The sequence below is a fragment of the Vibrio lamellibrachiae genome (assembly GCF_050337265.1).
In the GTDB taxonomy this organism is placed as follows: Bacteria; Pseudomonadota; Gammaproteobacteria; order Enterobacterales; family Vibrionaceae; genus Vibrio; species Vibrio kyushuensis.
This window is the reverse complement of the sequence record NZ_JAKJSU010000004.1, coordinates 1-57,671: the sequence shown is the minus strand read 5'-3', so window position 1 is coordinate 57,671 and position 57,671 is coordinate 1. Positions and strand designations below refer to the sequence as shown.

41 protein-coding genes (1 of these 41 running past the window's edge) are annotated in these 57,671 nt (G+C 42.3%); 20 read left to right on the top strand and 21 right to left on the bottom strand.

Annotated elements, in window-relative coordinates; translation table 11 throughout:
• From L4C54_RS00475 to L4C54_RS00460, 4 genes are all read left to right on the top strand, one after another.
• Positions 1–188: the 3' portion of a sugar ABC transporter substrate-binding protein gene (locus tag L4C54_RS00475; RefSeq protein WP_428806649.1), read on the top strand. Its footprint begins 838 nt before the window's first position; the window shows 188 of its 1,026 coding nt (coding positions 839–1,026); its start codon lies beyond the left edge, outside the window; it ends in the stop codon at positions 186–188.
• 179 nt (positions 189–367) lie between these two features.
• Complete coding sequence (locus L4C54_RS00470) at positions 368–1,879, top strand: sugar ABC transporter ATP-binding protein (protein ID WP_428806648.1); 1,512 nt, start codon at positions 368–370, stop codon at positions 1,877–1,879.
• Positions 1,873–2,901, top strand: a complete 1,029-nt coding sequence (locus L4C54_RS00465) for an ABC transporter permease (protein WP_428802096.1) — start codon at positions 1,873–1,875, stop codon at positions 2,899–2,901. The genes L4C54_RS00470 and L4C54_RS00465 overlap by 7 nt, the downstream gene beginning before the upstream one ends.
• Positions 2,902–2,927: 26 nt before the next feature.
• Positions 2,928–3,962 (top strand): ABC transporter permease, encoded by a 1,035-nt coding sequence (locus L4C54_RS00460; protein ID WP_428806647.1) that lies wholly within the window; start codon positions 2,928–2,930, stop codon positions 3,960–3,962.
• Between the two features lie 73 nt (positions 3,963–4,035).
• Here the strand turns inward: L4C54_RS00460 and L4C54_RS00455 are convergent, their stop codons facing one another.
• From L4C54_RS00455 to L4C54_RS00400, 12 genes are all read right to left on the bottom strand, one after another.
• Positions 4,036–4,317 (bottom strand): hypothetical protein, encoded by a 282-nt coding sequence (locus tag L4C54_RS00455; protein WP_428802098.1) that lies wholly within the window; start codon positions 4,315–4,317, stop codon positions 4,036–4,038.
• A 134-nt stretch (positions 4,318–4,451) separates the two neighbouring features.
• Complete coding sequence (locus L4C54_RS00450) at positions 4,452–5,456, bottom strand: porin (protein ID WP_428806646.1); 1,005 nt, start codon at positions 5,454–5,456, stop codon at positions 4,452–4,454.
• A gap of 153 nt (positions 5,457–5,609) precedes the next feature.
• Positions 5,610–6,863 carry a BatD family protein gene (locus tag L4C54_RS00445; RefSeq protein WP_428806645.1) on the bottom strand — a complete coding sequence of 418 codons (1,254 nt, stop codon included), beginning with the start codon at positions 6,861–6,863 and terminating at the stop codon, positions 5,610–5,612.
• On the bottom strand, positions 6,856–8,463 hold the full coding sequence (locus L4C54_RS00440) for a VWA domain-containing protein (protein WP_428802101.1): 1,608 nt from the start codon (positions 8,461–8,463) through the stop codon (positions 6,856–6,858). Before L4C54_RS00440 ends, L4C54_RS00445 begins: the two co-directional genes overlap by 8 nt.
• Positions 8,460–9,506 (bottom strand): VWA domain-containing protein, encoded by a 1,047-nt coding sequence (locus tag L4C54_RS00435; protein WP_428802102.1) that lies wholly within the window; start codon positions 9,504–9,506, stop codon positions 8,460–8,462. Before L4C54_RS00435 ends, L4C54_RS00440 begins: the two co-directional genes overlap by 4 nt.
• On the bottom strand, positions 9,493–10,005 hold the full coding sequence (locus L4C54_RS00430; protein WP_428802103.1) for a DUF4381 domain-containing protein: 513 nt from the start codon (positions 10,003–10,005) through the stop codon (positions 9,493–9,495). Before L4C54_RS00430 ends, L4C54_RS00435 begins: the two co-directional genes overlap by 14 nt.
• Positions 9,992–10,942: a DUF58 domain-containing protein gene (locus tag L4C54_RS00425; RefSeq protein ID WP_428802104.1), complete on the bottom strand. Its 951-nt coding sequence runs from the start codon at positions 10,940–10,942 to the stop codon at positions 9,992–9,994. Before L4C54_RS00425 ends, L4C54_RS00430 begins: the two co-directional genes overlap by 14 nt.
• Positions 10,943–10,951: 9 nt before the next feature.
• On the bottom strand, positions 10,952–11,899 hold the full coding sequence (locus L4C54_RS00420; protein ID WP_428807376.1) for an AAA family ATPase: 948 nt from the start codon (positions 11,897–11,899) through the stop codon (positions 10,952–10,954).
• Positions 11,900–12,058: 159 nt separating this feature from the next.
• Complete coding sequence (locus tag L4C54_RS00415; protein WP_428806644.1) at positions 12,059–13,066, bottom strand: tetratricopeptide repeat protein; 1,008 nt, start codon at positions 13,064–13,066, stop codon at positions 12,059–12,061.
• A gap of 10 nt (positions 13,067–13,076) precedes the next feature.
• A complete protein-coding gene (locus L4C54_RS00410; RefSeq protein ID WP_428802106.1) occupies positions 13,077–13,616 on the bottom strand; it encodes a hypothetical protein in 540 nt (179 codons plus the stop codon).
• A 9-nt stretch (positions 13,617–13,625) separates the two neighbouring features.
• Positions 13,626–14,930, bottom strand: coding sequence for an anaerobic sulfatase maturase (locus L4C54_RS00405; RefSeq protein WP_428806643.1), 1,305 nt, complete (start codon positions 14,928–14,930; stop codon positions 13,626–13,628).
• Between the two features lie 233 nt (positions 14,931–15,163).
• Complete coding sequence (locus tag L4C54_RS00400) at positions 15,164–16,744, bottom strand: arylsulfatase (RefSeq protein WP_428802108.1); 1,581 nt, start codon at positions 16,742–16,744, stop codon at positions 15,164–15,166.
• A 225-nt stretch (positions 16,745–16,969) separates the two neighbouring features.
• Here L4C54_RS00400 and L4C54_RS00395 point away from each other — a divergent pair, with 225 nt between their 5' ends.
• The 5 genes from L4C54_RS00395 to L4C54_RS00375 all read left to right on the top strand — a co-directional run bounded on the left by L4C54_RS00395 (position 16,970) and on the right by L4C54_RS00375 (position 22,211).
• A complete protein-coding gene (locus L4C54_RS00395; RefSeq protein WP_428807375.1) occupies positions 16,970–17,749 on the top strand; it encodes a response regulator transcription factor in 780 nt (259 codons plus the stop codon).
• 241 nt (positions 17,750–17,990) lie between these two features.
• Positions 17,991–18,818 carry an SDR family oxidoreductase gene (locus L4C54_RS00390; RefSeq protein WP_428806642.1) on the top strand — a complete coding sequence of 276 codons (828 nt, stop codon included), beginning with the start codon at positions 17,991–17,993 and terminating at the stop codon, positions 18,816–18,818.
• Positions 18,819–19,209: 391 nt separating this feature from the next.
• Entirely contained in the window at positions 19,210–19,533 is a 324-nt protein-coding gene (locus L4C54_RS00385) for an MFS transporter (RefSeq protein ID WP_428806641.1), read from the top strand.
• 2 nt (positions 19,534–19,535) lie between these two features.
• Positions 19,536–20,759, top strand: a complete 1,224-nt coding sequence (locus tag L4C54_RS00380; protein WP_428806640.1) for an HlyD family secretion protein — start codon at positions 19,536–19,538, stop codon at positions 20,757–20,759.
• Between the two features lie 261 nt (positions 20,760–21,020).
• A complete protein-coding gene (locus L4C54_RS00375) occupies positions 21,021–22,211 on the top strand; it encodes an OmpP1/FadL family transporter (RefSeq protein WP_428806639.1) in 1,191 nt (396 codons plus the stop codon).
• A gap of 33 nt (positions 22,212–22,244) precedes the next feature.
• On the opposite strand, the gene L4C54_RS00370 is transcribed toward L4C54_RS00375, so the two are convergent.
• Positions 22,245–23,039, bottom strand: coding sequence for a hypothetical protein (locus tag L4C54_RS00370; protein ID WP_428806638.1), 795 nt, complete (start codon positions 23,037–23,039; stop codon positions 22,245–22,247).
• Between the two features lie 148 nt (positions 23,040–23,187).
• Between L4C54_RS00370 and L4C54_RS00365 the strand changes: the two genes are divergently transcribed.
• The 3 genes from L4C54_RS00365 to L4C54_RS00355 all read left to right on the top strand — a co-directional run bounded on the left by L4C54_RS00365 (position 23,188) and on the right by L4C54_RS00355 (position 25,380).
• The gene (locus L4C54_RS00365) at positions 23,188–24,141 is read left to right on the top strand and encodes a LysR family transcriptional regulator (protein ID WP_428806637.1); all 954 of its coding nucleotides are present in this window, start codon (positions 23,188–23,190) and stop codon (positions 24,139–24,141) included.
• A 135-nt stretch (positions 24,142–24,276) separates the two neighbouring features.
• Positions 24,277–24,945, top strand: coding sequence for a YiaD family glycine zipper/OmpA-like lipoprotein (locus L4C54_RS00360; RefSeq protein ID WP_428806636.1), 669 nt, complete (start codon positions 24,277–24,279; stop codon positions 24,943–24,945).
• A gap of 24 nt (positions 24,946–24,969) precedes the next feature.
• Positions 24,970–25,380, top strand: coding sequence for a hypothetical protein (locus tag L4C54_RS00355; protein ID WP_428806635.1), 411 nt, complete (start codon positions 24,970–24,972; stop codon positions 25,378–25,380).
• Positions 25,381–25,565: 185 nt separating this feature from the next.
• Here the strand turns inward: L4C54_RS00355 and L4C54_RS00350 are convergent, their stop codons facing one another.
• Positions 25,566–25,946 carry a hypothetical protein gene (locus L4C54_RS00350; protein WP_428802122.1) on the bottom strand — a complete coding sequence of 127 codons (381 nt, stop codon included), beginning with the start codon at positions 25,944–25,946 and terminating at the stop codon, positions 25,566–25,568.
• A gap of 89 nt (positions 25,947–26,035) precedes the next feature.
• The gene (locus L4C54_RS00345) at positions 26,036–27,037 is read right to left on the bottom strand and encodes a metal-dependent hydrolase (protein ID WP_428806634.1); all 1,002 of its coding nucleotides are present in this window, start codon (positions 27,035–27,037) and stop codon (positions 26,036–26,038) included.
• 280 nt (positions 27,038–27,317) lie between these two features.
• On the opposite strand from L4C54_RS00345, the gene sbcB reads away from it, so the two are divergent.
• The 4 genes from sbcB (at position 27,318) to cdd (ending at position 30,973) form a co-directional block, all read left to right on the top strand.
• Positions 27,318–28,742: an exodeoxyribonuclease I gene (gene sbcB, locus L4C54_RS00340; RefSeq protein WP_428806633.1), complete on the top strand. Its 1,425-nt coding sequence runs from the start codon at positions 27,318–27,320 to the stop codon at positions 28,740–28,742.
• Between the two features lie 111 nt (positions 28,743–28,853).
• Positions 28,854–29,219 (top strand): CidA/LrgA family protein, encoded by a 366-nt coding sequence (locus L4C54_RS00335; RefSeq protein ID WP_428806632.1) that lies wholly within the window; start codon positions 28,854–28,856, stop codon positions 29,217–29,219.
• Complete coding sequence (locus L4C54_RS00330) at positions 29,219–29,896, top strand: CidB/LrgB family autolysis modulator (RefSeq protein WP_428806631.1); 678 nt, start codon at positions 29,219–29,221, stop codon at positions 29,894–29,896. Before L4C54_RS00335 ends, L4C54_RS00330 begins: the two co-directional genes overlap by 1 nt.
• A 189-nt stretch (positions 29,897–30,085) precedes the next feature.
• Positions 30,086–30,973, top strand: a complete 888-nt coding sequence (gene cdd, locus L4C54_RS00325) for a cytidine deaminase (RefSeq protein WP_428806630.1) — start codon at positions 30,086–30,088, stop codon at positions 30,971–30,973.
• 76 nt (positions 30,974–31,049) lie between these two features.
• Here the strand turns inward: cdd and L4C54_RS00320 are convergent, their stop codons facing one another.
• Genes L4C54_RS00320 through L4C54_RS00310 form a run of 3 tightly spaced genes read right to left on the bottom strand, consistent with a single transcriptional unit; the run spans position 31,050 to position 34,273 of the window.
• Positions 31,050–31,523: a response regulator gene (locus L4C54_RS00320; protein ID WP_428806629.1), complete on the bottom strand. Its 474-nt coding sequence runs from the start codon at positions 31,521–31,523 to the stop codon at positions 31,050–31,052.
• The gene (locus L4C54_RS00315) at positions 31,510–32,847 is read right to left on the bottom strand and encodes a sensor histidine kinase (protein ID WP_428806628.1); all 1,338 of its coding nucleotides are present in this window, start codon (positions 32,845–32,847) and stop codon (positions 31,510–31,512) included. Before L4C54_RS00315 ends, L4C54_RS00320 begins: the two co-directional genes overlap by 14 nt.
• Positions 32,848–32,854: 7 nt before the next feature.
• Positions 32,855–34,273: an SLC13 family permease gene (locus L4C54_RS00310; RefSeq protein ID WP_428806627.1), complete on the bottom strand. Its 1,419-nt coding sequence runs from the start codon at positions 34,271–34,273 to the stop codon at positions 32,855–32,857.
• A gap of 282 nt (positions 34,274–34,555) precedes the next feature.
• Between L4C54_RS00310 and purT the strand changes: the two genes are divergently transcribed.
• Complete coding sequence (gene purT, locus L4C54_RS00305; protein ID WP_428806626.1) at positions 34,556–35,731, top strand: formate-dependent phosphoribosylglycinamide formyltransferase; 1,176 nt, start codon at positions 34,556–34,558, stop codon at positions 35,729–35,731.
• Between the two features lie 137 nt (positions 35,732–35,868).
• Here the strand turns inward: purT and L4C54_RS00300 are convergent, their stop codons facing one another.
• Both L4C54_RS00300 and L4C54_RS00295 read right to left on the bottom strand, forming a co-directional pair.
• Entirely contained in the window at positions 35,869–36,519 is a 651-nt protein-coding gene (locus L4C54_RS00300; protein ID WP_428806625.1) for a thiopurine S-methyltransferase, read from the bottom strand.
• 117 nt (positions 36,520–36,636) lie between these two features.
• Positions 36,637–45,690: a VCBS domain-containing protein gene (locus L4C54_RS00295; protein WP_428806624.1), complete on the bottom strand. Its 9,054-nt coding sequence runs from the start codon at positions 45,688–45,690 to the stop codon at positions 36,637–36,639.
• 500 nt (positions 45,691–46,190) lie between these two features.
• Between L4C54_RS00295 and L4C54_RS00290 the strand changes: the two genes are divergently transcribed.
• From L4C54_RS00290 to L4C54_RS00280, 3 genes are all read left to right on the top strand, one after another.
• On the top strand, positions 46,191–46,964 hold the full coding sequence (locus tag L4C54_RS00290) for a RelA/SpoT domain-containing protein (RefSeq protein ID WP_428806623.1): 774 nt from the start codon (positions 46,191–46,193) through the stop codon (positions 46,962–46,964).
• A gap of 274 nt (positions 46,965–47,238) precedes the next feature.
• The gene (locus L4C54_RS00285; protein ID WP_428806622.1) at positions 47,239–47,895 is read left to right on the top strand and encodes a nitroreductase family protein; all 657 of its coding nucleotides are present in this window, start codon (positions 47,239–47,241) and stop codon (positions 47,893–47,895) included.
• Positions 47,896–48,050: 155 nt separating this feature from the next.
• Positions 48,051–49,244, top strand: a complete 1,194-nt coding sequence (locus L4C54_RS00280) for a class I SAM-dependent methyltransferase (RefSeq protein ID WP_428806621.1) — start codon at positions 48,051–48,053, stop codon at positions 49,242–49,244.
• 112 nt (positions 49,245–49,356) lie between these two features.
• On the opposite strand, the gene L4C54_RS00275 is transcribed toward L4C54_RS00280, so the two are convergent.
• The gene (locus L4C54_RS00275) at positions 49,357–57,651 is read right to left on the bottom strand and encodes a tandem-95 repeat protein (RefSeq protein WP_428806620.1); all 8,295 of its coding nucleotides are present in this window, start codon (positions 57,649–57,651) and stop codon (positions 49,357–49,359) included.
• Between the last annotated feature and the right edge of the window lie 20 nt (positions 57,652–57,671).

Here is a 57,671-nt window from a genome sequence, read left to right as displayed (position 1 = left end):
CTATGGGTCTTCCACCCGTTGAAACTGCACGCGGACGTATCGACTTGGTGATGGACGTTATCAATGAAAAAGTAGCACCTAGTAGCGTTGAAGCTGAAGAGTTCTTCTATAAAGCATACACCATCTCTTATTGGTCAATGCCGAAGCCAGACGCACAGCAATGGTTAGACGCGCAATTTAGTAACTAACATCATTTATTATGTGACCGCTTATAACTAAGTAACAGTCAACTGCGGCTTAATATAGCGTTAAGCCGCATGTTAACTGAAGTTAGATTCAAATCTCATAGACAAGGAAAGGTCACTTCAACTGTATTGCCGACACTGATTCACAGTTTGAAGAACCAACAACTAAAGGAGAGATCATCTTGAATAGTCAAAATTCTACTTCTGTTCTTTCAATTCAAGGGCTCATTAAAGACTACCCCGGTGTGCGGGCGGTTAACGATGTCAGTTTTTCAATTGAACACGGCACAGTACATTGCTTAATCGGTGAAAATGGTGCGGGTAAATCGACTCTGGTGAAAATGATCACAGGCGCTATCAGCCCAACTCAAGGCACCATGAAAGTAAACGGTAAACCGTATAGCCCAAAAGGGACACAATCCGCCAGAGAATCCGGCATTGCTACCCTTTTTCAGGAGTTGCATGTTGTTGACGAGCTAACGGTACTTGAAAACCTAACCTTGGGCATGGAAAAAAGTAGATTTGGCTTTTTAATAAAATCCGACTTAGAAGAGAGAATGATCCGAACGTTGGCAACGATAGAACCTTCGATTGATCCCTACGCTAGAGTCTCGACGCTTGGCGTCGCCCAAAAACAGATTATGGAGATTGCGCGCGCAGCCTCTTCCGGTGCCAACATTATCATTATGGATGAGCCAACCGCCGCTTTATCTGAGCGTGAAGTTGACCGGCTTTTCACGGTAATTCGACGCCTTCAAGCTCAAAATGTCACCGTTATTTACATTTCTCACAAGCTTGATGAAATTCTATCCTTAGGGGATACCGTTACTGTCATGAGAGACGGTAAACATATTTCAACCAAACCCATTTCTGAAGTGGAAGGACGCGCAGAGCTCATCGACATGATGATCGGCCGAACCATCTTCCATGATTATACCCCTCGAGACACCGTCACTGACGAGACGTTTTTATCCGTTCGAAATCTCAATAACAAGCGACTCAATAACGTCTCTTTCGATATTAACAAAGGCGAAATTGTTGGATTTTATGGCCTTGTTGGCGCTGGAAAGACGGAAATCGCAAGAGCGATATTTGGCGCTGACAAAGTAACAGGCAGCATTAAACTCAATGGCGAAGAGATCGGCCATTCCCCTAAAGAATCACTAGCGGCTGGCATTGCGTTAGTACCCGAGGAGCGTAGAACACAAGGGCTCTTTACCAGTCTGACTATTCGCGAAAACATTCCTGTGATGAACTTACCAAGAATGTCAGATTTGGGGGTATTCAAAGCAGACGATGAGCTCAATGCCGCTAATGATTATGTTGAAAAGCTGTCTATTGCCACAAGCTCGATTGAAAAACCCGCCGAGAAACTCTCAGGCGGCAACCAACAAAAAATAGTGATCGCGAAATGTCTATTCTCTCAAGCCAAATTATTGCTGTTAGATGAACCAACACGCGGAGTCGATGTTGGTGCTAAAACTGAGATTTATGATCTCGTTAAAAGTCTTGCCAATGAAGGTAACTCTGTCGCGGTATTTTCTACAGAATTAGAAGAGATACTCGGTGTATGCGATCGCTTATTCCTACTTTATGACGGTTCATTAGTCTCTGAGATTAAAAATGGGCCGGACGTTGATACAAACTATATTTTGAACGCTGCTACTGGTGGCCTTGAGGAGGCAGTATGTTAAATACTTCCATAAAATTAAACGACTCACCAGTACAACGCCGTAAAGTCAGTGACCAAATGTATATTACATTGTTGGTCGCCCTAGTTGCTGTTGGACTGTTTTTAGTGGCGTCCGTCTTGGTGCCAAACTTTTTTCAAGTTCAGAACATGCTGAACTTAGTCACCAATAACTGGGCAGTGATTTCACTCGGGGTTGGCGTATCGTTTTTGCTTATTTCTGGAAACTTTGACCTCTCGGTTGGAGGAATTGTCGCCCTGTCAGGTGTTCTATCTGTATGGTTTGCTCAATCGGTCACTGGTGCTTCTGCTCTCTCTTCCGGCCTTGGTTTGCCTTATTGGCTAGCGATTGTAGGTGCACTGTTGGGCGCATTAGTCATTGGTGGGCTAAATGCCCTCTTCGTTGTTCGATTTCGAATCCCTTCTATCATTGTCACGTTAGGAACAATGATGGTTGCAAGAGGAATAGCACAAGTTATTACTCAGGGCTCACAACGAAACACTAACTTACCTTCCGAGTTTGGTGTATTAGGCAGTCTAAAAGTGTTTGGCACTTCTATGCAGTTCCCCGTTCTCTTCATGCTTCTTCTCTTTTTGGCGGCTATTTTTATTGAGCGTAAAACCGTATTCGGACGGATTACCTACTGGATTGGTGCGAACCCTGAAGCCGCGAAGCTGTCTGGTATTGATAATGCCAAGCATATTACTTACTTATATCTGTTTAGTGCTTTAGTTGCTGGAATAGTCGGGATACTGCTCTCTTCTGAGTTCAAATCTGGCTTCTCTAACCGTGGACTACTTATGGAGTTTGATGCGTTAGTTATTGCACTTCTCGGCGGTATTGCTATTGCAGGTGGGTTTGGTTCTGTCATCGGTATGTTCTTTGGCGCCATCATACTTGCGGTGGTGACATCAGCAGCCACCGGCCTCACCTTGTCACCCGACTGGCAATTTATATTAAGGGCGGTCGCCGTGTTTTTAGCCATTACAGCTCAAACGTGGGCCTTGTCCCTTCGCAGTAAATAACCGAAGTAAATAAATAGGTGAACGTCATGTCTGATTCAACAAAAATGTTAAACACACCGTCGTCCTTCGGTAACCAAGTGTCTAAGTTTATCCTCAACTACTACATTTACTTTGTATTAGCTGCGATCGTGATTTTTCTTAGTAGTGTTAACTTAGAACAGTACGCCCTGTTCGAACGCGGTAACTTTCTGTATAAGAAAAACATCATCAATATTTTACGTGTTTCTGCGCCAATCTTAGTGTTAGCGGGGGCGTTTACGTTATTGATGGTCTCGGGTTATATCGACCTTTCCGTAGGAAGTACCATGGGTTTAAGTGCTGTTATCTATGCACTACTCGCTATTAATGGTGTACCGTTTTGGGCGGCATTTTCTATTACGGTGTTCTGTGGTGTTTTACTCGGGGCGTTTAACGGATTGTTAGTCGTAAAGTTTGGTATTACCCCAGTTATTGCGACATTAATAACACTGAGTTTGTATAAAGGTGTGGCTCTATTGCTGGTAGAAGATGGTGTATCGGCCATCAAATCAATGGGCGATATGAAAATGCCTGGTTGGTTTAATGACTATGGACGAGACGCCGTATTGATGGGCTTACCGATGGCGTTTTGGGTAGCCGTTGGTGTGACCGCTTTCCTCATCTTGCTGCAAAATCGGTCGTTACTTGGTAAATACGCCGCAGCGACAGGGGGCAACCCAACCGCAGCGAAGCTATCCGGCATTAAGACAGGGTTAGTCGTATTTAGCTTATACGCTATCGTAGGCGCTTGTGCTTCTTTAGCCGGTATTGCCCGTGCGAGTTTCATGTCCATCGGTGATCCGTTATCCGGCGATGGTATGGAGCTTACCGCTATATTAGTCGTACTCATTGGCGGTACTGCGTTTAGTGGCGGTGAAGGCAAAGTTCTGCGTTCTTTCATTGGGGCGCTTATCATCATGACACTCACCGTCGGCATGCTGACGCTTGTCCCTGCCTATTTTCAAACCTTAGTTATCGGTGCTGCACTGTTAGCAGCTGCGGCTTCAAACCACTTGGTGAGTAAGAAACAAATTGGAAACTAAATCAGTGGTTATCTAATGGCAACAGGCATTGGTTTAAGATGCCTGCCTGTTGCTAATATCTGTTCCGTTAGAATTAAACCTTCACAATTGTACAAGCAGCTATCCTTCTTAACGATTTTCTGTGAATACCTGAATATCGTCCAGTTAAAGATATGTAATACTTATTCGTCAGCAACAATCTCGCCGCTTCCTCTTTTGTCTCTACATATACTTTATTGCATAGGCTTTGTGGTCTAGTACCAGACTTCCTTCCTATTATTTTCGATAACTCAAAGTATCCTTCTTTATTAGCCTCACAGCGAAAAGTTGTTTCGTTGCCATAAATACTACCCTTAGCAACAATATCAATAATCATTTTAACTCCGAACTTAAATCCACATTTACATAATCTAAATGTGGTAAACCCTAATATTAGGCTACCAGATATAGGGGAATTAAAGGCAGTACTAGCCAGTTAGTTAAGGACTAACTGGCTACAGTTTTGGGGAATTAGAAGTAATAGTATGCCGCTGCAAATACATATGTCTCTTCGTCACTATCGATGCCAGCGTCGATATCACGTTTAATATCGATACCCATATCCGCTCGTTCGTTCAGTGTGTACATGGCTGCAACGTTATAGTAGCTTTTGTCTTCATCAGCCTGACCAATTTCTTCCGTGGTATTTGCGCCGTAGCCTGCTGCAAGAGTTAGTTGCTCGTTAATAGAAAACGCCGAAGATAAGTAATAACCGCTATTTTGATAGTCGTTAGAGTTAACTTCTAGGTCTTTTTTACCTTCATCACTCCATGAGTTAAAACCAACTTTAATCTTTCCTAGCTTAGCGTTACCCGAAAGTGAAATAACACTAAAGTCTGCTTCATCGCGCTCTTCATAGCCCGCATATACATTGAATGCATCATGCTGATATCCTAGGTAACCATTAATGCCTTTGTCCGCAAGGCTATGGCTATCTTCTGTTTCAAAGTAAGAGATACCATATGCCACACCTACTGTAGAACCTTCAAATTTTACGACGTTAAAAGCATCTGAAGCATCTCCAGCAGAAGCTCCAAACTCATAAGTCATATCACCAGCACCGTCCACTCTGTCTAGTGCAGTATCATTTTCCCAACCGAATGAAGCAATACCGTAACCAGTATCAAAGCCTAACCATGCTTTATCTACATCGGTGTTTGTACCGCTTTCGATATCCCAAGGATTTGCTTTGTCATCTGTCGTCCAATTTACTTGTAAATCTGTTTCAAAATAGCCTAGGAATCGGTTGTTTTGATAGTTAACAGCAATGGTCATTCCTGTTGCCCAGTCATCATAAAAAGCATCAGACTCAGTATCGTAGTAACCGCCGAGACCAAAAGATCCTGATACTGAAAACTGGTCCTTATGTACAGGATCAAATTCAAATGCTGGTTTACTATTTTGAGAGCTCGTTTGAACCGCAAATGCTGATGTAGCTGTTGATGCAATTAAAATTGCTAAGATTGTTTTTTTCATAATGACCACTTTTCCCTATCGATTGTTTTAACTTCATCGCTAGTGCGACTTCGAATGTGTGGTCATTTTTACTAAATTGGTGGAATGAAAATACCGCAATATTACTGCATTTATTCGAGTTTTTTATTAATCACCAAGAACCAACCGAAGTAACTAATACTTTTTAGCTATAGATCTTATCCATATATTAATTAATTGGTATCTTGATAAATCTTCTGTTTCATTACGCTTATATCGTTGATGTACAATTTTAATTTCTTCATTATCTGACGTTCCAGCTAATTTATTTCCGTCTATCAACCTATATCGGTCATATTTTATTAATAAGCGCTCATATAAAACCGATTCAAAATTCGGTAATAAATTTCTTTTTATCGCTATAAGGGTTCTAACCCACCTAGGTAGAGATCTTGATTTATAGTACCTATATACCTTAAATAAACTTACCGTTATCAATAACACCAACAAGACAGAGCTGATAATTATGCTTTTATACAAACTAATCCATGATGAAAAGGTGTGAGTTACCTGCCAAGTCTGTTCTTCTAATATTACTTTCGTATTTGATTTGGTATCTGGATTCCACCAGTAAACATCAATAGGAGGAAGGGTAATGCGTCCTGCTTGTTTAACGATATATATCGCTGTCTCTACTTTTTTTGAATAACGTTCACCACGAACTTGGTGCTCTTCATTTTTTGCCGCCTGAGGATAAAACGCTAAGCTATCAATCATCAGCACTGGTTCTTGTAATAAGTCCGGTAATAGCATGATGCTAGTATCATTCGCGGTTGTTGTAATCACTCGCTTCAAAGAGTCACCTACACGAACCGATGACTCTTCCGTTACCTCATTCGATGCTGAGCGAATCACTTCCCATCGATCCGTTACTTCTAAAACCGTAGCTGTCACCCAGTGATGACTTTTGGTCATCTGTGCCATTGGCTTATGTGTGCGAAACCTCAAAGGACTCGTCGTTAACTGCCCGCTAACCTTATCTTTTCCATTTTTCACTTCTAGCTCAACGGTAACTGGCGGAATTCGGTACTCCCCACTAACCAGAGGGTAAAGCACTATTTCCCAAAGTTGTTTCGAGTAGGTTTTTCCATTAATACGTTCTGTAGAGTTTATGGCAAACGAACTACGATTAATGACAAGCGCATCATCGACCTCAATACGGTGAATTCGCGTGCCTTTAGTAAACCAAGTATCTGTGGATACCTCTATATTAACAATCACTTGCTCATGAGTTGAAATTGACTCAATGTCCCCACTCACCCACGTTTTTATACTCACTTTGCCTTGTTCTTGAAGCTCACTCATCACGCTTGCTTGAGCATGTCCGACAAATATTAGCAGCGATATAAGCAACAATTTAAAAACGGATTTTTTTAGACCTTTACTCATCACGCCACTCCGTCGATCTACCCTTTCCTTGTTCAAGCTGTAGATGAAACTTAGTCGCTAGAAAATTGGCTAAGTCACTTTCTACACGTTTCATCCACTTCTCGTTCATTACTGGATTATTGAGAATATCTTTCGCAGACAACGACTCTTGAATTAGCTGCTTCTTGTCGATTTCTTGTAATATGCCCTCAGAGCTTTTCGGTTTGTCACCGCGCTCTTTACTGCTTTGCTGCTCGTTACTATTCGATTGGCTTTGAGTGAAGGTATCGATATGTTCGATAACTGAGGTCACTACTTGTAGATTATTACCTGCGACTTTATTACTCGGATCAATTTGTAGAATCTCTTCATAGAGTTTTTTCGCCGCTATGTATTCTTTCATGTGAGCGAGTGAAGCAGCAGCGCCTAACAGCGATGCTACATCATCATTTCGCATGTAATACTGCTGGGCAGTTTCGTAATCCCCTACAAGGTAATACGATTCAGCTTTCCAATTTTCATTCTCAAACAACTCTGCTGCGCTGGTATATTCGGCCCTGTCATAGTGCAGTGCACCCTGCTGATCTCTCGTTAACCATACATCAAGCCAATTAAGCTCACTTGCGTAAACAGGTGAGGGAAATAATGACGCGTTACAAACTAAAAAGACGAGACTCCATTTAACCAGCCAACCTTTTCGAAACCACAATAAGTAAGGGACAATGATGAACCAAACTAATGGATATCCTGCATCATGCCACGGTTCAAACTCGCCACCAGAAAGCTCAGAAAACGAGATAATCTCACGGTTAAGTCTCTTTATATCCCCTTGTTCTTGAGTAAACGTAACGAACTCTCCCCCCGTTAATCGAGCCAAAGACGAAAGCGTTCGAGACTCCAACGGATATGGCGTAGTGATCGCTTCATCGCCAATTCCATACACAAGTAACTGATACGGTTTAACGCCAAAGTAATCTTGATATTCGTTAAACGCTTTTTGATTTACTGCATCGGTCACCAATAACACCGTCGCATTATTGCTGTTTTCAGGTAATACCTGCTCAATAACGGCCAAGGTATATTCTGCAAACTTACCGTCTCTAGGCATCACTTCAGCTGATATTGACTCTAACAGTGGTCTAAAAACTTCGATATCTTGTGTCAAAGGCATCGCCATGTGAGCACTTCCGGAATAGACAATTAACGCTGTAGTCCCTGATTGTCTTAACTCAATAAGCGATAGTATTTTCTGTTTGGCTCGAAACAAACGGCTCGGTGCTAGGTCTTGCTGCTGCATTGAATTTGATACGTCCAACACGATAACTAAAGGCGTCGTGCTTTCGCCAAACGGCAACGCTTGTCGGTACCAACTTGGGCCAGATGCCACTAGGATCGCCATAATACCCAGGACTGAGAGTGTTTTAATCGGTATGCGACTATTCCAGTTAGAGTCTCCGACCTGTAGCGCTTTTAGTAAGTGTTTAGGTAGCTTTTTTGCCCAAGCATTCCCTCGGTTCTCACCACGCCAATTCAAAATCACTAGCACTAAGAAAGGCAGAGTAAGCAATAACCAACTAGGTCTAGTAAAGTGAAAGTTTTCAATCACTGTCATCATGATCATTTCGCCCCTACACCTTCACCTGTAAGGAACAGACTTCGACGTCGAACCACGCTGAATGCCATAAATATAAGCTGATGAATGATGGCAATGATCACTGGAATGTAGTGATAACTCGTTTTTGGCCGATAGCTAAAGCTTTCAAACACGAGTGGTTCAATCTGGTTAATTGCTTGGTAGATATTACTCAATTCACTTGGTGACATGGCCAGAAAGCTCTCTCCATCGGTAATATCCGCAATCTCTTCAATAACACTCATCTCAATCGCCTGCTCTCCCGTCGTGTTCGGGCTACCCATAGCCACCACGTGGATTTTTATATTATGAGCGGCTGCCACCTTTGCAGCATCAATCGGTGGAACCAAGCTATCGGTGTCATTCCCATCGGTAAGCACAATCATGACTCTCTGCTTGCTACTATTAGTTGTGTTCTCTAGTCCATTGTCATCAACAGCGCTTGCCTCTGAAATGAAGGTTTTAATTCCAAGACCGATTGCATCACCTAAATGGGTGCTGGCACCTGCCATTGACGGCTGGGTTTCATTCAATAATTTGGACCAGGCGTCATGATCCACGGTGAACGGTGATTGAACGTAAGCTGACTCTCCAAACACAATCAAGCCTAGGCGATCGCCCTTTCGCTGTAGGCTGAACTCACTCAGGACCTCTTTTGATGCGGCTAGTCTTGATATCTGCTCTCCATTCGCATTGGTAAAATCATTCGTTGCCATCGAGCCTGATAGATCAACAATCATCATCAAGTCGCGACCAGACAAATGCCGAGTCTCTTCTGGTCCTAACCACATAGGTTTTGCAGCGGCAATAATAAGTAACACCCAGCCAGAGATAAGCGATAATCGTTGCCAAGGTGTCGCGCTCAACTCACTTGCACCTTTACTCGCACTCAAATTCAAAGTCGATATGAGTAGGCTAAAGAAAGGGACTATAACAGCCAGTTGGCGAGTGTGATGACGCGGGGCAATGTAGTAGACAACAGCAGGTAACGGTATGAGAAAAAACGCCCAAAGGTTTTCAAACTCGATCATAGTCGCTCCTATCATGAGTTCTTACCCACGTAATACACAGGATCCTAAGCCTATTCAAGTCTGCGACTTCCCACGAGTTTACAAGCTTCAATTGATAGAGCTCACTTTGCCATCGTTCTAACAGAGAACTATCAAGGTCATTATTCGATGTTGTTTTGTATAAAAAGTCGACCCACGATTGACCTGTAAGCATAGCGACACGCGAGTTAGGGTAAGCAAAACAAGCGACGTGCTTTACAACACTGTTAAAGCGTCTTAATTCTGATTGAAGCTCTAGCGCCGTTGGATGAGTGAATGGTATTTGATTCAAAGCTTTGATCGCTTTTCGTCGATACGATTCAGATTTTAACCGTGTATAGCAACGATACCCTCCCCATATTACAGCTGCGACCAATACGATTAACAGGCACTTCCATCCTATTGTGCTTGGGAACCAATCAATGCTTGGACGAGCAGAGGGTTCTATCAGGTTTTTTAAAAGAATATTATTGTTTGACACTTCGACCTCCACTCGCCTGCTCTATAAACTGAGCAAGATGACGACCAGACGTATCAAGTTGAATGACATCCATACCACCAGCATGGATTAAGTGACGTATACGTTCATTGTGTATCGCATTATTTTGATTATACAAAGTCAATTTTGAATTCAATGACGGACCTACAGGGAGCTGTAGTTGCCCGTCACTTATATTTGCAGATTCGTCGAATGCGAGGTTTACTTCCATTGGGTCACTGATTGAAACACCCAATACATCATTATGTTGCTTCAGCCACTTAATGCGATTTAGGTCATCATCTGATAAATTGGTAAAATCACTCACCATAACAACCAAGCTACCTTTGAGCTTCTGTCTGCTTAGTTTCAATAGCCCTCGACTAAAGCCCGACTCGATGACCTGCGAAGGCTGCTTAACTTGGGTTTCCGATAGCGCTTTATTCATCTCCGTTAGCGTCCGCAGAATGCGTGATACGTGGGCTGAATTTCGCTGCGGCTTATACCAACTAATATCCCGGTCGTTAAACAGCATCGCACCAATACGGTCACTATCCTTTGTCACTTTCCATGCGCAGCAGGCACTGATGTGGGCCGCAACAACTGATTTCATTGTATCGATGGTAGAAAAATACATACTGCTACGTTGATCAACGAACAATATTACCGATTGATCTTTCTCTTCACTGTAAAGACGAACATGCGGCTCACCAGTACGCTGAGTTACATGCCAATCCAAGCTACGAATATCGTCGCCCATTTGATAGTGGCGAAACTCCTCAAAATTCACTCCGCGGCCACGGTACTTTGAGCGATTTGAGCCAGCCAAACGGCTCGACAATTTAGAGGATGGGGGTAAACGAAAACCTGCCGTTTTCAACTTCATGGCCATTAAGGCTTCAAACTTTACAGCGATTCTTGGGTCGTAATCGATATTCATAGTGTTCCCCTACGTCAGCGCAACGCTAAGCAAAAGCTCATCAACAATCTGCTTTGAACTGACGGAATTAGACAGCGCATCAAAACTTGGCGTAATACGGTGCCCTAGTACAGAATGAACAACACTTCTTACATCGTCAGGCGTTACGTGGTCACGCCCTTCAATCCACGCATGAGCACGGCTACACTTATCAAGAGAAATCGACGCTCTAGGGCTGACGCCGACCTCTATCCAACTATCTAAATTCGAGTGCGGATAAAGGTGTGGAAAACGAGTCGCCATGACCAAATCTACAATGTACTGCTTGATCGGCTGAGCGGTATAAACGCGCTTCACCTCGTCTTTACCCTGTGCAATACACTCAGCGGCTTGCTCAATACCGCTAAACTCTTGTTTATCGATAAGGGCTTCTCCAAACTCCTCTTTTCTTACTAAATCGATGATCTCCATCTCGGCATCTGCATCAGGATATTCCACATCAACCTTCATAATAAATCGGTCCATTTGAGCTTCAGGTAGCGGATATGTGCCTTCTTGTTCAATTGGATTTTGGGTCGCTATGACCAAAAAGGGATCGGGCAGTTTCATGGTTTCGCCACCTACTGTCACCGTGCCTTCCGCCATCGCTTCCAACAGTGCCGCTTGTACCTTGGCTGGTGCTCGGTTTATTTCGTCTGCCAATACCATTGAGTGAAAAATAGGGCCCGGTTGGAACGTTAATGTCGCTTCCTCTTGATGATATATTTGAGTGCCAGTTACGTCGGAAGGCAATAAATCGGGCGTAAACTGAACGCGGCTAAATCCTAACGTTAAAAGCTCGGAAAGTGTTTTCGCTGCGCGAGTTTTTGCGGTACCCGGAAGCCCTTCAAGTAAAATGTGACCGCCCGTTAGCAAAGCAATGATCATTGATTTAGTAACGATCTCTTGCCCAACAATGGATTGATTTACCCGTTCCATTAAGCTTGAAATAACAGTATTTGAATTAGCACCATTTGAAATAGCAGTGTTTGAAATAGTAGCGTTTGAACTATCAGCCTTTGCAGTATAAGAGGCTGAAATTACAGAGTCAGAGTCAGTCGGCATTGAGCTTTCCTTCACGAATACAATTAAAGAGGGTTAATAACGCTGTCTTAAATCAGCAACGATTTCTTTGGGTGCTACTTTTTCAAGTTCAATCAAGCAAGTGTCAGCAGCCTGACCAGCGCTTAATAGAGCGTTACACCATGCATATAGATAAGTAGGTTCAGGGTTAAGCTCGTAGATATCTTGGAACACTTGCGCTGCTTTCATAGGGTTTGATACCCCGACTAACGTTGCGTAAGCGTACCCAAATGTGGTGCTGTTAGGATCTATTTCGTATGACCGCTCAAGGTGCGTTATAGCTTCTTCCGAATTGTTTTCTCGGTGATACGCTAAACCAAGGCTGTAATAGGTCGGCGCATAGCTAGGAAATTCAAATAAACTAACTTCTAGAACTGATATAGCCTGTTCGTTTTTATCAGCGCTATTTAAGTACTCTGCCTGAACGATTGAAATACGAGGGTCACTGTATGTAGCATGCATTTCCAAATACAACGCTTCACTTAGTTGATGTTTGCTTTGAGTTCGGTAGAACCACGCTCTCTCGAGATCTCCTTCTAAGCTTGCAGGCAAGTTATCTAAATACTCATCAACAGAGGGCTCTAGTATCTCGATATACGATTGGGACATCACTGGCCACAATACAATGAGGGTACGAACCGCCTCGTTTTTCACTAAGCCGTTGGGGTCATTGAGGAGTGGAGATACGACATCCCACTTTGCCTTTCCTTGCCATTGTGCCGCGGCTTGAATGGCGGCAATACGAAGCTCTTGATATTCTGAACGTGAAGCACGAGCAACCGCGATCATCGCATTTGCCCCATAATAATCACCAAGAGCAACAGTAGCTGAGATTCTTTGTTCAAGGCCCAAAGCCTCACTTTGAGAATACTCAGCGAGCAAAGCCTCTTGCTGCTCAAGTTCAGTCATCAGTTTATCAGTAACTTGAACTTCGGTCGCAAAGCTCATGTGAGAAACGATTAGAATGACGCCCGTAAGAATAACGCTGAAATATGAACAAGTCAGATTCTCTAGTTTATTCATGTATCCCACCCTAGCTTTCAAGCTGTTGAGATAGCTCTTGCGCTCTAACTAATAAAGCATGCATAAAATAGATCTCAGATGTTTGCTCAAACCCATTTGAATCTAGCCATCTATTCAGTGCTACAAGCAGTTGCTCTTGATTGATTTGATTTGTTTTTGAGGATTCAAGATCTGAGTCTAGATACCCCAATGCTTTTAGTGAACCGACAAATTCTGGGTAGTTCACTTCAGGCATAAATAGAGACTGAAACTCAGGCGTATTCACCATCACTAAAGCGCCGTGATTGGATTTCGCCACCTCATAATTGGTGCGTTTTGTTTTGTACTCATCACCACAACGTTCATCTTGCGGGCGTTTTTGGCACAAGTTAAAAAGCTGAGCAAAGTCAGTGTATCTTGCACTTTTCGTCTGGTAAGCCATTGAAATAACTGCGTCAACTGAGGCTTGATTAAATAGTCTATCAATATCATTGGTATCGATTGTTTCGGCAGATGCGATTGGAGTAATCGAGACAGTAAACATGGCTAGTACTGCTATTAATTTATTCATGATAACCCCCTACTTAAAGTTAATTTTCATTGCGTCTGCATTAATGCCTTTGCGAACTGGGTAGCCCATAGTCGCCACAACCATCGAGACATATGGGTCAATGTGAGAGAAGAACTGCTTCCAACCTGCGCACAGGTAGTTCAGACCGAACTCTCCGTCGAGTGTTTTAATAAAGCGGTTTTTGGGGCACTCGCCAAAGCATGCAAATTGGTAAGGGCATTCACGGCACTGTTTCGGCAATGTTGACTCTTTGGCGCGACCAAACTCTTCTTGGCCTTTAGAGAACTGCATGTCTTCTAACGAAGCATCATTAATGTTTCCAAGTTTGTAGTCTGGGTATACGTAATGGTCGCAAGCAAACACGTCACCGTTATGCTCGATGGCTAAGCCTTTTCCACACATGGGAGCAAGAGTACATAATGGATTCACTCGACCCATCCAGGTTTCCACGCACGATTCAAAATATGGTACGTTCACCTGACCAATATCATTTTCTAGCCATTCATCGAAGATGGTGCATAGAAAGGATCCCCATTGTGTAGGTGATACACACCAAGCCTCTACAATTGAATTAGGGTGGCTTGGTTCAGTTTCTGGCATGCCTTGGAAGAGGATCTCATCATCCGACCATTTTTGAGGCGCGGTATCTCGAAACGATTTAGGTTCAACAATCGGAATAAACTGCATTTGTGGCGAACGGATATCGTCACGAAGAAAGCGATAAACCTCTAAAGGGTTCGAACCAGTCAAGTTATTAACACAGGTTAACGTTGCAAAGTTCACCTTGTGCTTATGAAGTATTTCCACACCTTTCATGGTTTGTTTGAACGTTCCGCGACCAGCACGATTAGTACGATAGGCGTTGTGGATCATCTCTGGGCCATCAATACTCAAACCGACTAAAAATTTGTTTTTGCTTAGGAACTTGCCCCACTCGTCGTTAAGGAGTGTGCCGTTGGTTTGGAGGTTGTTTTCTATCTTTACGCCTTGTGGGCAGTACTGCTTTTGCAATCTAACAACATCGCGGAAAAAGTTAACACCAAGTAGGGTTGGCTCTCCACCTTGCCAATGAAATACGATCTCAGGGAAATTGTGCTGTTCGATATATGTTTTGATGTAAGTATTGAGCATCTCTGGCGTCATTTTGGTTTCGCAACCACTTTCATGGCCCAGTAGCTCTTCTTTACTTAGGTAGTAACAGTAAGTGCAATCAATATTACACGCTGAACCTATAGGTTTAGTCATAATATTCATTCGTTTAGCCGGAGCGTCTTTTGGCAACATTATGTTTTTACGTTGAGTTTGATTTGTCATGATGTTTTCTCTTCTTATTCGCTCACATTCACTGTGTTGTTACTTCCCTAAGAATTGATTGGTGCTGCTTGTTGTCTGTGCACATTATTCACCAGCGACACTCTTAGGTAATCAGTAGTATTACTGCTTTGTCCCTTTCTTCTTAATGGTGAATTGCAGAGCTTTCGATAGGCATAAAAAAGCGGACTTAACGTCCGCTTTTCATTGCTTTTCCCAATTTTTAGCTCAAATGCTTATTGGTATTGCGCTCTCTGCCAAATGTTCATTTTTTCAACAATTCTATCGATTGAGAATGAACCCGGTACCTGACGAGGTGGAAACTCTTGGAATGTTTTCAAGAATTGGAACGTATAAGCCGCGCCCAAGTACATGTAAGGAAGGTGCTCAACACGCCACTGTTGGTAACCGATGCCTTCTTTATGAGCCATCTCATACGGGTCTTGACGTAAGTTGAAGATATAAGGGAAACGAAGCTCTTCAAACTGGCACTGCCAAGTTTCAATACCGTGACACTCGTTCACTGTGAACATCACTTTCCAATCGCCCATACGGACTGCTGAGATGTGACCATCATCGGCTGCGTAAACAAAACCTTTACGAGGCCATTCCACAGAGTTATCAGCGGTTGTGTTGTTACCCTTCTTAAGTGCAGGCATCAAATCAAAGCCATCCAAATGAACTTTGTACTCTTTACCGTTTAGCTTCTTACCTTTTTTCAGGTCAGTAACAATTGTTTTTTCTCCAGCAGCGCCAAGAAATGTTGGTGCCCAATCGTTATGCGCGGCTATTTCATTAGCAACACTGCCTGCTGGTATTTTGTTTGGCCAACGCATCATTGCAGGTACGCGGAATCCACCTTCCCATGTGGAGTTCTTCTCACCGTAGTAGCGTGATGTCGCGCCATCAGGCCAAGACCACTTTTCTGCGCCGTTATCTGTTGTGTACGATACGATCGTGTTATCTGCGATCTTTAACTCATCGAGTTTATCGAGTAGCTGACCGACCATGTTGTCATGTTCAACTAGACCATCACCATATAGACCACCACGTTTTGATAGCCCTTTAGACTCTTCTTTTAGGTGAGTCCAAACGTGCATGCGTGTTGAGTTGAACCATACAAAGAAGGGTTTTTCTTCTTTATGAGCACGGTCGATGAAATCAAGCGCAGCTTCAAGGAACTCTTCATCTACTGTTTCCATACGTTTAATTGTCAGAGCGCCTGTATCTTCAATACGTCCATCAGCGAATGAATGGATTACACCACGAGGACCAAAACGCTCTTTAAATCCAGGCGCTTTCGGGTAATCTGGATTCTCAGGCTCTTCTTCCGCATTTAGGTGATATAAACTACCTAAGAACTCATCAAAGCCATTCGCAGTTGGTAAATGCTCGTCGCGATCACCTAGGTGGTTTTTACCAAATTGCCCGGTCATGTAGCCTTTATCTTTTAGCATTGTTGCGATGGTCGGGTCTTCTTGACGCATACCTTCAGCAGCGCCCGGCATACCTACTTTTGTTAGACCAGTACGCATTGGATGTTGACCAGTAATGAACGCTGAACGACCAGCGGTACACGAGTTCTCTCCGTAGAAATCAGTGAACAATACGCCTTCATTCGCGATTCGGTCGATATTCGGTGTCCAGTGGCCAGCTTGACCTCTGGTGTAAGCACTGATGTTATCAATACCAATGTCATCACCCCAAATTGCGAGAATATTTGGGCGACTGGTGTCGGTAGTGGCGTAACTTGCCATTGCAGTTGATGCGAGTGCTGCACCCATTGCTAACTGTAGGAAGGTTTTCTTTTTGAACATAGCTCAAGACCTTTGATTTAGGTTAAATAGATTTTGATTTCTGAGCTATTATTTATGAATGTTTAATAGGGGTAATCAGTAGTATTACTGCATAGGAATTATTTGATATTTATATTACTGAATTCGATTTTATAAATCATACAAAATATTATTATAATATTGACACTAACCCATCAATAACGTTAGCTTATTATATTCACCTAAAACATGAGGCACTGATTGATGATAGAAGAAAGCAATAGCATTTCTTTTGAAGAACTTGTCATTCAGCAATCGACTACCCTTATCGCCTGCCAACCCAAGCACTTTGATGACACTTTTCGTGAAGTTGCTAGAGCCGCTCTGGATTGGTTTAAAATCGATCGGCTGACTCTTTTCCCAAACTCAATGATTCTACTTAACGACGGTAAAACAGTTTCAGTTTCCCGTGATGGTGTCCCAGAATTAAACAAGCAAATGTTTCTACCTGGCAACTATCAAGATTATATGAAATTGCTTCGTTCAAAAGCGCCTTGGCACAGCTTCACTGCCGAAGAGATGGTGAATCATAAAATCGACACACTTAAGATCCTGCACTCCGAAGGGGGCCGCTGGCATGGGATTATCCGCCTAGAACTGTTTGGACAAAACTGGGGAGCACTATCATTCTCTAAGTTTAACAGTGATATAACGCCATTAACCGAAAAGCAAATGACTCGGCTAAAGCTGCTGTGCGATATCTGGCTTTGTTATTGGCAGCACTCAACAATGACAAGAAACCTTAAACAAGACCAGTCTGATAATGCCAATGAAGGTGAAAAATTACTGTTGCTTTCGAAAAAGCAATGCTCCGTTCTAACGTTACTTGCACAAGGCTATACGGCAAAACAATGTGCAGAAAAGCTTTTCCTTAGCCCTAGAACGATAGAGTCTCATAAGTATCGTATGCTGGATCTGCTCGATTTAGAAAATCATACCGAGCTGGTTCAGTTTGCTTTGAGAAATGGCTTAGGTATTGAAGAATAGATCGTAACGCCCTCCCTCTCTTGATCTACGTTCACTAACACGACTAACCGCATAAACCAGATTTATGCGGTAATTTTACTCTATCCAAACTTTCTAATTCTCTATATTTTGATCCAGTACTGAACACTGTATTTTATTTAACTCGTGTGTATATCGACAATATCCCTCCTTCAATAACAGAATATTAGTAGCGAGAACTTTTATTTATATTTGAGGGTTCGTAATTATTCGGAGTCAAACAATGTCTAAAAAAAATATACTTATCATCGGCGCATCGTCGGGAATTGGAAATGATCTGGCCCTTAACCTATTAGAGAAAAATCACACCGTGTTTTGCGCTGCTCGGCGACTAGAGAAGATGGTTAATCTTGATGCCAATGGAGCCCACATATTTAGCGTCGATGTCACTGATGAAAAACAAGTCAATGAACTCGTTAAAACCATGATTGAAGAGGTTGGTCATATCGATATTGTGTACGCAAATGCAGGGTTCGCTATCGCAGGGCCCGTAGAAGAGACCTCGATAGAAAAAGTTCACAGCCAATTCAATACAAACGTTTACGGAGCCGCTAGGATCGCGAGAGCAATCTTGCCCCATATGAGAAAAAGTAGGCAAGGTCGAATCATCTTCACAACTTCCATTGCCGGTCGTGTTTCCACCAGTATGAACGCCTGGTACTCTGCCACCAAACATGCGCTAAATGGTATGGCCAAAGGGCTTGCTCAAGAAGTTCAAGGGTTTGGTATACACATCTCAACCATCGAACCTGGCTGTGTTCAAACGGAGTTTGATAGGATTCAACTGGCAGACATGAAAGCAACGTCTGAACTGGAAGCTTATGACAACATTGTTCGTAAATCTCATAACTTTCTGCAAAATGCTTATAATTCAGGTTCATCACCTAAATCCACTGTAAACAACATGTTGAAAGCGGGATTCGATAACAAACCAAAGCTAAGTTACCAAACAACATTAGATTCAAAGTTGATGTTCTGGGTTCAAAGACTCATTGGAGAGAACGCGTTGGGGAAACTCTTTGTTAAACTAATAGAGCGTACTCCAGCTTAAACATAAAGCCTTATCCCATCAGCAAACAATTGGCTTCAGAAGCTAGTAATTCAACCCCAAGGTGCAACTAAGATCAGCTAACTGCCTCCCCCCTAAGATGTACTCGCCTTAAATACAGAGTACATCTTGTTGTTTATCGAAACTTCAAGCCAACAATACCTGCTCTAGATCTTTCCTATCGCCATATAAGTGATCTCAATCTGTAATTGAGGAAGATTTATGGCTCCTCGTATAGAAAATACCCCGTCAGATCAATGTTCAGTACGCTTCTCATTCAGAGCAGTAAATTTACTGATTCGTTCTCCGCTCACCACACGTAACATTTCGTTACACGTTACCGATTAAGTAACGACTCTAGCTCACTCTTTTTTACACCACTTTAGGAAGCTTTATGAGTTTAATTAGCATGCCTTTTGTCGAAACTGGATTCGACACTGGATTACACGTTGTTGCAGGGATTGTACTCATTGGCACTGTTTTAGGTGCCCTTTATGCATTTTGGAAGTTCCATGAATTGCCTATTCATCATGCCGATAAAATGAAACACGGACAAATTGGTCTAGTCACGATACTCACCTGGATTGGATTCATTTGGCACTGGGTATGGGTTGTCGCAGTCATCATCGCTTTCGTAGATGTCGAGCAAAGCATCCGTCGTGTTCGCCATATTTGGCACGATGCCTCACCTATTCAAACAGAAAGTGTAGGAGAATAACCATGTTAGAAGGTTTGGCTGTTTGGGCTCTATTTATATATCTTCTCCGATTAGTCGGTATCCCTTGGGGAAGGCCATTTAAAACATTCGCCTATGGCGGTGGTACAGCTTGGTTAATGTTTGTTTGGGTCGGATTAATCACATGGGCGCCAATGGACCTCTCTGGCGGTTCGGTTGTTCAATCCCCCCATATTCAACTTCGCCCAGGCTCTACACGGGTGACAGGAAACATTGAAAAGCTTCATATCTCACCAAACCAAGAGATAACCAGTGGCCAATTGGTGTATGAACTCACCAATGATTCCTATGTCATTGCTGTTGATAAAGCCGTCGCTCAAGTCACTATTGCACAGACTGCCTATAAATCAGCCGTACAAGACATCAATATAGCCACTACTAATTTCCAGTCTTCTCTTGAAGATATCGATATTATTAACAATCAAATTACTGCAGCAAAATATGATCTGACATTAAAACAACGCACGCTTAAGCGCTTTGTCGATCAAAACTCGAAGGTAAAAAATACTGTTACTGAGAGTAACCTAGATCAGCAAAGAACCGTGATTGCTATGGCTAAGAGCCAGATTTCAATTTTGGAATCTCAATATGATAAAGCACTGATTACATCAGAAAAAAACAAAAATCTGATGGCGAAATCACAGCTAACCGTAATGAGCAAAGAAGCAGATTTCAAAAACAAACAAGCATCACTTGAACAAGCTGAATGGGATTTATCTCAAACTAAGGTCTTCGCCCCTACCGATGGCTATGTTACGAACTTTATGGCTCGTGAGGGTCAATATGTTGGAGCAATGCCACGCCTTAAGATGTTTAGTAATGAGAAATTCGTGTTGATGCGAATTAATCACCAAGCATTTCGTAACATCAAAGTCGGCCAAGAGGCTGAGTTCTCCACGGCGATTTATCCGGGCAAGGTTTTCTCAGCTCAAGTAGAAGGCATAGTTGAAGCGACTGGCGAATCTCAAGGCTCACTGCTAGCCAAAGAGACCAATGTTCGCGCCACGACAGGTAAGAACGTCAAAAATAAGCACCACTTTGTACGTCTACGTATCACAGAGCCTGACGGTTACGATATTCCTGTCGGTGCTGTTGGTTTAGCGTGGGTTAACGCTGAAAAGCCGATTCCATTTTTGAACTTCTTAAACGTCATTCGGGGCATCATTATTCGAATGAAAGCTCAGATCTATTTCTTATATAGCATGTAGATAAGCTCATGAACCTCTTCCACCGAATCTGTGACTTTATTGATATTACCCACAGAAGAAAAAGTCAGTGTCTATTTTTAACGGTTTTGGTTTTCATCATTAGCCAAATGAATTGATGCCAATGAATAACACTTTTTGAAACCTAGTCGGATCAAGGATGATCCAGCCCATAACTGGTGGCTAGGTTTCCCCCTCTTATCTCTAAAACACATTAATCGTGATGAGTGAGCGTACTCATTCGTTTTTACTTAAGTGAACATTATGAAAAAATCGATTCTAACTCTACTAATTTGCTCGTCTTTCGCGAATGCGAGTGGCTTATTACTTCAAGAAGCCGTCACAGCCAACGCTGGTACAGGGGGAGCTGGCGACGGCGTTTATACTGAAACTGCCACAGCTAGCTGGACAAACCCTGCCACCATGAGCCATATGGGCGAGAGTAAAACAACAATCAACACCATGGCTCTGTATTTGCAGATGGATTACACCGACTATGATGATATAGGAAGCTATAATGGTAACGCCAATGCAGAAACCATCATGCCTTCTCTGGGGATCTTTCACGTACGTCAGCTAAATGAAGACATCCACATTGGTGTTAACTTTGGTGCAGTAGGCGGGTCATCCATTGAATATGGCAATAGCTGGGACGGTGCAAATCATCTTGATAAAGCCTTCATGTCAGCATTACAGATTAACCCGAACCTGAGTTTTCAAATTGACGATAACTGGTCGATTGGCCTTGGAGCACAGGTCAATTTTGGGATTCTTGAAGTAAGTACGACTGGCTTTGAATCTGACATGGCAACAGACTGGGCGTTTGGCTATAACATGGGCGCAATGTACCAAGCTGAGCAGTGGTCATTGGGGTTAAGCTACCGCTCCAAGTTAATTCACGACTTTGACGATATTACGGCGACACTAACGTCAGGTGGAGAGCTAATTAATGGAAGAGAAACGATAGTTGGAACTGAGCTCGTCATACCGGCAATCATCGACTTAAGTGGTCGTTATGAATTAACAACAAAGCTGGACCTACTGTCATCAATCCAATTTCATCAATGGAGCGAGTTCTCAGAAACTCCAGTTTATAACGATCCGTTAAACCGAATAGATCCATCCCTTGCGATCGACCGAGATTGGGACGATGTTTGGAAGGTTGCGGTTGGTGCGGATTACCAGCTAAACGCAGACTGGGCACTTAAGGCTGGATTTTCGTATGAAACCTCACCACAAGATGACCCAACCAAGCAATGGGTCGACCTTCCCGTCGGAGAGCAGTATCGCTACTCTCTAGGTGCGAGCACTTACTGGAATACCACTCGTATCGATCTCTTCTATGAGTATGCAGATTTGGGGTCGGTAGAAATAGAACGAACCGCGTCATACACGGAAATTCATGGATCGTTTGAAGGTAGTATCCACTTTATTGGGGCAAACTTTACGTTTTAATTATCGATTTGGGCACGTTATCCGTGCCCTTATTTAGAAACGGTAATCGATGCCAACTGATGCGGTCACTTCTTCAGAATCAATATTACCCATAACGGTATTTTCTAGTTGGATAAAGTCATATTTGAATTCAAACATTATGTTAATTGTCTTGTCTGCTACTTTGGTTTTTATCCCTTGCAGCCACATGAGATTAGCAACATTCATGTCAACGCCACCATAGGAAGATCCTAGATTTACATTGAATACCGAAGAATGCGTGTCATTCCAAGGGTGAAGCGCATATAAATTTACAGAACCTAAATGCGCCTCTTCACCGCCAAGCGCCATCGATACCTGGCTTGATGTAATGGCAGGCAAAGGAGAGCCCGCTATGCCGTTAGCCAAATCTGCAAGTTCATTGGTTTTAAAATCTACATAGGTGTAATTCAGTGAAGGAAAGAACAACGTACCATCATCATTTGATAAGGGGAGCATATAACCCGTCGTATACATGCCTGCGGCATCATCTAGGTGATATACATCCACATACACTCCCCCGAAACTATCAAAGTGCGCCGCTCGAAGCCTTGCATTATTTGTCTGAGTATAATATTCCGCAAAGCCCACGGTTTGTGAAATATCACTGGTTAGCCCAGCGCCACCGCCTCCTGCAAGCAGCTTTAACTCTCCTTGATCATCAGAAAAAACCGCAGCCCTTAACGAACTGTTTCTCGGATCTGCATCATGATATTCCTGTCCTTCATTATTATCACCCGCAAAGGAAGACGTTGACACCCCTACCGATACCATGACTAAGGTAGTCATTAGTGCGTTTAATTTATTCATTGCTATGCCTTTAATTATTACTCATTTGTTATGGCAAGCACTCTAAATAAACTGAGTTTCATACTCTACTTATTCGAAATATTAGTATTGCTAATTCACTTATTAACAGAAAAATAGTGCCGCTAATTAATACGGGGTCGTAGTTAATATGTACCGAAAATACAATCAACAGTTAAATTTAAATTACCTAAGAACTTTTAATGCCATCTATATTCATAGAAGTACTAAAAAAGCAGCAAACACACTGGGTATAACGCAATCGGCGGTAAGTCAAACACTGGCAAAGTTACGAGAGTTCACTAACGATAAACTGTTCTATTTATCAGGCAATGAGCTTCACGCCACCCATCGCGCCGATGAAATTGGTCATGGTCTGAATGAACATATTGAACTGTTAGACAATCGTTTATCGTCACATATCTTCGCTGAGCCTAATCAATTTGATGGTGAGCTCACCATTGCCGTTTCAAGCGTGTTTTTAGAGGCCATCGCGACGGAGTTAACCAGCTCTGTGGTCTTCGATATGTTTCCTAATGCAAAACTTAATATCACCACTTGGAACGACAAAACCTTTGAAGCTATTCAAAATGGTGAGGTCCACATTGGGCTAAATTTCTACCCAATAGAGACTCCTAAATCTATTCGTTCCGTGGCACTAACGACTAGCGAACCGATCGTAATTGCTCGAAATCATCATCCTTGGGAGGCTTCAGGTTTCACTCAGTCTGAATTTTCCACCTACCCGACTGGAGGTATTTTAGTCCCCGGGCTGACCGACTTTAATGCAATACTAGAAAGGCAGTATCCTGGAAAGTTCGACTTCCAATATCGTTCCGCGAGCATGTCGGTACTGAGTTGTCTTGCTGAGCACTCTGATATTCTCGCCGTTACCGAAACACTTGCCGCGTCAATGTGTTCTGAATCAATTCAGTGCTTAAAGCCGCGATGGTTAAGTAAACTTCTGCCCGAAAACATCAGCCATGCAATGTACTACCTTGAACGAAATCACAACCATCCTTTATATCAATACAGCAGTGAATTAATTAAGAAATCCATACAACACAAACTGGATGAACTGGCTCCGAATATTATTCAGTGCTAATACCCATGCAGTAGATTTACCGATGAATTTTGTGGTGTTTATTTTTAGTCTATCTCCTGAACTTCTTTAATAAGTCTTTGCTCTCACCTAAATATATCGGAGCAAAGCATTAGACATAATCGAGAATACATCACGATGAAAAATTCAATTCTAGCTCTTTCGTTAATTACTATGCTCACCGGGTGCCAAGCAACACAAAGGCAAAATTCAACCACCGGAGAAGCGGAAACAAATTCTGCGACCAAAGGCGCAATGATTGGCGTACTTGCTGGGGCAGCCCTTGGCGCCGCAACAGGTGATAACTCCGATGAACGAAAAAAGAGAGCGCTCCGTGGTGCAGCGTTGGGTGGTGTGGTTGGGGGAAGTGCTGGATATTATATGGATAAACAAGAGCAGGCGCTTCGTCAACAATTAGTGAATTCAGGCGTTCAAGTTAAACGTATTAGTGAGAACGAACTTCAGCTTATTATGGAGAACGGGATTGGATTTGATTCGGGGTCTTACTATCTATCTTCAGACGTTTACCCAACGTTAAACAGTGTGGCTCTAATTGTCGAAGAGTACCCAGAGACTCGCTTGGAGGTAAAAGGTCACACAGATAATTCAGGGAGCGATTCAAGCAATCAAAAGTTATCTGAGCTTAGAGCTGATTCGGTAGGTGATTACTTGGTGAATCAAAAAGTGTCCTCTGGCCGTGTTTCTACTCATGGATTAGGTGAAAGATTCCCAATTTGTGACAATAATTCTCAACAGGGACGTGCGTGTAACCGCCGTGTTGAAATCAACATTTTGGCACTTAACTAGTCAAACCTAAATAGGTGTACAGCTATGTTCTTTAATCGCTTTCTCAAACCATTTCTCGTCATTGGTGGTCTAATCACCATGTATGCAGGGATCTACGCTCTCAATCCAGAATCTGCATTAAAAGAGATGAATAACCTCCCCTATGACTCAAACTATGTTTTCCTATTTAGGCACTGGGGAATAATGGTTGGATTGATGGGGTTCTTCATCGCGGCCTCAGCCTATGTGCGACGTTGGAGAGAACCTGTCATTCTATATTCATTTCTAGAGAAGTTATTTATGGTTTATTTGTTTACTTCGAATTTCTTTAATCCAGAAACAGCACACTTAAATACAAGCTTTATCCCTTTTGCGATAACCGATATAACGATCGTCACATATACATTAGGCTACTGGTACGAGAGTTATCGCATTCGAAAAACAGTTACGTGTTAAGCGCGAAGGTTGGGCAAGCTAGTACAGGAATAGATTAATTAATCCAACTTGAAGTAACCTGTAAACTCTCTACTGCAAACCCCATAAACGAAAAAGGCGCTAGATTAATATCTTCTAACGCCTTACACAAAATGAACATCATGTTAGGTCTGATGACATGTTAAATTTTGATAATTTCGCTTGCTCTACTCTTCATCAACACCGCAATCAGTACAACTTTGTAGTGCGATTTCATGTTCAAAAACTACCGTATCGTTACCTTCTTCCAGCAGTTCTGCTATTTCATCTGCTACTTCTTTCTCATCTTCCGCTTCAATTTGATTCTCTAGTTCTTCATCTGAATAACCGTAGAAATTCAGCAATAAGTAATCTCGCGCTTCGTCTTTGGTACAAGTTACGTTTACTGATAGATCTGCTTCAAGGTTGCCTTGCGCGATAACTTCGGCCAATTGCGTTACGACATCCTCTTTCATCGCAGCTGTTAACCAACCAAGATCAGTGTTTACTGTGGTTTTTTTACAGTTGAAACAAGGGAGTTGGTGAAAATAGTATTGAAAATCAGTCATAGATAATTTCTTCTTTAAGTGTTGTATAGCAGGATTATGCGCGTTTTATAAAAAAATACTATCTCAATAAAGATTGAAGCGTGTCTCCATCAAAAATCAAATACCATATCAAAGAATATTTGTCTTGAGTCCTTAGTATTATCTCTGTGTGTTGTATACGTTACGTGTTCTTCCAAAGTAGCTTCAGGAGATAGCTTGATACTCCATAGCGCATTGAACTGGTTCGGGACCATCGAATATCGCACATCGAAAATCCTCAGTTCGTCGACCGGGTCTTGTGCTAAAAAACCCTTTGAAAACTGGTGGAAACGTTCTATGTCATTAGCTTGTTTCGAACTAGGATCAAGCCACTGAAAATCTCTGCTAACATCGAGTTTAGGGATTGATTCACCCGGGTATTTTTTTACTGACGTCCCGACCCTTACGGCGTCCACATGGTAATACTCCTCTGTTTCATAAAGTACTTTCCATACTAATATATTTGCAAAGCTCGGTTTGGCTTCTAGTCGAATCGGTGTATGTTGCCGTTCTTGCGCTAGTTGCCACCCAGCAGCCTCTGCTCTGTCCCTTTGTATCATCCCTATCGTCGGATAAGTCAAAGCCCAAACAAATGCAATACGAGCAAACCAAGTATTTCTCTTAAACGTAGCCCAAACGATCATGATTAATATTGGAAGTGTGAATGCGGGATCAACCACTGATACTGTGTTCCACGCATAACGTTCTTTGATGAACGGCCAAAACAGCTGAGTGCCGTAAGAAGTGCAGGAATCCAGAAGTGCATGAGTGCTATAGCCTAAAGCACAATAAAGCCAGCTTTGCTTAAATGAGAGTCCACGCTGCCTTCCAAGCAATTGATGCAAAACCAAAGCGCAAATGAAACTGCCAATAGGGATAAATAACAGTGAATGAGTAAACTGCCGATGGTATTCCAGAAACAGTAACGGATCGCTCTGTGACCGAATTAATATATCCAAATCCGGCGCCATTCCAGCGAGTAGCCCGAAAACTCCCGCAACAACTGTGTGTTGTTTTTTGCTCACCGATTGCGACAAAGAGGCGCCAAGCACACCCTGTGTTAATGGGTCCATAATTAACTCATTGATACTAGATGACTTAATTGTAGATGATAGATTACGCTTCACCACGAAATCGACTTTAACGGCTGAATAACATAACCGCTTGTAACTAAGAGCCGTCACACAGAATAATTTTTAGATCCATTGGAAAATCCGTAACATCTGTCTAGGATCCTCTCTTAATATTGGTAGGATTAGAATTGACACTTCCTTAGTCCAATATCCAGATTGCTATACAACCCCTGCGATGGTCTAATAACCCTAAGCTAATGACCTATCTGGTAAATCAACCATGCAACAAGAGCAGCAACCTACTTTCTTCTTCTTCGATTATGAGACTTGGGGTGTTAGCCCCGCAAAAGATCGCCCAAGCCAATTTGCTGGGGTCCGTACCGATGAAGATTTCAATATTATTGGTGAGCCTCTTGTTATCTATTGTCAGCCACCAGCTGATTATCTACCTAATCCAGAAGCAGCATTAATTACTCGCATTACACCGCAAAAAGCGCAGTCACAAGGTTTACCTGAGCCTGAATTTATCGCCAAGATTCACGAAGAGATGGCAAAGCCAAATACCACGAGCCTCGGTTATAACAACATTCGATTTGATGATGAGGTTACCCGATATACTTGCTACCGAAACTTCATCGATCCGTACGCTTGGAGCTGGCAAAACGGTAATTCTCGCTGGGATCTTTTAGATGTAATGCGTGCATGTCACGCTCTTCGTCCTGAAGGTGTTGTTTGGCCAGAAAATGAAGAAGGTCACACAAGCTTTAAACTAGAGCACCTTTCTGTTGCCAATGGTATTGAACACGAAAATGCGCATGACGCGATGGCTGATGTTATTGCCACTATTGAAATGGCAAAGAAGTTGAAAGCAGCTCAGCCAAAACTGTTTAACTACTTTTTGAGCATGCGCCATAAACGTAAGCTCAATGAACTCATCGACATTGTAAACATGACACCACTAATGCATGTTTCAGGCATGTTTGGTCGTGACTGCAATTACACAAGCTGGATAGTTCCTGTTGCTTGGCACCCAACCAATAAGAACGCCGCTATTGTTGTTGATCTAGCAAAAGATCCTTCTCCACTGTTGGAACTAAGTAGCGATGAATTGCGAGAGCGTTTATACACAAAACGAAGTGACTTGGCTGAAGATGAATTGCCGGTTCCGATTAAACTTCTTCACATAAACAAATGCCCTATTCTTGCGCCAGCGAAAACATTGACGGCAGAGAATGCAGAGCAGATTGGTATTAATCGCGAGCAGTGCTTGAAAAATCTAGCGCTTATAAAACAAAACCCTGAGATTCGCGAAAAGCTTATCGGTTTGTACAGTGTTGATCGTGACTATGAGAAAAGCGGCGATGTTGACACTATGCTTTATGATGGGTTTTTCTCCCCTGCCGATAAAGCATCGATGGATATCATTCGATCAACCGACCCTACGAACTTAGCTGCCTTAGATATTACATTTAACGATGAACGTATCGCGCCGCTTCTGTTTCGTTACCGTGCAAGACACTACCCTTTAACCTTGAGCGAGCAAGAGCAAGCTCGATGGGCAAACCATTGTCGTGATTACTTTGAAAGTAATATTGAGAGTTACATGCTCAACTTAGAAAACCTTGCACATGAACATGAAAGTGATGAGAAGAAAATGGCGATTCTAAAGGCTGTCTATAAATACGTAGAGAAGCTCGCATCATAGTCTAGGTTTTCGCATTGTAATGTGCCTATCTTATATTTTGCTAGGCACTTATTTCATACACGATTCAATTCTATTCATTTCAGTTATCTCAATTAGGAAAGTACCAAATCGATGGCGATTAAGTTGATGCAATATGTAATTTCTATGGCACTCATTGTCGTGAGCTTGTTGATAGGAAATGCGATTCAAACGTGGTTGAACACTGCTATTCCTGGCAGTATTTTTGGCATGCTGATTCTCTTTGGATTGCTTGCAAGTGGTCTTGTTTCAGTAGATTGGGTAAAACCAAGCGCTACCCTGTTTATACGCTATATGATTCTGCTTTTTGTTCCCATTAGTGTCGGGCTAATGCTTCATTTTGATACGTTAATTGAAAATGCTTTACCAATTTTAGCCGGAACCATTGGTGCAACTTTTATCGTTCTTGTCACTCTTGGCTACTTTCTCGATCGCCTACTTAAGAAAGGAGATGCGTAATGTGGTTACCAATTACCGTCATCGTTTTCCTTTTCGCTCGCTTCGTAAGCCAGAAGCTCAATAATCCGCTGCTTAACCCACTAATGATCAGTATCGCTATTTTAATTCCTACATTAATTTGGCTCAAAGTTCCTTACGAACAATACTACGCTGATAATCGATGGATTAACTACCTGTTGCAACCCGCAGTTGTTGCACTTGCATATCCACTATACGAACAATTGCCACAGATCAGAGCAAACTGGCGTATCATCATGCTCGCTTGTGGCGTGGGCAGTATTATGTCGATGTTCACATCAACAATCATTGCAGTCTTTATGCAAACAGAACTTACGTTGATCGCGAGCTTATTGGGTAAATCGGTTACAACACCAATCGCGATGGAAGTTTCGAGTAGTCTTGGTGGTGAACCTGCAATTGCTGCAATATTTGTATTGTTAGTCGGCCTGTTTGGAGCAATATTTGCGTACCCTATCTATAACCTACTTAACATTACTCACCCAATCGCTAAAGGTCTCACTATGGGAACGGTATCCCACGCTTTGGGAACCGCGACTTGTGCAGAAAAAGATGCCAAAGACGCAGCTTTCAGCTCATTAGCTTTAGTAATTTGCGGCGTAATTACATCTATTTTAGCACCGTCATTTTTTGCTTTCGCTGTTTGGTTGATGCTCTGAAGCCATTTATAGGTTTACGATTTCATAACAATATAGAGCCTAAAACTGCGATATAGCGGCCAAACAATGTGTGACTTCACTCTCGCAATGAAATCATGGTTATTATTGCAATCATTTGTGTGATTTAGATCTCTGTTTATTATCTAGCATTCAATAGAATGAATATTAGATAAAATAAGAGGTCTCAGAATGAACACCCTACTTCAGCAAGCATTACAAGACGCACCAGAAGCTATATCTAACTTTTTGTCACCAATTCTAAATGACGATAATTTTGATGCGACACTTTCTAAGCAACAATTTCAGCAACTTCTTGAGATCTCTGGCTTAGAAGATGCTCAATTGCGTGTTGCTTTACTGCCTTTCGCAGCTGCTTATTCCTACGCGCCTCTCTCTAATTTTTATGTTGGTGCTATCGTCCGTGGTCTAACTGGTCGCTTATATTTTGGTGCGAATGTTGAAATTTTCGGAGTCCAATTAGGACAAACTGTACATGCTGAACAATCTGCTATCAGCCATGCATGGATGAAGGGAGAAGAAGGGATTAGTGATATCACCATTAATTTCAGCCCTTGTGGTCATTGCCGTCAGTTTATGAATGAACTGACAACGGCCGATAATCTGGTTATTCAGTTGCCGCAAAGAGAGCAAAAAACGCTACAACAATATTTGCCTGAATCATTCGGGCCTGCTGACCTAGGCATTACAACTGGGCTTATGTCTAAATTGGATCATAAGCATACTTGCAAAGATGATGATGAACTAGTGGCTATCGCATTACAAAGACTCAATAGTAGTCACGCACCTTACACAAATAACTTAAGTGGTGTGGCGCTTCGACTTAGTAATGGAAAAGTCTATAGTGGTGCTTATGCGGAGAACGCGGCGTTCAACCCAAGCTTACCACCATTGCAAGTTGCGATTATCCAACTGTTGCTGGATGGTGCTTCGATTGACGATATTGAAACGGCTGCATTAGTTGAAATGAACGAAGGAAGCATTAGTCACGTTGCGGACACTCAAGCAACGCTAGAAGCAATCAATCCCGACATTTCATTAACGTATGCGACTATTTAAAGCTCACTCTTTGTTTTAAGTGCTCCTTAGTCTTCATTAATAATGCTCAGCAAGTGCTGAGCATTATTGTATTTGTCTACCTAAGACGAGACAGAACCACCTGCTGATCCAGTTCATTTTGATAATCAGTGTAATCAAGTCCTTGGTCAAAAATGTACTGTGTTACTAAGGTTCGCACGCTACTGACCAAGGTTTCCGCTTTCCACGGTTTTTCAAAATAGTGGTTAATGCCTGCTACATTGATCGCCTCAATCGTATCGGAGTGTGTCGCTTGACCTGTTAACAAAATTTTCTTTGTATTGCCAAACCGAGAATCCATTGAGACTTCTGTTAGAAGCTCGACCCCTGTTTTACCAGGCATAACATGATCAGAAATTAAAACAGCGATCATTTCACCTTCAGAGTCTAGTTCGTCCATCAGTTCCAGAACTTCATCGGCCGATTCACAATCTTCTATGTTTAGCCAACTTGATAGCGGTTCTAAATCTTGTAAAACTGCACTCAATACCTCTCGCTGATCATCAACGCAAATTAAATTAAGCTTCTCCATGTTCACCCTCGATTGGTAACTTGATTCTAAATATTGTTTTCTCACTATCACTTTTAACCGCGATACTGCCGCCATAACCTGCAACAATGCGCTTGACGATAGAGAGCCCTAGGCCTAAGCCAAATGAAAGGCCGCCTTTTTTGGTAGTAAAGTTCGGCTGAAAAATTTTTCTTCGAATTGAAGGTTCTATTTCCGGACCATTGTTATTCACCGTAACTAAAATTCGATTCTTATGTATTCGTGTTTGTATTTCGATACTTGGATTTTCAATCTCTTCCATCGCATCACATGCATTTTTAATAATGTTGACCCAAACCTGTACAAGCTCTGTTTGTGATCCTTTGAACGTAGGCAAGTCAGCAGGTCGAATTCTTACAGCAACCCTTCTTAAATCACTTTGAAGCAAAGAAACAGCGCGATTAATCGTATCGTTAATATCTAGCTCTTCTTCTAAATCGATATCGGTTCGACCAAGTTGCTTTACTGATTTAACAATACCAACCGTATGTTTTGACGCCAATCGAAGATCATGAATATCACGACCCATTTGCCAGAATCGAATGGCCTCTTTTGGAGATGATAACCAGTGATCGTTCACTTCATCAGTTTGAACTGCCCGTGCGAGATCTCGCGCTGTATCCTTTGGTAAGTTATATTGCTTTTCAAACAACTTGCCGCGTTTACGAACCTCACTAGAACTGCTCTTTTGCCCTTGCATTAAACCGGCATCAAAGAACTGGCTAGCCTCTGGGTGTACTTCTTCTAACAGTTCTAACAATACCGACTCTAGACGCTCAGATTTGCTGCTCACCACTCCAATTGCATTGTTGAGTTCATGTGCGATGCCAGCTGCTAACTGTCCTAATGTCGTCATTTGTTCGGCAGTGTGGAGCTTCTGCAACGCCTGCTCTTTTGCAACGGCTTCTTGGGTCGCTCGCCTTTGCCTGCGTGATAGCTCATTCACAATCACAGGAGTAAACTGAGCCGTTAACGGACCATATATTTGCGCTTCAAATGCTTGAGTATATCGGTCTACCCAAGCCAATTGCGTATCTGATTTCGCAACAACGGTAGAAGATGCTATCCACGTTTCAGAGAAGAAACTGTGAACACCAATAAACGCACCTTCAGATGCAGAGAACACTCTTGTTTGAAGTTCTTTTCCTTCGGTGAAATACCCTTCTAGCTCACCACTTAATACGTAAAACAGCCGATCATTGTTCTCGCCTTGCTCAAGAACAGTCGAACCGGCTGAAATGGTGAGCTTTCTATCATCATCACTAAAGTAGCGCTGTATTAACTGTTTAAATTTCTCTTGAGGCATATCGTTTCTAACCTATATGACCTACTGAATGTAACACCCAGACCATGACAAAACTCAGCAGAACCCCGACAACACCCAGAACAATTCCGACTTTTGCCATTTGATTGGTTTGAACATGTCCCGTTGCATGTGCTAATGCATTCGGTGGTGTACTGATTGGAAGTGACATACCTAATGATGCCGCAAAAGTAACCACTAAGATCAGGGTTAACTCACCGCCTAATGGGGTTAATGACGCCATTGATGAACCAAGGGCTGCCATGATTGGCATCAGTAAGTTAGCCGTTGCTGTATGTGACATAAAGTTCGCCATCACCAGACATAAGAATGCCGCACCGAATAGCACGATATATGGCGAGTATGCGTCAAATGGAATACTGTGCACCATCAGCCTTGCAAGGCCGGTTTTATCTAACGCGAGTCCTAGAGCAATACCACCGGAAACCAGCCATAGAACGTCCCACGATATTCTCTTAAGATCCTCTTTATTGATGATGCCAGTGATGGAAAATATAGCGACCGGAATAAGTGCAACTGTATATGAATTCATTCCATGGGAAGAGCCCATCAACCAAAGAATAATGGTCATCGCAAACGTAATGTAAACCACAATCGCTTTTGGTGTTTTTAAGAATTTCCCTTTAATGCTTAGCTCAATGGTTTTTTGATCGGCTTTGTAAATGAAGCCAATAAGAAACCACGCGAGAGCCATCATGATTACCACAAAGGGCACACCAAATGCCATCCACTCACCAAAAGTAATTAAGTTATCACCGACTAAGTATTTTAAAGCAATCGCGTTAGGTGGCGTTCCAATTGGGGTTCCGATACCGCCGATGTTAGCAGCTACAGGAATGCACAACGCAAAGGCAATTCTGCCCGGGTCTTTTGGGCCAAAGACTGCAATAACAGGGGTAAGAATTGATAGCATCATCGCAGTTGTTGCTGTGTTCGACATGAACATAGAAAAGATGCCAGTTATAAGCATTAAGCCAAGCATCACGTACTTAGGATTTTGACCAAATGGTTTTAGTAGAACGCGCGCTAAGTTTACGTCTAGACGATATTTGGTCGCTGCCATCGCCAAAAAGAAACCACCCAGAAATAGCATAATGATTGGGCTGGAAAATGTTGCCATAATATCTTGGTAAGCAAGTAACTCTCCAAAATGAGCCTCTCCCTCACCAAATTTGAAAAAGAATATCCCTTTATTCGATACCATCAAGAGCAGCAAAACAATAATGACAACGGACGTGGCATAGATTGGAATCGGCTCAAATACCCAACACAGTGCCGCAAGTAAAAATATAGCGATTACTCGTTGTTGTACGATGGTCAAGCCTTCAAACGGAAAGGCTGATAAGGGCAACATTAAGATAATTAGGGGGATAACAATGGGAATGATGTATTTCATATACTGACGCATGGTACGGCAACTCTTCCTGAGATTAATAACGACACTGGTTCTGGAGCAATCACTCCAACACTTTAAGTGTCCATTATTGAAGCGTTGGACGATATTTACCCCGCTTTAGATCAATGAAACGTCATTCTCTGTCGATGTTTACGCATGAACTTACTTCTTTGTTGCTAACTGATCTTGTTACAAAATTTTCTTATTTTAATTTTACGCAAACGTTTGCGTTTACCGTCACAATCAGTATGATCCGTCACAGAATTTACAAATCAGTTTGATGAAGAGGTTTTTATGTTTGGTACCGCTACGAGCAAAAGTGCTACTCGAGTTTTACTTCTTGGTTCAGGTGAACTAGGTAAAGAAGTTGCAATTGAATGTCAGCGTTTAGGCTTTGAAGTTATCGCATGTGATCGCTACGAAAACGCACCCGCAATGCAAGTTGCTCATCGAAGTCATGTCATCGACATGCTTGATGGAGATACACTTCAAGCCATTATTGAACTTGAAAAACCGGATTACGTTGTACCAGAAATTGAAGCTATCGCGACTGATAAGTTAGTAGAGCTGGAAGCTCAAGGGCTAAACGTTGTTCCTACCGCTAACGCAACGAAGTTAACGATGAACCGCGAAGGTATTCGTCGCCTTGCGGCCGAGGAGTTAGAACTCACGACGTCTCCTTACAAGTTTGCCGACACGTTTGAAGAGTTTAAAGCAGCGGTAGAATTTGCTGGCCTGCCATGTGTATGTAAACCCGTGATGAGTTCATCGGGTAAAGGCCAAAGTGTCATGAAAACTGAAGATGACATTCAAGCGGCATGGGATTATGCACAAGATGGTGGCCGTACTGGTGCTGGTCGAGTTATCGTTGAAGGGTTCATCGACTTTGATTACGAAATCACGCTCCTTACGGTACGTGCGGTCGATGGTGTTCATTTCTGCCAACCGATTGGTCACCGTCAAGAAGAAGGAGATTACCGTGAATCATGGCAGCCTCAAGCAATGACAGACACTGCGCGTAAAGCTGCTGAATTCAGCGCAGAAAAAGTAGTGAACGCACTTGGTGGCTACGGTATATTTGGTGTTGAGCTATTTATTAAAGGTGACAAAGTGATCTTTAATGAAGTATCCCCTCGCCCACATGACACTGGTTTAGTTACTCTTATATCTCAAGAGCTTTCAGAGTTTGCGCTTCACGTTCGTGCATTTACTGGCATGCCGATCAACACGATTAAGCAATATGGTGCTTCAGCGTCTGCCGTAGTACTCGGGCAAGGAACTTCAAATAACATCCGTTACGAAGGCCTTAATGAAGCGTTAGCTATGCCTCAAACACAGATTCGCTTGTTTGGTAAGCCTGATATTGATGGTCGCCGCCGTTTAGGTGTTTCACTTACACGTCGTGACAGTGTTGATAAAGCTATTGAAGATGCAATCGAAAGCGCTCAGAAGATTAAGATAACGTATTAAGTTCACCGAATAACGAGCTTATCTGGCTTTAGCTAGCGCCAAACAAAAAGTCCTAACCACCATTGTTATATCAATAAATTGTTTTGTTCAATGAGTGAGTTAGGATTTTTCTTTTTAAAGGTGTGTCTAAATGAGTACTATCTTTGTTCGATTAGCCACACTTCTTCGGCAAATCGACTCAGACCTTTTTTTACTCTCTTTGGATGGTTCTCATCTGCATCGTCACGATATAAATGTGTAATCTTATAATCTGAGAATAGGGTTTCAACCTCACTTTTAGGAACACTAAAGGGAGGGCCTGCCATTTCATCTTGAGCATAATCTAACGTGACCAACAAAATACGACCATTTTGCGAGAGCTTCGATTTAATCAATTCTACATATTGCCCACGCATAGCTTCAGGCAAAGCAATCAAAGCAGCTCGATCGTATACAATGTCCACGTTCGCAACGGGTGCGGTAAATACATCACCTGCGTAAATCGACAGTTCATCAAACTGATACAATTCATGTTGCCCATTTAATGTGGTGACCATTGGCGTGTAAAAATGCTCTGCAAAAAATGAACGAACGGCAATATTACTAAGTTCAACACCCTGAACCTCGTCATGTTTAGTGGCTAACCATACAAGATCTTCTGATTTACCACAGAGTGGGACAAACACAGAGTCACTTCTTTTCGGCTCAGTCTGAGACCAATATTGAACCAACAATGGGTTTACATCGTCTAAATGGAAGCCGATTTGATTTGCTGCCCACTTATTATGCCAAAACTCAGGATCTTGCATCAATTTACCTCAATATTATGATAACTCGACGCTCTGGGATAACGTTTCCGAGAGCGCTTTTACGTTGAGTTTATCGTTCATTTTGAGGGCTGACTAGCCATAAGTTAGCACTAAGGTCTATTCACCAACGTTTACCAGTTTGAGTTGATCCACTAATGCGCTGATTACGGTCTCATCGGTGGCGTTTGCAACATCGATAATACCAAGCTCATTCCAGCCTAAGTTATTAATAACGACATCTGTTTGACCACCACCTTCGTCTGTCACAGATAGCGTCGTACTTGCTGCGTCAAACGGGTCATTTTCATCATCGACAACGTTCACCTCAATGTTAGCGAGTAAATCCGCCATGCTCGGTGAACCGGTTAACAGATCACTTATGTCGATGGTATCTTCACTGGGATCAAAATCACCAATGGTTTTTATCACCGGATTGGCAATAGTGCCCGACTGATCAGCCATAAGGTAGAATAGATCTTCATCTGCACCGCCCATCAGAGTTTCACTGTTTGATGTGCCTGATATCGTGTCTTTCCCTTCATGACCAAATTGATCTGAAATCACAACCTTTTGTTCGCTCGCTAGGTGACTGAGTAGCGCTTCATCCGTCCACCCAGTGGTATCTGTTTCTGCCAAATCATTTAGAGCCACTCCTTGAAGAATAACGGTTTGTACTAAGTCACCGTTCGCATCATTAAGCTCAATGTTTACTTCATCATTCTGTTCAGTGAGGACTACTCTCTGAGCAACTTCTGCTGATGCCCATACATCACTAGCGTTTACGAATTCACTAAGATCTAAAATGTCATTTAGCACGTCAAAATCTTTCACGTAATCGACGCCCGGAGTCAGAGGTGTTCCAACAGTGGTGTCACTCCAAGAAAATGTATCTTTTTGGTTTACGTCACTTAAATCAGTTGGTCCGCCCCATAGCCATTCATCAGCAGTTGTGGCATTTAAGATATCGTACCCTTCACTGCCTTGTACAAGACGGTTACCCATAACCGTCACGGTAATGGTCTCTTGCGTTGTCTTCACACCATCAGATACTTCAACAATAAACGCTTCAATATCAGTAGTATCAGACGGTAGATTATTTGTTGATCCGGCCGTTAGAGAATACAACCACGCTCCTGTAGCGACATTAAAGCTCAGGGTACCGTATTGGCCCACATTACTGCTTATTAGTTGCCACGTGAGGCTTGAGTCATCGGTTTCTGTATCAGTGGCGCTGACGGTACCAGAGACTTCATTGGAATAGTCTTCTTTTACTTGCCCTGTAACGGTGCCCGTTATGATTGGGTTATTATCGGTACCTTGGATATTAACGGTGATTATTTGAGAGCCCACTCCACCATTATCATCTTCTACATAAACGGTAAAAATGTCGCTGACCAGTTCATCTTTAAGTAGTAGCCCTGCATCTATATCAAGTTGATACTCCCACTCTCCACTCGCGAGGTTTAACGTAAGTTCACCAAAGTTACCCTCCGCTGATTGAGCATTACCCGATAAATAGAAGGTGTGTGTGTCTGACGTATCGAAATCATCAGCAACTAATGTCCCAACTGCGTTTGTCGCTACGCTGTCAGAATCTATCATCCCTTCGATGTCGCTTTCAGCTAAAGATACGATGGGAAGGTCATTGGCACCATTGATGACAATAGTGATTGATAAACTCTCAGAAACATCATTATTTGCATCAATTGCTTGTACTTGAATCGTATCAGTTAACGTTTCACCTACAGCAATGGCTTCTACGGAAGGGTGCAAGTCATTAACCACATAAGTCCACTCACCTTCAGTGTCAATCGTTAGTGTGCCATAGTCTCCGGCTTCTGCTACACCGTATGTGACACCGTCACCCACATCAGTTTCATCAGCCGTTAACTTCCCGCTCGTACTGCTCGCCGATGCCTCTTCTACCACTCCTTGTGTATCGCCAGACAATATAGGTGCATCATTTGAGCCTGTAACCGTCACTGTAATAACTTGGCTAGCTTCAGCACCAAGGTCATCGCTCGCATAAACAATAAAGCTTTCAGTGACTTGCTCTCCTTCGGCTAGTGCTTGTAAGTGCGGTTCGTCATTGTAAATGGTATAGCTCCACTCCCCGAGAGCATCAATGATAAACAGACCATAAGTACCATTTAGACTTTTTGCTTGAAACGTAACGGTATCACCAGAATCTTCATCCTGACCGATCAGTTGTAGGGTTTGAGTGATATGGTTATCTTCACTAACACTCGCCACGTTAACACCAGAAATGGTAGGCGCTTCGTTGACTCCATTAATGGCTACGACAATCTCTTTTTCAGACTCTAGACCAAACATATCGACAACTTTAACGGTAAATGTCTCCTGTAAAGGTGCAGAGTCTCTACCGTTCAGCTCGATTAATGTCGTCAGCGTTTCGTCTATGTTATAGGTCCACGTCCCATTTTCGTCTAAGGAAAATACGCCATAATCCCCTGATTGAGACATCGCATGCCATGTATGGGAATCATTAGTATCGATATCCCCTGGTGCGAGTTCACCACTGATCGTCGATACGCTGTTTGCATCGGTACTACCAACCAATGTACCTGTGATATTCGGTGCGTCTTCACTACCTTGTACATTGACGACAATCTCGAGTAACTGCGGAACGCCTTCACTATCAACCACCGTTTTACCGTTGTTATCAACGACGAAGAAGGTGAATGTGTCTTGATCTTCTTCATCTTTTTGTAATGATTGCACCGCTTCACTGCTGTTGTTTAACGTGAACTGCCAGTTTCCATCGCGATCTAGGGTTAAGTCGCCATATTCACCAGAGCCTTCAACTAACACCCATGTTGCAGAAGTGCCAAGCCCAGTAGGGATATCTAACGTGCCACTGCAAGTGAAGTCACCATCGCTGTTATCACCGTCTTGATCATCCACATCTTCTTTTACTGTCTGTTCATCAAGTACCGTATCTGCAAGCTGAATATCTTCAAAGGAATCAAAACTACCACTCGGTACGTAAGCATTATCTTGCGTTCCTTCAATATTGATGGTGATAGATTGAGTAATGACGCCATAAAACTCATCAATCGCTATAACAGTAAACGTTTCTGTATGTACGTCACCCTGTTGTAGTGAATCCAATAATTCAGAACTGGCTTCAAATGCCCAATCGCCTGATTCTTCAATAGCCAAATCACCTAGGTTCCCTACGTAATCAAGCTCTATAAAGCTAGGCACATCGTCATCATCAATATCGGCTAACGTTAGAGTTCCAACGATTTCACCATCGACGGGTTCAGAGCTAGAAGCAGGGTAATAGCCCCCCTCCTCAGAGTCATGTTCAACCATCGGGTCAAAATTCACTTTGCCTTCAAGATAAGTTGCATCCGGAACAATCTCAAAATTAGTCGTATTCAACTCAACCGGGGCTGCACTGCCTACTTTTACATTAAACGTCGCGCTACCCGGTCCGGCCTCGTTATCATGGAATGCAGTAACCGTATACCAACCAGACGCTTCCGGTGTAAATTCTGCGGAGTTATAACCATCGCTCCCGACGCTTCCCCAAGTTTCAGAAACAAGTGTCTCGCCGCCGATTTCAAGTCTAAATGAATCATCCGCAACACCACTAAACACATATGTCTCATCGGCATCCAAGTAGACGAGATCCGTCAACATACTTGATACATTAGTAATCGACGGTGAATGACTTGTCTTAAGGTCTGGTATTTGAACCACTTCAGATGAGTCTGGTGTACCCGCAGATTCAATAATTTGCTCTATTGTATCTGGCGCTACTCCGTTACCTAAATTGAACGGTAATACCAAATCTTGCCATTGCTCGAGCAGGAATCCTTCAACGATTTCCTCAATCACTTGGCCTTCAACGAAAGTTCCCGATGACTCCCCTGTAACCGTGGGAAGATCATTCGTTCCTTTGATAATAATTGTGACATCACGACTATCGGTCTCACCTTGACTATCTTCTACTTCAACACTAAACGTTTCACTCAACGTCTGATCTGGGTTGAGTTGCTGAATTTCGTCTAAATGGTTGCTTAAGTGATAAGTCCAACGGCCTGATGATTCCAAAACAAAGTAGCCATAATCACCCGCGATGTGGCTTTGGGTCCAAGTATGGGTGTCGTCAGCATCTGGATCCCCGTGGTTCAGGTCACCCGAGAAGCTTGCCGTATCTTCTGCGATCGTTTTAGTTAGGTTACCTACAATATTTGGAGCGTCATTGTTCCCTTCAATGTCGATAATGAAATCTTTAATCGAAACCTTACCGAATTGATCGACCACTTTTATCTGAACGCTATCAAGCAAGCTATCGTCTTCATCTAGCTCATTTACCGCGTCTTTCTGATTGTTTAATGTGTATTTCCAATCACCCGCTCCATTCAAGGTAAAGTCACCGTAACTAGGGGCACTGATAACACTCCATGATGTGCTATCACCGATATCAGGGTCACCGGAACCGAAGGTGCCCGAGATACTATTAGCAATGTCGTCTTCTACAATTGGCGGAGCAATACCAAGTTCTATATCAGGATCAGTATTCACGCCCGCCACAGAAATATTAACGTTGACAAACTCCTCTGCCCCAACTGAGTCGGTTACTTTTACTTGGAATGAATCTACCTCGGTCGTGCCTGGTGGAATCGATAACGTACTTAACCGAGTACTATCTAGAATGTATGACCACTGACCTTCATCGCTAATCGTCAGAATTCCATATTCACCGTTAGTTTCTCCGTCTTGATCTTCCCCGACAATTTCCCATGAGTGGATGTCATTAACGTCGGTATCTAACGCAAGTAACGTCCCCGTCGTGGTACTTTTTTCTGGAGTGGCTTCAATAACACTGCCGGTCGTTGCCCCAGTAATCGTTGGAAGGTCATTATCACCAGTAATCGTAATAGTGATCGCTTCTGTGTCAGAAGCATTGTTTGAGGAGTCATCATCATAAGTATCGTCTGTGACTTTGACGGTAAACGTTTCTGTTAGCGTTTCACTAGGCAGGAGAGCTTGAACAGAAGCATGTTCATTTTGGAGTGTGTACGTCCACTTCCCAGCATCATCTACTTCAATAACACCATATTGTCCTTGGGTGATTTGAATTTCCCACGAGTGCTGATCGTTACCATCAACATCTCCATGTTCTAATTGACCGTTAGCACTAATGAACGCTGCTGAATCTTCTGTCACGGATCCCGTGGTAACACCGGCTATTTCCGGTTCGTCATTTTTCCCATTAACGGTCACCATGATTTTTTGAGTATCGATCTGATTGTGCTTATCAGAAACCTGCACATAGAAGATATCTTGATAGGACTGCCCAAGTGATAAAGCTTGAGTACTTTCAGCTTGCTCATCCGTGGTATCCAGTGTGTATGTCCATACACCACTGCTACTTAACGTTAGAGTTCCGTGCTCGCCAACTGGATCAGTCGTGATCGTCCATGTATGCGTTTCATTAACGTCAGGATCACCAGTTACAAGCGTGCCACTTCGTACCTTATTACCTGCATCCTCATTGATTGATTTTTTCCAGCTACCGGAAATTGAAGGGGTATCATTTTGACCAAGTATATCGACATTAATATCAAACGTGTGTGTCCCTTCGTTTCCATCATCGACTACTGCGGTAAATGTTTGTTCACTGTATAACTCGCCCTGTTCGAACGACTGTACTTTTGTTGGGTCGAGTGTATATTCCCATTCCCCTTGTTGATTGATAGTGATCGAACCATATAAACCGTCTCCATCGCCTTGAATCGACCATGCGTGATCATCATTGAGATCTACATCTGCAACGGTCAAAGTACCATCTGTCGTTTGGACTAAGTCTTCAACAGTAAACCCACTATCGTCCCCAGAAATGACGGGGAAATCATTAGTACCTTGTATTGTGACCACTATGTTTTGCTGATCGACACCACCTAACCCATCAGCTACTTCTACAACAAACGTTTCAATGACAGTATCATCGGCCGCCAAACTTTGAGCTGCATCGTTATCGAGTTCATAAGTCCACTTACCGTCTTGGTCAATGCTGATTTCACCGTAAGGAGACTCTGTACTTCCTACAATTTTCCATGTGTGTGACGCACCATTATCGATATCTGAGGCTAGTAAAGTACCGCTAATCTGAGTGGTTAATTCTTCTTGTACTGACCCAGAGAGCACACCACTAATCTCTGGTGCATCGTTTGTACCATTAATGGTTATTTCTATTGTATGCGTAGTTCCATCATTGCCCTGTACATCAAACCGCTCAATCTTCTGCTCTCCAACGGCTAAATACTGCACTTGGCTATTGCTGATGTTGAATTCCCACGCGCCATCTTCATCAATGGTTAACGATCCAAGTACCGTTCCTTGCGGAGTCACACTATTTATTTTAAAGACCGATTGGTTTTGGTCATCATCGGTTATCGTTAGCTGCCCTTGCTCTGTTAACGTAGTGGCATGTTCGTCTTCAATAACGTCGCCAGAAGCGTCACCCGCAATTTGAGCCGTGTCGTTGATACCATTGATCGTCACATCGATGGTATGTTCCGTTCCATCAACAGAGTAAACAGTGAAGCGCTCTAGCTTAGTCTCGTCCTCACCAAGATATTGGACCTTATTGTTGTCCACTTGGTATTGCCAGTTACCTTCTTCATCTATTTCTAATGTACCCAACACACCATCGCTACTTGTTACTTTTTCAGTATCAAATGCCGCCTGTTGTTGGTCTTCATCTTCAACATCTAGCTTTCCGGTCTCTTCTAAAAGCGCGTCATCGTCATCTTCCGTTACCGACCCTGTCGCGGTACCGGTTATCACCGCTTTTCCATTAATACCAGTAATCTCAATCACGATACTGTGCTGTGTGCCATCGTCGCTCTGAACTGTGAAAGTTTCTTCTTTAGTTTCGCCTTCACCCAAGTACTGCACTAAAGAGTCAAGCACGCTGTATTGCCATGCTCCTGCCTCGCTAATACTCAATTCCCCTAGAGCATCTAACGGAGAGACAACGCTTTCAACATCAAAAATCGATTCACCCTGGTCAACATCGGTTGCTGTGAGCACACCGGAATCAGTTAAGCTATGTGCGCTGCCTTCCAACACGTCACCTATCGCATCACCTGTAATGACAGCGGCGTTATTAATTCCAGTAATCGTGATTTCGATAGTGTGCTCTGTTCCATCGTCACTTGAGGCGGTAAACGATTCCGTTTTCGTATCACCTTCACCGAGATATTCAACAAGCCCATTGGCAACACTATAGTTCCATTGCCCCGACTCACTAATAGTTAATACGCCCAGAACACCGTCTTGTGCAACAACACTTTCAACATCAAACATTGACTCACTGTTGTCTGTATCATCAACGAGCAGTAGACCTGATTCGGATAGCATTACTGAGCTATTTGACTCAACAACCTCACCAGAAGCTACGCCAGTTATTACAGCAGAGTCATTGATCCCTGTAATCGTAATATTGATGGTCTGTTCGGTGCCATCGACACTGCTAACGGTAAAGCTCTCCAGTTTGGTTTCGCCTTCACCCAAAAACTGAACAGCGCCATTATCAACCGAATATTCCCACGCCCCATCTTCATCAATAGTAATGGAACCCAGAGCGCCTAAGGATGAAATAACACTAGCGATATTGAATTTAGACTGGTTTTGATCATCATCAGAAACTAACAACTGACCATTGTCAGTAAGGGTTACAGAGCTAAAGTCTTCCAACACTGAACCTGACGCTTCGCCAGTGATAATAGCAGTATCATTAACGCCTGTAATCGTGATGGTTACAACATGTTCCGTTCCATCAATCGAAGTAAGTGTGAAGCTTTCAATTTTGGTTTCACCTTCACCAAGGTACTGCACCAAACTATTATCCACTTGATACTGCCAATCACCTTCAGAACTTATTTGTAATGTTCCTAAAGCTCCGTCACTACCAGTAACCGATTCTGTATCAAACGCTTCTTCAGCTTCTCCATCGACATCACTTAAGCGCAGTGAACCGTTTTCTGAAAGGAGCAATAAATCGTTGTCTTCGAATGAAAAATCTTCAATAACATTCTCTTCCGCATCGCCTGATATCACAGCAGCGTCATTAGTCCCGACCACTGTAATAGTGACTGTTTGTTCTTCACTCGGTAGACCATCATCATCAATACTGACATAGGTAAATGTCACCACCAGTGTCTGATCTTCTGGCAAGTAATCAAAGCCTTCGCTCGCATCAAACGTGTATGAACCGGTGCTATTAATTACCACTGACCCAAGAGTAGGTGCTTGAACGAGTTGATAATCTACAATTGAGCCATCAATGTCGGTTGAGACAGGGAGTGTTGCAACTAACACTTGATTCTCGTTTATCGAGTTTTCATCGTCGTAAGCGACAGGTGCATCATTTACCGATTGAACGATAATTTCGACACTGGCTTCTTGTATCCCGTTCAGCTGGCCACTTCCATCGTCCACACGATATGACAACACGCCTGCGATCTCGCCATCGTCACAATCTTCAGGAGCATGAAAGCATATTTCAGAGAGCTCACTTAACGTTAATGTGTCACCAATACTGATCAATGAACCGTCTAAATGACTGATTAAACCATGTACTGGTAATGCCGTAATGGTGATCACTAGAGTTGTGCTGTCTGTATCAAATGGAACGTTTAGCCCTAGTAAACTCGCTCCTGACTCTTCTGAAAATGTTCTGGTTTCACTAAATACAACCGGGGCTGAATTTGTTCCTTTAAAAGCAGGATCGTCAAATAAAGAAATTTCGTCGCTTTGTGTACTTTCCGTATTAGCATCCGTTTCAAAATAGGTTTTGGCTATAGTTTCACTACCATCTCTTTCAATTGTTTCCACATTGACCAACTGACTACTGTTGATAGCGTTAGCCGCTGTTGCAAATTCATCAAGTTGGGTTGGATCTAAACCTTGCTCCAAAATTGAAAATAACGCTTCTGCATCCTCATGGGGGATAACATCAAGATTCAAAAGCTTTGTGTCTGAGCCATCCTTTGTCATCGCTTCAAACTTTTCACGAGTAATCTCAATATCACCAGACTGTAGCGGTTCTCCTTCCGTTAGTAGTACTAGCTCTCCGTTTTGTTTGATTACAATTTTTGCATCAACCGGTAATTGAATTAGTTTACTCATGGTGACTTCCTTGGTTAGACGTGACGCAGGAGCCTCAACAACAATCCTTATTGGAACAAGGCTTAGAAGTCATTAGGTAGCAAAATACGAACCAATATTTATTTGCTTATTTATCATAAGGATAGATGTAATTACTAGATTACAATTAGGTTTTCTATTTTGTTTCTCAATTTGAGAATCATTAAACCAAACCTAATTGAAGTGCTGATGTGACGCTATTACGAAACGAAAAAAACGAAATAATATTCGAATCTGACTGAAGTGTTCATGTTCCATTAATACTCGAAGTTTATAATGGCTCTATATTGTGGAATTTAGACATAGACAGCTGGTTTGACTCATTTTCTATGTGATCTAAGACACAACCCAAGCAACGTATATATCACTGGTATTGTTTTTTTATTCGCTGACCCCATATATGTATTAGCTGCTTAAAATGGTTGTTCTTAGTGTCTTTTAAATACACTTTTTACTAAGTCACCATCCTTTAAGGAGAATGAATGAACGTATTTCTTCGTACGACAGCAATCATGCTATTTATGCTGACTCGTACACCTGCATTCGCTGCACTTCCTGTTGTGCCGAACAGTGATGACAAGCATTCACCAAGTCATAATGAAGTTTGTGCTAAGTTATTCAAACATAACCTCAGCGGCCTTTACGGCATTCCTTCAACAAACGTTACACCTCTTCAACCTCATTCGGATTTTGATACTCTTTATAGCAAATCTCACCAAGCTCAGTTTGAACTTGAAAACATCTGTAATAGTACCGCGCTACTGACTCAAACAAACGCTTACTTTGCAGGCATTAAATCATCTCACCGTGCTCAAGAGAAAATCAAACATGAGCTTGGTGGAAAAGTTGAACGCATCACCGACATTGCAAGAGCAACCATTGTTGCTGATGATGTTGAGAGCTTGATGGAAGTATATGAAGCACTCGATAGAGAAACAGATATCGTAAAAGTGAAGAATCGCTTTAAAAATCCGGCACCTTCTGGCTACCGCGACCTTAACCTATTAGTAAAACTTCCAAAAACTAACATTGTTGCAGAGGTTCAGCTTCACCTTAAAGCTATTGCAGACGTAAAAAATGGCCCCGAGCATGATCTCTATGAAGTTATACAAAGTATTGAACGTACGGCCGCTTCTGAGCAACGTGATCTGGTTCAGTTCGAGTTAACCAAAATTAACAAGATGAGAAGCCAATCACTACAGATGTATCAAGATGCATGGCAACCGTACATTACTACCCATATCAAAGCAGCGTAATTATCACGTCGACTTAAATACTAGCCAAATGCCTTATCGCATTTGGCTTTTTATTGTCAATAACCGTCATAGAAAGTGTTAAATTTACTATGTAAATCGATGTTGATTTCATGATCAATCCCAAGCTATTCCACTTGGCTGTAAGAATCTATTTCCTGCCATCAGCTTGCTATTCAGTTACTTTTGTTACATTAAAACAGCACTCAGACATTGATTAAGACGTTGTTTTAACTTACATTTCCACGCTCAACAATTTGTATTCTATGGTACTACGATGACACACCCAATTATCCGTGACTTGGAAAGCCGTTACACGACAAAACAATACGACCCTTCTAAGCGCATTTCTAAAGAAGACCTTGATGTTCTACTAGAAGCTATTCGATTATCAGCTTCATCAATAAACTCTCAACCTTGGAAGTTTATTGTAATTGAAAGCGATGAAGCTAAACAAAGACTGGAGGATACTTTCGCGAATAAATTTCAATTTAATCGTCCTCACGTTAAATCATCTTCGCATGTCATTTTATTTGCTCATAACCCTCATTATAATCGCGATGACTATGCAAAGGTTGTAGATAAAGGGATTGAAGACGGCCGCACTAAAGTTGAAGACCGTGAAGCCGCATTTGGTGGTTTTGTTTTTGCTGAGCTAAACACCGATGAAACGGGTAACACCGCCGATTGGACGAAGTCTCAAGTGTATTTGGCACTTGGCAATACATTGCATGTACTTGCTCGCTTAAATATTGACTCGACCCCTCTAGAAGGGATTGATTCTGAGCTGATTAACCAAGAGTTTGCAAACGAGCTTGGTGGCTATGAGTGTAATGTTGCTTTGGCTATGGGTTACCATAATGAAGTTGAAGATTTTAACGCGAACTTACCTAAATCTCGCTTACCGTTTGAAGATGTGATCACGGTTCTTTAAGGTAAGTAATGTGATGCTTATTTCCTACCAAGTTAGGAGCTAAGCATCCTTTACCCACTCATTTATAAACTTCCCCTTCATATATCAGTATCTCGTTGCTTTTTACTAACGCTTGCAAGACAATAGCCCACCAAAATTTTCTATTGAGTAAGCAAATGACTCCTGCTATTTATCTTGTTAAAGGCCGTGATAAGTCTTTACGTCGCAAACATCCTTGGGTTTTTTCTCGTGGTATTCAACGTGTTGAAGGTGACCCACAATCTGGAGAAACCGTCGATGTATACGCAAACGATGGTAAATGGTTAGCGAAAGCGGCTTACTCTCCTACTTCTCAAATTCGTGCTCGTGTATGGAGCTTTGAGAAAAGAGACATCGATAAAGCGTTCTTTGTAGAGAAAATTCAACAAGCTCAGTTACTTCGTGAAGATATTATTGAGCGCGACGGTTTAACAGGTTATCGCTTGATTGCAGCAGAGTCAGACTCTCTTCCTGGCATCACCATTGATAAGTTTCAAAATTACCTAGTTTGTCAGCTTCTTAGTGCAGGCGCAGAGCTTAACAAAAGCGTATTAGTTGAGGCTCTATTAGAGTGCTTCCCTGAGTGCAATATTTATGAGCGTTCAGATGTCGCGGTACGTAAGAAAGAAGGGTTAGAGCAAACGGTTGGTGTTCTTCATGGTGATACGCCTCCTGAATCTGTCATCATTGAAGAGAACGGCGTTAAAATCAGCGTTGATATCATCAACGGCCATAAGACAGGCTTTTACCTTGATCAACGTGACAGCCGTCAACAGTCGATGAAATACGTAAAAGACAAAGACGTTCTTAACTGCTTCTCTTACACTGGTGGTTTTGGTTTATACGCGCTTAAAGGTGGCGCAAAGCGTGTTATTAACGCTGACGTTTCGCAACCAGCGCTTGATACTGCTAAGTACAATGCGGAGATCAATGAATTTGATATCTCGAAAAAGCGCGCTGTTTTCTTAAACGCTGACGTATTCAAATTGCTTCGTGAATACCGCGACCAAGGCACTAAGTTTGACGTTATCGTAATGGATCCACCTAAGTTTGTTTCGAGTAAAAACAACTTAACGTCTGGCGCGAACGGCTACAAAGACATCAACATGCTAGCGATGCAGATCCTTAAACCGGGTGGCACACTACTGACGTATTCTTGTTCTGGCTTAATGGGCGCAGATCTGTTCCAAAAAGTAATTGCGGATGCAGCCCTTGATGCAGGCCGTAGCGTGAAATTTGTAGAAAGATTTGAGCAAGCCGCAGATCACTTGATTGATACAGCCTACCCTGAAGGTTTCTACTTGAAAGGTTTTGCTTGTAAGGTGCTTTAAGGCATTAAAAAAAAACAGGTAAAAGAAAGCCCGAAGTTCTTAATAGAGCTTCGGGCTTTTTGTTTGTGTTGGAGAGTTAGGTTAAGGGCCTGTCGGCCCTTTATTCTAGTCTCTAAACCTCATAATTTACCATTAGACTTTTCAAGAAATCAACCGATTCATTACCACCTTCTAGAGGGATATTTTCAAGGCCAAACTCATTTACTCCATCTTGTAAAACAATTACTTGCGTATCATTACCGTGCTCAACAGTTAGTTTAACATCGTCGTCATCAACAGAAACAACAATATCACCAAGCAATTTGTCCATTGCAGTTCCAGATTCTTCACCGACTAGCTCTGCGAAATCGAGTCTATCTTCGCCTTTAGTAAAGTCAGTAATGACATCTTCATGAGTTGAGAATGGTTCATCTACCCATTTAAATGCATCATAACCTTCACCACCAGTAAGGATGTCGCGACCTTCGCCACCAATTATAGTGTCATTTCCGCCTTGACCATAAATAACGTCATTGCCTGCACCACCATTGAGTATATCGTCACCACCTTTAGTGCCACTGGCACCTAACACTTCATGATTATCGGTAATAAATTGATATATCGTCTCTTCGGTGTCACCACGCTTATATAAACCGTCTAAAGAGTCAACTCCAGCAAGTGTATTTAGAGCACCACCGTTTAGAGCGTCACCAAAGATAATGTCATCACCTTTGTTTCCGTTGAGAGTATCTTCGCTTAGGTCTTGAGGTTTAGAGGTTGATAGTTCGCCAATGAGGGCAGCGGCTAACATTGTGCCGTCGGTTACAACATCAACTTCCCCAAGTGGTACTTGTGTATATTCTATAATCTCAATTTCGGCTTCAAGACTAACCTCATCTTTAGGATCATCAGTAACATTATCCAAAGTAATTGAAATACGATATGTGCCTTCTACTGAAAGGTCTAAGTCTGTATCAGATCTTGAATTAATTGGTCCATGCACAGCACTCCACTTTTCACCATCATATCGTTCAACTTTCCATGTAAACTTATCACTCGATGCTAAACCACCTCCACTACCTGTAGAGAAACCTAGATCTAAAGATGCTATTTGATTTGTGGCTATCGTAAACTCGTCACTGATATCAGTCGCTGCAGGTTCGTCATTAAACACGGTCACGACAAGGCTCTGAGTCGTTTCACTGACAATAGTACCTTCTCCAATTGTCGTAAATGCACCATCAGCTACGTCTGAATTATCAAACATACGAAGTGTATTGGTTTCATCTACGTCAGTTGCGATGCCAATTGCACGAACTTTGCTCACTGACGCTAGGTTATTATAGGCATCTAGCGCTCGAGCAATATCAAGTTCGTCCGTTGAACTGCCAGAGCTAGAGTCGTCTCCGATATATGTCGTTGGTTTGCCATCAGTTACCATCAGTGTGATATTTTCTGAGTCATTACCTAAACCATCGATCCAAGCTTCAGCACTCTTAAATGCAGCTTCATAGTTTGTTGAACCACCTGTAGATAGAGTATTAATAGCTGTTTCAATATCATCCCATTTCCCATTTTGTATATCAGATTGAGATATAACAATTGGATCTGAAGCTATGTTTGCAAACCCAATGATGGAAAGATTTATCGTTCCTTCGTGCGTATCAAGGCCTTTTACAAAATTCAATAATGATTTCTCTAACAATGTAATTCGCGATCCTTCCATACTCCCAGAAGTATCAGCCAGAATAGCAATGTTGTAGTTAGTTGCAGGAGTGATAGTTACTTGATCCCCACCAGTATCTCCAATGATGACATCATCGCCACTCTTACCATCTAGCGTATTTGGCTCAGAAGTGCCTACTATTAACTCGGCCGGAGAAACTGTAGCAAATTCAGTGTCAGAACCTGTTGTCCTAGTGTCATTAGCGTCAACCGATGTTGCTGAAGCAGTAATATTAAAGTCAGGGTTACCTTGATAGCTGTTTGGAACGACTATCTCAGCAGATACCGAACCAGATAAGCCATTTGCAGCAATGTTCAAATCAACAGTATACGAACCATCTTGATTTGGTGTTTGCGTCTCACCATCGATCACTAAAGATACACCTGAAGGGATACCTAAAATTTCTACTACATTACCTAGAGACTCACTACCATCAATATCAGCCAAATCAACTTTAATATCTAATGGCAGTATTGTTGCAGATGGATCTACGGGTGTTAATTCGCCAGTAACACTATCAATCGAGAATATACCATCCTCAAATTGAACATGTTCAATAGAATGAAGAGCTTTTGTTGCAACTTCTGCTCCACCACCAAGGTCCTCTAATCGTTTAAAATCGAACCAAATATCATTTACTTCGTGATACCCAGGCCCTCTGTCTATTTCATAATCAGAAGATAGACCCGGTAAAACAGCAATATCCTGCCCTTTATTTCCATATAAACCATCATTACCTAAACCAGAAACTAAGACATCATCCCCAAAGCCTGCAAATAGGCTATCAGCTTGATCACTATCACTCCCAACGAGAATGTCATTATCAGAATCATCAAGGTATTCGCTTGAATGTATTGTATCCCCACCACCATTCCGACTTACGAGATAATCGTTACCACTACCTTTATAATCGCCATAGAACAAGTCCTGAGAATTAGATTCATCCACTCGTTCATTATCAATTCCGAACTTAACTTTATCGAAGTTTCCACTTTGGAATTGCTCTGTTGTTATACCTTCAGATTTAAATCCATTATCAAAGTATGTTGCTGTGCCAATCTGAACATTAACGATAGGAGCATCAGCTTCCGGAGTGACATCAATAGTTAGAGTCTGCTTTTCAGATGAGTTGCCGTCTTTACTTACAACAAAATCAAATGAAGCGTAGTCTTCTTTCTGATCCCCAACACCATCTGCAACAAAATCGGTTTCGTTACCAGACTCATGTAAATCAGGGGTGAAACGAACAGACCCTCCTTCAATAAGGGCCGCTGGAATAACGTGACCTTCAGTAACCTCTTCCCACTTATCTGGTGACGTTTCTATTTCAAGAACGCCATCAACAGGCAAAGACTTCACTGTTAATTCAACTGAGTTATCCGTTATTCCAAAATGCGCTAAATTAAGAACAATAGGTTGATCTTCTAGAGTGTCTATTTCATTGCTCGCAGCATCTGGAGTGTCATCAACAGCGATTATTTTAATTGTCGTTGTTGCAGTATTAGACTGCTGGCCCAAGTTATCATAAGCAGTAAATTCTATCGTTCTGCTAGTCTCACTTGGGTCATTACTGGCATTAGTAAATTGAATCAACTTCAATGCCGCTTCAAATTCAGCAGCGGCTGTCTGACCGTTATTATTACTCAGAGTAAATAAACCGTTACTGTCTTCTGTAAGTGTCCAACCAGATGGCAGTGTAGAAGAATCTAAACCATCAAATGCAGTTGCATTTGATGGGTTAATTGTAATCTTAGAAATAATATCCTTATCATCAAAAACATCTACGTCTGTATCTACAATGGATACGCCTGAGTCGCCTTCAGTAAAGGTTGTATGGTAGTCAGCATCTGTGTTTTGTTGAATAACTTTAATGACTAAGTCGTTGAAGTCATTATCATCACCTGGCTTATGTTGATCATCGATTCTAATGACCAAGTTACCATCGTCATCAGTAGTTTTATCTAGCTGATGAAGAGCGTCTTTAGTCGTATAGATAGCGTCATCGCTAACCGTTCCATCAATTAATAATTCGCCTTTTTCGTTAATCTCAAGATTCTCTAGATGTTCTTTTACTAGAGAAGCTCCATCGGGAATTAGGAAGTATTCAATATTATCAAGCGATTCAACTCGGCCGATTTCAGAACCATCATCTACTTGCTTAGAGTCGGAAACGAGAACATGCAGTTCTTTGTTGCCAGTAGCTTCATCTAGAATGTAGTAACCAAAGACATTATTATAACCAGCATTTTCGCTAACAAACTCGAACTTATAATCATTGCCATCTAGGTCTATTGTAGGAACAAGATTATCTTCTTCTATGGTAACCGTAGACTCATCGCTGAAGTTACCGTCACTGTCAACTGCACGATAATCAAATGAATCACTCGCTTCTGTTTCTAAGTAGCGAAGCTCCCAGTTACCATTACCAATAGTACTTAAATCAACACTAGTGATTTGTGCACCTTCTGGAAGAGGTCCATCGACCGCTGTTAATGTACCACCGTCAATATCGCCTGAAGATGGAATTGTAATCTGGTGGAACAGCTCTACATCACCATTCGCTGATTTCTGGTAGGTAAATATTTTACTATCACTTCCATCTTCAGTATTGAAGTGAACGGTTATTTCAACACTAGATTCATTACCAGTATTGACACCAGATTCAAGACTTTCGTCAAACCATCCGCCTAATCCATCTAATCCAATTTTTACACTCTCAGCTGGTCGGCTACTAAAATCTATCGATATCGTTTCATTGCTTTGAATACCACCATCGTTCTTAGCACCTATTCCATAACCAACATGACTAGCATTCGGATCACCGAGGTACTGTACTAGCGGGCCATTTGACGAAGTTATCGTAACCTTATCACCATTTTCTAACGTCAAGACTCGTTCATCGCCCTTACTCGTAGCATCTCCCCAATTTAGGAAGTCTGAACTATTAGCATTTTCTTCATTCAATTGAGCATCTTTAACCCCGAGAATAAAGCCGTCAGAATCAGCATAAGGTTCATAATGAATTGAATTAGCGTCAAATTGTTTTTGACCACTATTACCGTAGAGGTGATCTTCTTCTACTAACTTAAACTCCCCATCTTCTGGGTCTTTATAGTAAAGCGTCCCATGATCTGGCAATTCAGTAATTACGATTTGTAGATTAGCGTTACTATCTGCGTCATCTTCTTCATCTGATATATGATCGTTAGGCGCTTTATTGTCACCATCGATTGGTGTTTTCGCCGTGTCGAAGACTATTTGGGTTTTAGCAGCTGAATTTACAGAATAAGTGAAGCTTTCAGATTCAGGTGGATTGTCACTATCATCATCTGTTTCATTGAGAGTTACCTCGATGGTACCAACAGTGTCATCGCCTTCACCATCTGTCCCTGTCGCTGTCACTTTAATCTTATGAGAGTTACCCGTTTCTTCGTAATCATTTGTATAAGCTGCAGCGCCTTCCTCAGTCAGGCTAATTTCTCCAGTTTTCTCATCCACTGCATAAAGTGGCTTATCGTCAATATAGACATTGTCGCCTTGCTTAATAGAATAAGTGATATTGGAGCCATCTTTATCAGAGGCTTCGACAGTACCTATCGTAGCACCAGCGACTTGGTTTTCTTCATAGTTGAACGAAATAGAGTCTGACGCAAAATTAGTGTCTTCATCATTTACGTTTAATTCACTTAACGTTACGTCAATAGTGCTAACTGTGTCTTCACCCTCACCGCTTGTGCCAGTTGCTGTTACTTTAATCGAATGAGAGTTACTGTCTTTCTCAAAGTCATTTGCAAAAGCTGCAGCACCATCAACAGTAAGGCTGATGTTACCATTTTGGTCGACAAAGAAATAAGGCTTGTCTTTGTTTGTATCGTCTAATGCGTATATGTTGTCTTCTTTAGCGATACTATAAACAATGTCATCACCATCAAGGTCTGTTGCTGTTACGTTACCAAGAGTAGCGCCTGCTTGAGCACCTTCTAGATATGAGATAGAAGATTCAGAGTCTTTAGAAAATTCTGTTTGGTTATCGTTAACATTTCTTTCTTCAAGCCTAACGTTGGTATCTACCTCAACAGTGCCATCATTAACAGTCACAACTAAGTTATGTTCATTAATTGGTCCTGCATCTTCGAAATCGTTAGCCGCTGCTTCTAAACCAGTTTCAGTCAGACGAATCTCACCTTGACTATTGATTTCAAACCAACCATTTTCATTACCACTCTTGATAACGAAACTAATTTCGTCGGCCGTGTTATCAATATCTGTTACTTCTACTTTGCCGATAGGAGTATTTTCATTAACCTCCGCCGTCATTTCCTCAGCATAGCTGAACTCATAACCGCCACCGTCAACGTTCTCATTGATGAACTCTGGTGCATCATTCACAGGTACTACTAGCAATGTAACAGTGGCATCGTCGGTACCGCCGTTGCCGTCACTAATGTCGTAGTCAAAAGATACTTCACCATTAAAGTCTTTGGCCGGATAGAACTTGATTTCAGTAACAACGTTGCCGTCTTTGACAAGTTCAATTCGACCTTGGTCGGAGTCAAGCTGATCAACATTGGTGATAGTTAACTTATCACCATCAACGTCGGTATCGTTACCCAATAGCTGCTCGGCTGAAATAACCAAAGGCTCACTAGAATCTTCTAGAATTGTTAAACCTGAACTCACTTGTTGAAGACTGATATTGTCTAGATAAGTACCACTGTTATCACCTGAAGTTCCTATCTCTTGGAATGAAATTGTATTGTCACCAGCTTCACCAACAACATGAAAAGTGTAAGTCGTCATGTTGTTGTCTGCAGGAGTAATGGTGTCAATCAGTTTACCGTTCCACATTACCTTCAATTCGGCAGTTGGGATCGCAACATATTTCGCCACATCTAAAGAGAGTACATAGACAGCACCATGTGTAATACCATTTACACTCTGTGAAATGGTTACGTTATCACCTGATTTTCCAGTACCTTCCATATCAATAGCATGCTTGATGTCAGTACCGACAATGTTGGCGTGACCAGTCTCAGAATCGACTAGTTCTACATTTCCATTTCCACTTTCGGTGGTAAATGTCCAGTCATCAAGCGCTTGTGCTTTTGATCCCCAACCAGGGCTTCCAGCCGCTGAAGTAAACTCTTCAAAACTACCGTTTAGAATAAGGTTATCGCCTAAACTATTTAGGTAATGGTCATCACCAGCCTTTGGTGGATCGTTAACTGGAGTGACGTTGAGTGTTACGGTAGCAGTATCAACACCGCCATTATCATCTGATATTGAATACTCAAACGTTGCTTCACCGTTAAAGTCTTTAGTTGGAGTGAAGGTAATTGTTTTACTGTTATAATCAACTACAAAACTACCGTTTACAGCGGTAGATACGTCTGTAATTTTTAAAGTATCTCCATCAATATCACTATCATTGCCAAGCAAGTCAGCAAAAGAAATAGTAATTGGCTCATCTTCTTCAGTAGTTAAATCTGGTTGTTTAATACCAGTAACAGAAATATTGTCTAGCAACGCACCCAGAGAGTCTGAAGCTCCACTACCCGCGAAGCTAATTTCAGTACTGTCACCTGTAACGTCAAAATCACCAGTAATTTGATACCAACCATTTACGTCGTCACCACTGATTTGAACATTGTGATTCTCACCGCCGGAAAGAGTACCATCAGCATGAACAGTGATAACCACTCCGCCAACGCTGAAAGTCATATCCGAAGAGCTATTGCCCCCATTGTGGCGAGGGTTATAATCGAACTCTACGCGTACGCTATCTTGGCCAGACGTATCAACATTCGTCGAGATCGACGTATTTTGATGAGCATCAAGCTCAGCTAGATAGTCTCCGTCCGTCGCTTTAGCGATTAGCCCATCATGTTGAACCTCTAAACCGTGTGTTGCATCCCACTCACCAAGTTGATCACCTTTCACAACGGTCCAACGCGAAGTTGTTGTCATATCTTCAAATGACTCAGTGAATAATAATGTTTCGTTTGGAGTGTCGTAATGATCGTTGATAGCAACAGGGCCGTCGTTTGTGCCTTCAACAACAACGTAGACTGTGCCAGTGCCTGTACCATCAAACGACGTAACCTCAAATTCCAGTGGGATTTTCTCACCTTTAGCAAGGGCTTGGAGTGTGTCACTGCCATTGTCGATGGTGAACGTCCAGTTGCCTTCTTTATCAACAGAAAACGTACCGTAATCATTTTTCTCTGTGTAAGGTTTAACCTCGGCTTCACCCGTGTCTACATCCTGAATAGCAAGTTGGCCTTCCGCGACTTGCTTACCCTCAGTGTTTTCTTTGACCTTACCACTGTCATCGCTAACCGTAGCCTTATCGTTGCTACCCAATACATCCACAGTGATAGTCTTACTTGCTGTTCCGTCCGCAGAAGTCACGGTCAATGTTTCTTGGAATTCTTGACCGTCGATTAAAACATCCGCTTTGTCRTTATCAAGCTCATAAGTCCAGCTGCCATCTTCTTTAAATGTAAATGTGCCGTATGTACCAGACAAATCAGCGGGTACATTAAAAAGACTTTCTCCTGCATCGGCGTCACTAACAGTCAGTTTTCCGCCTGCATCTGCATCGCCTTCAACATTGAAACCGGCTTCTGTCACTGATGTATCTTGTGTCCCTGTCTCTTCGATGGTTGCAAGATCATTGGTGCCTTTCACAGTAATTGTCACCGTGCCCGTACCTGTCCCAT

Bases quoted from the DNA above. Each gene is read 5' to 3' on its own strand.
- L4C54_RS00465 (WP_428802096.1), top strand. From the start codon at position 1,873: ATGTTAAATACTTCCATAAAATTAAACGACTCACCAGTACAACGCCGT.
- L4C54_RS00460 (WP_428806647.1), top strand. From the start codon at position 2,928: ATGTCTGATTCAACAAAAATGTTAAACACACCGTCGTCCTTCGGTAAC.
- L4C54_RS00455 (WP_428802098.1), bottom strand. From the start codon at position 4,317: ATGATTATTGATATTGTTGCTAAGGGTAGTATTTATGGCAACGAAACA.
- L4C54_RS00450 (WP_428806646.1), bottom strand. From the start codon at position 5,456: ATGAAAAAAACAATCTTAGCAATTTTAATTGCATCAACAGCTACATCA.
- L4C54_RS00445 (WP_428806645.1), bottom strand. From the start codon at position 6,863: ATGAGTAAAGGTCTAAAAAAATCCGTTTTTAAATTGTTGCTTATATCG.
- L4C54_RS00440 (WP_428802101.1), bottom strand. From the start codon at position 8,463: ATGATCATGATGACAGTGATTGAAAACTTTCACTTTACTAGACCTAGT.
- L4C54_RS00435 (WP_428802102.1), bottom strand. From the start codon at position 9,506: ATGATCGAGTTTGAAAACCTTTGGGCGTTTTTTCTCATACCGTTACCT.
- L4C54_RS00425 (WP_428802104.1), bottom strand. From the start codon at position 10,942: ATGAATATCGATTACGACCCAAGAATCGCTGTAAAGTTTGAAGCCTTA.
- L4C54_RS00420 (WP_428807376.1), bottom strand. From the start codon at position 11,899: ATGGAACGGGTAAATCAATCCATTGTTGGGCAAGAGATCGTTACTAAA.
- L4C54_RS00415 (WP_428806644.1), bottom strand. From the start codon at position 13,066: ATGAATAAACTAGAGAATCTGACTTGTTCATATTTCAGCGTTATTCTT.
- L4C54_RS00410 (WP_428802106.1), bottom strand. From the start codon at position 13,616: ATGAATAAATTAATAGCAGTACTAGCCATGTTTACTGTCTCGATTACT.
- L4C54_RS00405 (WP_428806643.1), bottom strand. From the start codon at position 14,930: ATGACAAATCAAACTCAACGTAAAAACATAATGTTGCCAAAAGACGCT.
- L4C54_RS00400 (WP_428802108.1), bottom strand. From the start codon at position 16,744: ATGTTCAAAAAGAAAACCTTCCTACAGTTAGCAATGGGTGCAGCACTC.
- L4C54_RS00390 (WP_428806642.1), top strand. From the start codon at position 17,991: ATGTCTAAAAAAAATATACTTATCATCGGCGCATCGTCGGGAATTGGA.
- L4C54_RS00385 (WP_428806641.1), top strand. From the start codon at position 19,210: ATGAGTTTAATTAGCATGCCTTTTGTCGAAACTGGATTCGACACTGGA.
- L4C54_RS00380 (WP_428806640.1), top strand. From the start codon at position 19,536: ATGTTAGAAGGTTTGGCTGTTTGGGCTCTATTTATATATCTTCTCCGA.
- L4C54_RS00375 (WP_428806639.1), top strand. From the start codon at position 21,021: ATGAAAAAATCGATTCTAACTCTACTAATTTGCTCGTCTTTCGCGAAT.
- L4C54_RS00370 (WP_428806638.1), bottom strand. From the start codon at position 23,039: ATGAATAAATTAAACGCACTAATGACTACCTTAGTCATGGTATCGGTA.
- L4C54_RS00365 (WP_428806637.1), top strand. From the start codon at position 23,188: ATGTACCGAAAATACAATCAACAGTTAAATTTAAATTACCTAAGAACT.
- L4C54_RS00360 (WP_428806636.1), top strand. From the start codon at position 24,277: ATGAAAAATTCAATTCTAGCTCTTTCGTTAATTACTATGCTCACCGGG.
- L4C54_RS00355 (WP_428806635.1), top strand. From the start codon at position 24,970: ATGTTCTTTAATCGCTTTCTCAAACCATTTCTCGTCATTGGTGGTCTA.
- L4C54_RS00350 (WP_428802122.1), bottom strand. From the start codon at position 25,946: ATGACTGATTTTCAATACTATTTTCACCAACTCCCTTGTTTCAACTGT.
- L4C54_RS00345 (WP_428806634.1), bottom strand. From the start codon at position 27,037: ATGGACCCATTAACACAGGGTGTGCTTGGCGCCTCTTTGTCGCAATCG.
- sbcB (WP_428806633.1), top strand. From the start codon at position 27,318: ATGCAACAAGAGCAGCAACCTACTTTCTTCTTCTTCGATTATGAGACT.
- L4C54_RS00335 (WP_428806632.1), top strand. From the start codon at position 28,854: ATGGCGATTAAGTTGATGCAATATGTAATTTCTATGGCACTCATTGTC.
- L4C54_RS00330 (WP_428806631.1), top strand. From the start codon at position 29,219: ATGTGGTTACCAATTACCGTCATCGTTTTCCTTTTCGCTCGCTTCGTA.
- cdd (WP_428806630.1), top strand. From the start codon at position 30,086: ATGAACACCCTACTTCAGCAAGCATTACAAGACGCACCAGAAGCTATA.
- L4C54_RS00320 (WP_428806629.1), bottom strand. From the start codon at position 31,523: ATGGAGAAGCTTAATTTAATTTGCGTTGATGATCAGCGAGAGGTATTG.
- L4C54_RS00315 (WP_428806628.1), bottom strand. From the start codon at position 32,847: ATGCCTCAAGAGAAATTTAAACAGTTAATACAGCGCTACTTTAGTGAT.
- L4C54_RS00310 (WP_428806627.1), bottom strand. From the start codon at position 34,273: ATGCGTCAGTATATGAAATACATCATTCCCATTGTTATCCCCCTAATT.
- purT (WP_428806626.1), top strand. From the start codon at position 34,556: ATGTTTGGTACCGCTACGAGCAAAAGTGCTACTCGAGTTTTACTTCTT.
- L4C54_RS00300 (WP_428806625.1), bottom strand. From the start codon at position 36,519: ATGCAAGATCCTGAGTTTTGGCATAATAAGTGGGCAGCAAATCAAATC.
- L4C54_RS00295 (WP_428806624.1), bottom strand. From the start codon at position 45,690: ATGAGTAAACTAATTCAATTACCGGTTGATGCAAAAATTGTAATCAAA.
- L4C54_RS00290 (WP_428806623.1), top strand. From the start codon at position 46,191: ATGAACGTATTTCTTCGTACGACAGCAATCATGCTATTTATGCTGACT.
- L4C54_RS00285 (WP_428806622.1), top strand. From the start codon at position 47,239: ATGACACACCCAATTATCCGTGACTTGGAAAGCCGTTACACGACAAAA.
- L4C54_RS00280 (WP_428806621.1), top strand. From the start codon at position 48,051: ATGACTCCTGCTATTTATCTTGTTAAAGGCCGTGATAAGTCTTTACGT.